At 67.2% G+C, this 57,671-nt stretch carries 49 protein-coding genes (2 of these 49 cut by a window edge); 34 read left to right on the top strand and 15 right to left on the bottom strand.

Annotated elements, in window-relative coordinates; translation table 11 throughout:
- Positions 1-335 carry the 3' portion of an Hsp20/alpha crystallin family protein gene (locus tag ACGHX3_RS11570; protein ID WP_394695047.1) on the top strand. It extends 109 nt beyond the left edge of the window, so only the last 335 of its 444 coding nucleotides appear in the window; its start codon lies off the left edge, out of view; its stop codon occupies positions 333-335.
- 133 nt (positions 336-468) lie between these two features.
- Positions 469-1,356, top strand: coding sequence for a DnaJ C-terminal domain-containing protein (locus tag ACGHX3_RS11565; protein ID WP_162337244.1), 888 nt, complete (start codon positions 469-471; stop codon positions 1,354-1,356).
- Positions 1,357-1,659: 303 nt separating this feature from the next.
- Here the strand turns inward: ACGHX3_RS11565 and ACGHX3_RS11560 are convergent, their stop codons facing one another.
- Positions 1,660-3,849: a M3 family metallopeptidase gene (locus ACGHX3_RS11560; protein ID WP_394695046.1), complete on the bottom strand. Its 2,190-nt coding sequence runs from the start codon at positions 3,847-3,849 to the stop codon at positions 1,660-1,662.
- A 146-nt stretch (positions 3,850-3,995) separates the two neighbouring features.
- On the opposite strand from ACGHX3_RS11560, the gene ACGHX3_RS11555 reads away from it, so the two are divergent.
- A complete protein-coding gene (locus tag ACGHX3_RS11555; protein ID WP_394695045.1) occupies positions 3,996-6,029 on the top strand; it encodes an amidohydrolase family protein in 2,034 nt (677 codons plus the stop codon).
- Positions 6,030-6,122: 93 nt separating this feature from the next.
- On the opposite strand, the gene ACGHX3_RS11550 is transcribed toward ACGHX3_RS11555, so the two are convergent.
- Complete coding sequence (locus tag ACGHX3_RS11550; protein ID WP_394695044.1) at positions 6,123-6,719, bottom strand: hypothetical protein; 597 nt, start codon at positions 6,717-6,719, stop codon at positions 6,123-6,125.
- A 126-nt stretch (positions 6,720-6,845) separates the two neighbouring features.
- Between ACGHX3_RS11550 and ACGHX3_RS11545 the strand changes: the two genes are divergently transcribed.
- Both ACGHX3_RS11545 and ACGHX3_RS11540 read left to right on the top strand, forming a co-directional pair.
- Complete coding sequence (locus ACGHX3_RS11545) at positions 6,846-7,328, top strand: glutathione peroxidase (RefSeq protein WP_394695043.1); 483 nt, start codon at positions 6,846-6,848, stop codon at positions 7,326-7,328.
- 10 nt (positions 7,329-7,338) lie between these two features.
- Positions 7,339-7,734: a hypothetical protein gene (locus ACGHX3_RS11540; protein WP_394695042.1), complete on the top strand. Its 396-nt coding sequence runs from the start codon at positions 7,339-7,341 to the stop codon at positions 7,732-7,734.
- Here ACGHX3_RS11540 and ACGHX3_RS11535 read toward each other — a convergent pair.
- Together ACGHX3_RS11535 and ACGHX3_RS11530 are read right to left on the bottom strand one after the other, a co-directional pair.
- Entirely contained in the window at positions 7,719-8,459 is a 741-nt protein-coding gene (locus ACGHX3_RS11535; RefSeq protein ID WP_394695041.1) for an alpha/beta hydrolase, read from the bottom strand. The two genes, ACGHX3_RS11540 and ACGHX3_RS11535, sit on opposite strands and share 16 nt — an antisense overlap.
- 100 nt (positions 8,460-8,559) lie before the next feature.
- A complete protein-coding gene (locus tag ACGHX3_RS11530; RefSeq protein ID WP_213602542.1) occupies positions 8,560-9,102 on the bottom strand; it encodes a TlpA disulfide reductase family protein in 543 nt (180 codons plus the stop codon).
- Positions 9,103-9,216: 114 nt separating this feature from the next.
- Between ACGHX3_RS11530 and ACGHX3_RS11525 the strand changes: the two genes are divergently transcribed.
- Positions 9,217-10,278 (top strand): GDSL-type esterase/lipase family protein, encoded by a 1,062-nt coding sequence (locus ACGHX3_RS11525; RefSeq protein ID WP_394695040.1) that lies wholly within the window; start codon positions 9,217-9,219, stop codon positions 10,276-10,278.
- 19 nt (positions 10,279-10,297) lie between these two features.
- On the opposite strand, the gene ACGHX3_RS11520 is transcribed toward ACGHX3_RS11525, so the two are convergent.
- From ACGHX3_RS11520 to ACGHX3_RS11500, 5 genes are all read right to left on the bottom strand, one after another.
- Complete coding sequence (locus tag ACGHX3_RS11520; protein ID WP_394695039.1) at positions 10,298-11,077, bottom strand: ferredoxin--NADP reductase; 780 nt, start codon at positions 11,075-11,077, stop codon at positions 10,298-10,300.
- 68 nt (positions 11,078-11,145) lie between these two features.
- Positions 11,146-12,258 carry an NAD(P)/FAD-dependent oxidoreductase gene (locus ACGHX3_RS11515; RefSeq protein WP_394695038.1) on the bottom strand — a complete coding sequence of 371 codons (1,113 nt, stop codon included), beginning with the start codon at positions 12,256-12,258 and terminating at the stop codon, positions 11,146-11,148.
- A 136-nt stretch (positions 12,259-12,394) separates the two neighbouring features.
- On the bottom strand, positions 12,395-14,080 hold the full coding sequence (locus tag ACGHX3_RS11510; RefSeq protein WP_313927174.1) for a pseudouridine synthase: 1,686 nt from the start codon (positions 14,078-14,080) through the stop codon (positions 12,395-12,397).
- Positions 14,077-14,934 carry an SMC-Scp complex subunit ScpB gene (gene scpB, locus ACGHX3_RS11505; protein WP_394695037.1) on the bottom strand — a complete coding sequence of 286 codons (858 nt, stop codon included), beginning with the start codon at positions 14,932-14,934 and terminating at the stop codon, positions 14,077-14,079. Before scpB ends, ACGHX3_RS11510 begins: the two co-directional genes overlap by 4 nt.
- A 47-nt stretch (positions 14,935-14,981) precedes the next feature.
- Positions 14,982-15,887 carry a ScpA family protein gene (locus ACGHX3_RS11500; protein WP_162337256.1) on the bottom strand — a complete coding sequence of 302 codons (906 nt, stop codon included), beginning with the start codon at positions 15,885-15,887 and terminating at the stop codon, positions 14,982-14,984.
- 376 nt (positions 15,888-16,263) lie between these two features.
- On the opposite strand from ACGHX3_RS11500, the gene ACGHX3_RS11495 reads away from it, so the two are divergent.
- The 10 genes from ACGHX3_RS11495 (at position 16,264) to ACGHX3_RS11450 (ending at position 31,475) form a co-directional block, all read left to right on the top strand.
- Positions 16,264-16,563, top strand: a complete 300-nt coding sequence (locus ACGHX3_RS11495) for a YciI family protein (protein ID WP_394695036.1) — start codon at positions 16,264-16,266, stop codon at positions 16,561-16,563.
- The gene (locus tag ACGHX3_RS11490) at positions 16,560-16,829 is read left to right on the top strand and encodes a BolA family protein (RefSeq protein ID WP_394695035.1); all 270 of its coding nucleotides are present in this window, start codon (positions 16,560-16,562) and stop codon (positions 16,827-16,829) included. The genes ACGHX3_RS11495 and ACGHX3_RS11490 overlap by 4 nt, the downstream gene beginning before the upstream one ends.
- Positions 16,830-16,916: 87 nt before the next feature.
- Complete coding sequence (gene bglX / locus ACGHX3_RS11485) at positions 16,917-19,181, top strand: beta-glucosidase BglX (protein WP_394695034.1); 2,265 nt, start codon at positions 16,917-16,919, stop codon at positions 19,179-19,181.
- A gap of 185 nt (positions 19,182-19,366) precedes the next feature.
- Complete coding sequence (locus ACGHX3_RS11480) at positions 19,367-20,407, top strand: LacI family DNA-binding transcriptional regulator (RefSeq protein ID WP_394695033.1); 1,041 nt, start codon at positions 19,367-19,369, stop codon at positions 20,405-20,407.
- An 84-nt stretch (positions 20,408-20,491) separates the two neighbouring features.
- Positions 20,492-23,446: a TonB-dependent receptor domain-containing protein gene (locus ACGHX3_RS11475; protein ID WP_394695032.1), complete on the top strand. Its 2,955-nt coding sequence runs from the start codon at positions 20,492-20,494 to the stop codon at positions 23,444-23,446.
- A 93-nt stretch (positions 23,447-23,539) separates the two neighbouring features.
- Positions 23,540-25,180 carry a glucoamylase family protein gene (locus ACGHX3_RS11470; protein ID WP_394695031.1) on the top strand — a complete coding sequence of 547 codons (1,641 nt, stop codon included), beginning with the start codon at positions 23,540-23,542 and terminating at the stop codon, positions 25,178-25,180.
- Between the two features lie 81 nt (positions 25,181-25,261).
- On the top strand, positions 25,262-26,545 hold the full coding sequence (locus ACGHX3_RS11465) for a sugar ABC transporter substrate-binding protein (RefSeq protein WP_394695030.1): 1,284 nt from the start codon (positions 25,262-25,264) through the stop codon (positions 26,543-26,545).
- Positions 26,542-27,426, top strand: a complete 885-nt coding sequence (locus ACGHX3_RS11460) for a carbohydrate ABC transporter permease (RefSeq protein ID WP_394695029.1) — start codon at positions 26,542-26,544, stop codon at positions 27,424-27,426. Before ACGHX3_RS11465 ends, ACGHX3_RS11460 begins: the two co-directional genes overlap by 4 nt.
- Complete coding sequence (locus tag ACGHX3_RS11455) at positions 27,423-28,244, top strand: carbohydrate ABC transporter permease (RefSeq protein WP_213602526.1); 822 nt, start codon at positions 27,423-27,425, stop codon at positions 28,242-28,244. Before ACGHX3_RS11460 ends, ACGHX3_RS11455 begins: the two co-directional genes overlap by 4 nt.
- Before the next feature lie 33 nt (positions 28,245-28,277).
- Positions 28,278-31,475, top strand: a complete 3,198-nt coding sequence (locus tag ACGHX3_RS11450) for a discoidin domain-containing protein (RefSeq protein WP_394695028.1) — start codon at positions 28,278-28,280, stop codon at positions 31,473-31,475.
- 309 nt (positions 31,476-31,784) lie between these two features.
- On the opposite strand, the gene ACGHX3_RS11445 is transcribed toward ACGHX3_RS11450, so the two are convergent.
- From ACGHX3_RS11445 to glk, 3 genes are all read right to left on the bottom strand, one after another.
- Positions 31,785-32,441: a bifunctional 4-hydroxy-2-oxoglutarate aldolase/2-dehydro-3-deoxy-phosphogluconate aldolase gene (locus tag ACGHX3_RS11445; RefSeq protein WP_394695027.1), complete on the bottom strand. Its 657-nt coding sequence runs from the start codon at positions 32,439-32,441 to the stop codon at positions 31,785-31,787.
- 117 nt (positions 32,442-32,558) lie between these two features.
- On the bottom strand, positions 32,559-34,469 hold the full coding sequence (gene edd, locus ACGHX3_RS11440; RefSeq protein WP_394695026.1) for a phosphogluconate dehydratase: 1,911 nt from the start codon (positions 34,467-34,469) through the stop codon (positions 32,559-32,561).
- A 233-nt stretch (positions 34,470-34,702) separates the two neighbouring features.
- Complete coding sequence (gene glk / locus ACGHX3_RS11435; RefSeq protein ID WP_162337269.1) at positions 34,703-35,710, bottom strand: glucokinase; 1,008 nt, start codon at positions 35,708-35,710, stop codon at positions 34,703-34,705.
- Positions 35,711-36,158: 448 nt separating this feature from the next.
- On the opposite strand from glk, the gene ACGHX3_RS11430 reads away from it, so the two are divergent.
- Complete coding sequence (locus ACGHX3_RS11430) at positions 36,159-37,241, top strand: ABC transporter ATP-binding protein (RefSeq protein WP_394695025.1); 1,083 nt, start codon at positions 36,159-36,161, stop codon at positions 37,239-37,241.
- A gap of 68 nt (positions 37,242-37,309) precedes the next feature.
- Here ACGHX3_RS11430 and ACGHX3_RS11425 read toward each other — a convergent pair whose 3' ends face one another.
- On the bottom strand, positions 37,310-38,512 hold the full coding sequence (locus ACGHX3_RS11425) for an aromatic amino acid transaminase (RefSeq protein WP_394695024.1): 1,203 nt from the start codon (positions 38,510-38,512) through the stop codon (positions 37,310-37,312).
- 274 nt (positions 38,513-38,786) lie between these two features.
- On the opposite strand from ACGHX3_RS11425, the gene smc reads away from it, so the two are divergent.
- The 17 genes from smc to ACGHX3_RS11340 all read left to right on the top strand — a co-directional run bounded on the left by smc (position 38,787) and on the right by ACGHX3_RS11340 (position 57,026).
- On the top strand, positions 38,787-42,290 hold the full coding sequence (smc, locus tag ACGHX3_RS11420) for a chromosome segregation protein SMC (RefSeq protein WP_394695023.1): 3,504 nt from the start codon (positions 38,787-38,789) through the stop codon (positions 42,288-42,290).
- 42 nt (positions 42,291-42,332) lie between these two features.
- A complete protein-coding gene (zipA, locus tag ACGHX3_RS11415) occupies positions 42,333-43,067 on the top strand; it encodes a cell division protein ZipA (RefSeq protein ID WP_394695022.1) in 735 nt (244 codons plus the stop codon).
- A gap of 130 nt (positions 43,068-43,197) precedes the next feature.
- Positions 43,198-44,049, top strand: coding sequence for a hypothetical protein (locus ACGHX3_RS11410; RefSeq protein WP_394695021.1), 852 nt, complete (start codon positions 43,198-43,200; stop codon positions 44,047-44,049).
- Positions 44,050-44,304: 255 nt separating this feature from the next.
- On the top strand, positions 44,305-44,652 hold the full coding sequence (locus tag ACGHX3_RS11405) for a DUF2200 domain-containing protein (protein ID WP_394695020.1): 348 nt from the start codon (positions 44,305-44,307) through the stop codon (positions 44,650-44,652).
- A gap of 29 nt (positions 44,653-44,681) precedes the next feature.
- A complete protein-coding gene (locus ACGHX3_RS11400; RefSeq protein ID WP_394695019.1) occupies positions 44,682-44,906 on the top strand; it encodes a type II toxin-antitoxin system PemK/MazF family toxin in 225 nt (74 codons plus the stop codon).
- 101 nt (positions 44,907-45,007) lie between these two features.
- Complete coding sequence (locus ACGHX3_RS11395) at positions 45,008-45,352, top strand: low molecular weight protein tyrosine phosphatase family protein (protein ID WP_394695018.1); 345 nt, start codon at positions 45,008-45,010, stop codon at positions 45,350-45,352.
- Positions 45,349-45,708, top strand: coding sequence for a GFA family protein (locus ACGHX3_RS11390; RefSeq protein WP_394695017.1), 360 nt, complete (start codon positions 45,349-45,351; stop codon positions 45,706-45,708). Before ACGHX3_RS11395 ends, ACGHX3_RS11390 begins: the two co-directional genes overlap by 4 nt.
- Before the next feature lie 160 nt (positions 45,709-45,868).
- Positions 45,869-46,120: an AbrB/MazE/SpoVT family DNA-binding domain-containing protein gene (locus ACGHX3_RS11385; protein WP_213602494.1), complete on the top strand. Its 252-nt coding sequence runs from the start codon at positions 45,869-45,871 to the stop codon at positions 46,118-46,120.
- A 14-nt stretch (positions 46,121-46,134) separates the two neighbouring features.
- Complete coding sequence (locus tag ACGHX3_RS11380; protein ID WP_213602492.1) at positions 46,135-46,482, top strand: type II toxin-antitoxin system PemK/MazF family toxin; 348 nt, start codon at positions 46,135-46,137, stop codon at positions 46,480-46,482.
- A 35-nt stretch (positions 46,483-46,517) separates the two neighbouring features.
- Positions 46,518-48,863, top strand: a complete 2,346-nt coding sequence (gene ligA / locus ACGHX3_RS11375; RefSeq protein WP_394695016.1) for an NAD-dependent DNA ligase LigA — start codon at positions 46,518-46,520, stop codon at positions 48,861-48,863.
- 77 nt (positions 48,864-48,940) lie between these two features.
- Complete coding sequence (epmA, locus tag ACGHX3_RS11370) at positions 48,941-49,879, top strand: EF-P lysine aminoacylase EpmA (protein ID WP_394697277.1); 939 nt, start codon at positions 48,941-48,943, stop codon at positions 49,877-49,879.
- A 109-nt stretch (positions 49,880-49,988) separates the two neighbouring features.
- The gene (locus ACGHX3_RS11365) at positions 49,989-50,744 is read left to right on the top strand and encodes a DUF3011 domain-containing protein (RefSeq protein WP_394695015.1); all 756 of its coding nucleotides are present in this window, start codon (positions 49,989-49,991) and stop codon (positions 50,742-50,744) included.
- 49 nt (positions 50,745-50,793) lie between these two features.
- Entirely contained in the window at positions 50,794-51,852 is a 1,059-nt protein-coding gene (gene mtnA, locus ACGHX3_RS11360; RefSeq protein WP_394695014.1) for an S-methyl-5-thioribose-1-phosphate isomerase, read from the top strand.
- Between the two features lie 181 nt (positions 51,853-52,033).
- Complete coding sequence (locus ACGHX3_RS11355; RefSeq protein ID WP_394695013.1) at positions 52,034-53,173, top strand: diguanylate cyclase; 1,140 nt, start codon at positions 52,034-52,036, stop codon at positions 53,171-53,173.
- 104 nt (positions 53,174-53,277) lie between these two features.
- Positions 53,278-55,080 (top strand): ATP-binding protein, encoded by a 1,803-nt coding sequence (locus tag ACGHX3_RS11350; protein WP_313927147.1) that lies wholly within the window; start codon positions 53,278-53,280, stop codon positions 55,078-55,080.
- Positions 55,077-55,517, top strand: a complete 441-nt coding sequence (locus tag ACGHX3_RS11345) for a response regulator (RefSeq protein WP_162337285.1) — start codon at positions 55,077-55,079, stop codon at positions 55,515-55,517. The genes ACGHX3_RS11350 and ACGHX3_RS11345 overlap by 4 nt, the downstream gene beginning before the upstream one ends.
- 3 nt (positions 55,518-55,520) lie before the next feature.
- The gene (locus ACGHX3_RS11340) at positions 55,521-57,026 is read left to right on the top strand and encodes an ATP-binding protein (protein ID WP_162337286.1); all 1,506 of its coding nucleotides are present in this window, start codon (positions 55,521-55,523) and stop codon (positions 57,024-57,026) included.
- 36 nt (positions 57,027-57,062) lie between these two features.
- Here the strand turns inward: ACGHX3_RS11340 and ACGHX3_RS11335 are convergent, their stop codons facing one another.
- Both ACGHX3_RS11335 and ACGHX3_RS11330 read right to left on the bottom strand, forming a co-directional pair.
- Positions 57,063-57,380, bottom strand: coding sequence for a hypothetical protein (locus ACGHX3_RS11335; protein ID WP_162337287.1), 318 nt, complete (start codon positions 57,378-57,380; stop codon positions 57,063-57,065).
- A gap of 130 nt (positions 57,381-57,510) precedes the next feature.
- Positions 57,511-57,671, bottom strand: the 3' portion of a protein-coding gene (locus tag ACGHX3_RS11330; protein WP_394695012.1) for a hypothetical protein. 277 nt of this gene lie beyond the right edge of the window; the window shows 161 of its 438 coding nt (coding positions 278-438); the start codon falls outside the window, past its right edge; it ends in the stop codon at positions 57,511-57,513.

Here is a 57,671-nt window from a genome sequence, read left to right as displayed (position 1 = left end):
TCGTGACCAGCCAGTGGGCCCCCCGCGTCGACATCCGCGAGGACAGCGACCGGTTCGTGATCCTGGCCGACATCCCCGGCGTGGATCCGAAGGACATCGAGATCCACATGGACAAGGGCATCCTGACCCTGCGCGGCGAACGCGCCGCCGAGAAGAAGGACGACGCCACCCGCTTCTCGCGCGTGGAGCGCGTCTACGGCACGTTCTACCGCCGCTTCTCGCTGCCGGACAGCGCCAATCCCGACGGCATCACCGCCAGCGGCAGGCACGGCGTGCTGCAGATCGACATTCCGAAAAAGCCGGAAACCACGCCACGCCGCATCCAGGTGCAGTAATCCCGCCTTCGGCGCCTGCCGGAGCACGGCAGGCCCACGGGGGTAGCGATAGAATCGGCCCGTGGCGCCCGCGTCGCGGGCCGTTCTTTTTCCGATGCCGGGCATGCGCGCGGCATCCGTCTGCGGAGATTCCATGCAGTTCAAGGACTACTACGCGGTGCTGGGCGTGGAGCCCGGCGCCGGCGATGCGGAGATCAAGACCGCCTACCGCCGGTTGGCGCGCAAATACCATCCCGACGTCAGCAAGGAGGCCGGCGCCGAAGAGCAGTTCAAGGCCGTCAACGAGGCCTACGAGGCCTTGCGCGACCCGCAGAAGCGCGCGGCCTACGACCAGTTGCGCGCACGCGGCTACCGGCCGGGCGAGGAATTCCGGCCGCCCCCGGATTTCGGGCGTGGCGGCCCCGGCGCGCAGGATTTCGACTACGAGGAAATCTTCGGTGGCGCGGGCGGCGGCAGCGGCGGTTTCAGCGACTTCTTCGAGGGCCTGTTCGGCCGGCGCGCGCGCGCGGAGCAGGGCGCGCCGCGTGGGCCGCAACCGTCGCGCGACTCGCGCGCCAAGCTGGCCGTGCCGCTGCAGGCCGTATACGACGGCGGCAGCGTGCGGGTGAACGTCAACGGCAAGCAGCTGGACGTGAAGGTTCCGAAAGGCGTCAAGCCCGGGCAGGTCATCCGGCTTGCCGGGCAGGGCACCCAGGGCGGCAACCTGTTGCTGGAGGTGGAATACGCACCGCACCCGCAGTTCGAGGTGGATGGCCGCAACATCATCCATGTGCTGGCATTGACACCCTGGCAGGCCGCGCTCGGCGCCACGCTCAGCGTGCCCACGCTCGGCGGTGCGGTGGAGCTGAAGATCCCCGCCGATTCCGATTCCGGCCGCAAGCTGCGGCTGCGGGGCCGCGGCCTGCCGGGCACGCCGGCGGGTGACCAGATCGTGGAACTGGAGGTCACCGCGCCGCGCGCGGAGACAGACGAGCAGCGCGAGGCCTACGCCGCGTTGGCCAACGCTTTCGGCCAGGCCTGAGGCGATACATGATCCCGTTGTAGGAGCGGGCCATGCCCGCGATGCCTATTTCGCACATGTCTTCAGGAGCATCGCGGGCATGGCCCGCTCCTACGGCTTCCGAAGGGTGGCGAAAAATTCGCCATCGATCTTGACAGCCTCATGAGGCAAGGCCGCCGCGGGGTTATCCACAGTTTCATGCACGTGTCATCCACACCCGTTGTGGAAAACCCAGCTCCCGGCCGCCCATTTCCCGATGCCTGAAAGCACCACGCCACCCGAAGGTGGCGTGGTGGACTCGTTGCGACGGATTCGTCGCGTCGATCAGCGGGTCGACGTGGCGGCAGGCGCCGCCGTCTCCGGCGCGGTCAGGCCACGCTTCTCCAGCAGCGGCTCGATCTTCGGGTCGTGGCCGGCGAAGTCGCGGAACAGCTTCATCGCATCCTGACTGCCGCCCTGCGACAGCAGCGTCTTGCGGAAGTGGTCGCCGTTCTCGCGCTTCAGGCCACCGTTCTGCTTGAACCACTCCACGCTGTTGGCGTCCAGCACTTCCGACCAGATGTAGGCGTAGTAGCCGGCCGAATAGCCGCCCATGATGTGGCTGAAGTACGGCGTCTTGTAGCGCGGCGGCACCGGTGCGTAGTTGATGCCGTCGGCAGCCAGCGCGGCGGCTTCGAACTTCATCACGCCGTTGGCGGCGGGCACCTGGTCGGCGGTGATCTGGTGCCAGCGCTGGTCCAGCATGGCGGCGCCGAGGTACTCGGTCGTCTTGAAGCCCTCGTTAAACTTGGACGCGGCGATCACCTTGTCCAGCAGCGCCTGCGGCAGCGGTGCGCCGGTCTGGTAGTGCTTGGCGTAGTTGGCCAGGATCGACGGCCAGTCGGCCCACATCTCGTTGACCTGCGACGGATATTCCACGAAGTCGCGCGGCACGCTGGTGCCGCTGAAGTAGGGGTACTTCACGTCGGAGAACATGCCGTGCAGCGCATGGCCGAACTCGTGGAAGGTGGTGGTCACTTCATCCCACGTCATCAGCGTCGGCTCGCCGGCCGGCGGCTTGGGCACGTTTAGGTGGTTGGCGACCACCGGCTGGTCGCCGGTCAGGCCCGACTGCGACACGTAGGAGTTCATCCACGCGCCACCGCGCTTGGAGTCGCGCGCGTACGGGTCGAAGATGAAGATCGCCAGTTGCGATCCGTCGGCGTTGAACACGTCGTAGGTCCAGGTGTCGGCGTGGTACTTCGGCAGGTCGGTGCGTTCCTTGAACGTCAGGCCGTACAGCTGGGTGGCGGCGAAGAACACGCCGTTCTCCAGCACGTTCTTCATCTCGAAGTAGGGCTTGAGCTGCGATTCGTCGAAGTTGTACTTCGCCGCGCGCACCTTCTCGGTGTAGAACGCCCAGTCCCACGGCTCCAGCTGGAACGTCGGCTGGCCCTTGGCCTTCTGCTCCTGGTCGATCATCGCCTGCAGGTCGGCGGCTTCGCGCTTGGCGTTGGCCACGGCGGCCGGCGCCAGCTTGCCGAGCATCGCGTTGACGGCTTCCGGCGTGCGCGCGGTCTGGTCTTCCAGGCCGTAGGCGGCATGGTTGGGATAGCCCAGCAGCTTCGCACGGTCGGCGCGCAGCTTCATGATGCGCGAGACCAGGGCGGTGGTGTCGAACTCGCCGCCGCGGCTGCCGCGTGCGACCGAGGCTTCATGCAGGCGCTGGCGCAGCGCGCGGTTGGTCAGCTGCGACTCCGGCGGCTGGCCGGTGGTGTTGAGCAGGGTCAGCACGTACTTGCCGTGCAGCCCGCGCTTCTTGGCGGCTTCGGCGGCGGTGGCGATCTGGCCCGGGGTGAAGCCGTCGAGCTGCTTGACGTCATCGACGACGACCGCCGACGCGTTGACTTCCTTCAGCACGAAGTCGCTGAACTGGGTGCCCAGCGAGGCGAGTTCGGCGTTCATCGTCTTCAGCGTGGCCTTGTCGGCATCGTTGAGGTTGGCGCCGGAGCGGACGAAGCTGGTGTGGTAGCGCTCGATCAGGCGCACGCCCTGCGCGTCCAGGCCCAGGTCGTTGCGCTTGTCGAACAGCGTCTTGATGCGGGCGAACAGCTTCGGGTTCAGGCTGATGGCATCGCCGTGCGCAGCGAACTTGGCGGAGTAGTCCGCACGCAGCTTGTTGCGCGCGTCGTTGGTGTCGGTGCCGACCAGGTTGAAGAACACCGTGGTCGCGCGGTCAAGCACCTGGCCGGATTTCTCCAGCGCGATGATGGTGTTGTCGAAGGTCGGCGCGGCGGCGTTGTTGGCGATGGCGTCGATCTCCTTCAGCTGCTCGGCCATGCCGGCGTCGAAGGCGGGGGCGAAATCGCTGTCCTTGATCTTGTCGAACTGCGGGTAGTGCAGCGGCAGCGGGCTTTCGGCGAAGAAGGGATTGGCGGCCTGGGCCGTCTGGGTGGCCGGCGTGGCGGCCTGGCTGTAGGCGGGCATGGCGAGTCCGAGGGTCGCGGCAAGCGCGATGGCAAGGCGGGTGGTCATGGGGCGCTACGTCCTTACAAAGGTGGATTCCCAAGGGTAACCCAAGGGAGAAACACCGGACCCATGACGAAAGGCATGGGCGATGGCGCCCGGCAGCGCCCCGGGCTGCGGCAGAATGGCGTCCACGCCATCTGCCGGAGAGTCCTGTGAAGCCTGTCCTTGCGCTCTGCTGCGCGTTGTTGCTGGCCCCGTCGGCGCTGGCCGCCGAGACCCTGAAGTACGTCGCGCTGGTGGATGGCGGCAAGCAGGCCGGCGAGCAGACGGTCACCGTGGGCGATGACGGCACCACGCACGTGGATTTCATCTTCAAGGACAACGGGCGCGGGCCGGAGCTGAAGGAGGAATTCCGGCTGCGGGCGGACGGTACCTTCGAGCGCTACCAGGTGAAGGGCGCCTCGACGTTCGGGGCGCCGGTGGACGAGACGTTCACCCGGGACGGCGACACCGGCACGTGGAAGAGCACCTCCGACAGCGGCACGCACACCTTCACCGGCACCGCCCTCTACACGCCGCTGGGAGGGACGCCGGCCGCGACGTCGGTGGCGCTGGCCGCACTGGCCAAACAGCCCGACGGCAAACTGCCGCTGGTCCCGAGCGGCACGCTGACGCAGCGCGCCGTCGCGTCGATGGACATCGCCAGCGGCGGGAAAACGCAGACCGTCGACCTGCTGGCGCTGACCGGCATCGGCTTCACGCCCAGCTTCGTGTGGGTGACGCGCGGCGCCGAGCCGCGCCTGTTCGCCTACATCTACCCCGGCTTCCTGCAGCTGATCGAAGACGGCTGGCAGGGCAGCGCCAACGCGCTGGAAACGCGGCAGAAGACGGCCGAGCGCGAGGCGCTGGTCGCATTGCAGCAGCGCCTGGCGCATCCGTTGCCGGGGACCACGCTGATCCGCAATGCGCGTGTGTTCGACAGCGAGAAGGCCGTGCTGGGCACGGCGCAGGATGTCGTGGTGCGCGATGGCAGGATCCTGTCCGTTTCGCCGGTCGGCCTGTCGAGGGTCGCCGCAGACAACGTGGTCGACGCCGGCAACCGTGTGCTGCTGCCGGGGCTGTACGACATGCATGTGCACGCCGGCAGCTGGGAAGGCGGGCTGCACCTGGCCGCGGGCGTGACCAGCGCGCGCGACATGGGCAACGACAACGTCACGCTGCAGCAGCTGATGGCGGAAGAGAAGGACGGCACGCTGATGCACCCGCGGGTGATTCCTGCGGGCTATATCGAAGGGCAGAGTCCGCATTCCTCGCAGGGCGGTTTCGTGGTGAAGGACCTGGCCGGCGCGAAGCAGGCGATCGACTGGTACGTCGAGCACGGCTATCCGCAGATCAAGATCTACAACTCGTTCCCCAAGGACATCCTGCGCGACACCACCGCGTACGCCCACGAGCGCGGCATCCGCGTCAGCGGCCACGTGCCGGCGTTCCTGCGCGCACAGGACGTGGTGGAGCAGGGCTACGACGAGATCCAGCACATCAACCAGGTGATGCTGAACTTTTTCGTCACCCCGGAGACCGACACGCGTACGCTTGCGCGCTTCTACCTGGTGGCGGACAAGACCGACGCACTGGACTTCGACAGCAAGCCGGTGCAGGACTTCATCGCGCTGCTGGCGGAGAAGCGGATCGTCATCGATCCCACGCTGGCCACGTTCGAGTTCATCCACCAGCGCGAAGGCCAACTGTCGCCGATCGTCGCCGACGTCGCCGACCACCTGCCGCCGGACGTGCAGCGCGGCCGCCGTGCGGCGGAAATGGATATCCCCGACGACGCCACCGGCGCGCGCTACAAGCGCAGCTTCGACAAGCTGGTCGAGTTCACCGGTCGCCTGTACCGTGCCGGCGTGCCGCTGGTGGCGGGCACCGACGAGTTGCCGGGCTTCACGCTGCAACGGGAACTGGAACTGTACGTGCAGGCAGGGTTGACGCCGTCGCAGGCCCTGCAGGTCGCGACCTGGAACGGCGCCATGTACACCCGCACGCTGGACGACGCCGGTTCCATCGTGCCCGGCAAGCGCGCGGACCTGGTGCTGGTGGATGGCGACCCGACCACGGACATCGCCGACATCCGCAAGCTGGCGCTGGTGATCAAGGGCGGTCGGGCGTATTACCCGGCGGAGATCCACGAAGCGCTGGGGATCGTGCCGTTCGTCCCGGCCATCAAGGTTCGGCCCGCACGGTGAGCTGAAATGCCGTGGTGGGAGCGACGTCAGTCGCGATCGGACTGCCGCTGCGCTTCATCGCGACTGACGTCGCTCCCACCACGGCAGTGGCAACTACACCAGCACCTCGTAGCGCCGCCAGATCCACGACAGTTCATACAGCAGCGCCGCCACGGCGAACATGCCGTGGTAGCGGGGATTTCGCGTGGCGACGGCAACCAGGCTGGCGAGGACGAACACCGTGTTGCGGACCCAGTACTCCGGTCCGAGTTGCTGCACGTAGGCCGTGCCCTTGATCAGCGTGTCGCCGACGTCGACCACGAACATCACCGCCAGCAGGCCGAAGAACCAGCGCCGCCGTCCGTAGTAGTACTCGCGGTAGCCGACGCCCTCGGCCAGCGATTCGGGGAACACCAGCGCGCACAGCAGGTACAGCAGCAATGCGTAGAGGCTGACGTACAGGTAGAGGTTGAAGCTCCAGTACGCCTGGTGCGACAGGCTGAACTGCCACCACCAGAAATGCAGCAGGTAGACGAACATGAAGCCGGCCCAGAGCAGGTGCACCGCGTATACCGCGTGCGCGTGAGGACGCTCGATGATGCGCGCCGCATGGCGCAGCAGGTGGGTCAGGCCCAGGCCCACGACCATCCCCAGCAGGATGCGGACGTGGATGTAGAGGTTGGCGTGGCTGGCGGAATCGGCGGCTTGCATGGCGGCGTCCGTGGACCGGTACCCGCGCCACGTTAGCCGATCGTCAGCTGCCTGCCCATCTCGCCGGGACGAGCCTTGCCCTGTCGGCGCCGTCGGTGTCTGATAGCGCCTTTCCGGGAGAACCTGATGACCACTGCCTACGACTTCTCCGCCCAGGACCTCGACGGTCGAGATCGTTCGCTGTCCGAGTACCAGGGCAAGGCCCTGCTGATCGTCAACGTGGCGTCCAAGTGCGGCTTCACGCCGCAGTACACCGGACTGGAGGCGCTGTGGCGCGAGTTCGGCCCGCAGGGCCTGGTCGTGCTGGGGTTCCCCTGCGACCAGTTCGGCCACCAGGAGCCCGGCGACGAAGCCGAGATCCGCAACTTCTGCTCGCTCAACTACGACGTGACGTTCCCGATGTTCGCCAAGATCGACGTCAACGGCAACGACGCGCACCCGCTGTGGAAGTGGTTGAAGCAGGAGAAGAGCGGGTTGCTCGGCATCGGCGCCATCAAGTGGAACTTCAGCAAGTTCCTCGTCGGCCGCGACGGCAAGGTGATCAAGCGCTATGCGCCCACGGATACGCCCGAATCGCTGGCGGGCGACATCCGCGCTGCGCTGGCGTGATCGCGACGGCATGGATGACCGGGATACCCGTCCGTTCCACATCGTGTTCGGCACCACGGACTACGGCCTGCGCGCCTGGGTGACCGGGACCAACGGCACGCTGGAGACCACGCTGGCGTACTGGCGGGCGATTGCCGAAGAGGTTCGCAGGCTCTCGCCATCCGGCCTGTTGGTGGTCGACGACATGGACGGCTTGCCGCCGCCCCCCGAGCAGCTGCTGCAGTTCGTGCAGGCCATGCGGGGGCAGGGCATGGAAGCGGTGCGCATCGCGTACGTCGAAAAGCACGCAGAGCAGATTCCCGACGTGGAATTCGCCGGCTTGCTGGCCAACGAGAACGGTTTCGATGCCCGCGTTTTTCCGGATGAAGACGCCGCCGTCCGCTGGCTGCGCTACGGCGAGCGCTGAGCGTCCAGGCGCGCAGGACCCGCGGCCGTGAGCAGGCGTTGGGCGAGCGGCGACCAGACCTTCCACGCATGGCCGCCTTCCACCACGACGACGTGGTCTTCCGGCAGCAATCCTGCCAGCGGCGGCATCGCGCCCGCCAGACGGTCGCCGGCACCGTAGCCCAGCCAGACCGAGCGCGTGCGCGCCGGCGCGTGGCGCCAGCCTTGCAGGTGGCGCCACAGTTCGCGCTGGTAGTTGCCTGCATCCACCTGGGCGGGCACCGGCCCCGCATCCCATTGCGCGAGTCCGCGCGTGCGGATGTCGTCCACCAGCGCGCGATCGCCCAGATATGGGGCAAGCAGCACGAGCCCATCGGCATCGCCGGGATACGCGCGGTCGTACATCAGCGTGCCCATGCCGCCCATGGAGGCTCCCATCAGCCAGACCTCGCGATAACCGCGGGCACGCGCCGGCACGATCACTTCGTCATGCAGCCGCTGCGGAGCGCGTCCCTGCATGTAGTAACCAAAGCCGAGCCCGGCAAGTACGACATCGGCGTCGGGCCACGCGGCCTGGATGGCCGGCACGATGCCGCTCTCGCGCAGTGCCTGCACGTCGTCGCCCCGGCCAGGCAGCACCACCACGAGCCGTGTTGGCGCCTCGGCCGAGGGCACAAGCGCCTGCGGGATGGGTGCCTGCGGGTTGACCGCCGGCAGGCAGCCCGCCAGGGCAAGGGAGAGCGCCACCAGAACTCCGGACCACCGCCAGCCTGCTTGCATCGCATCCTCTCCGTGCGTCGAGGCGGCGAGCCTAGCATCGCCACCGCGAGGGAAGCGTGGACGCGCGTCAGGGGCTGCGCGGCGGCGCGCGGCCCTGCAGGGCTTCTTCGGGCAACAGGGCGATCAGTTCCCTGGCGAAGGATTCCAGCACCGCTTCGGAATAGCCGCGGTGCGTGCGGACGATCAGGCCGTCCTGTCCGATGATGAACATGTTGGGCAGTGCGGTGACGCCGTAGCGGTCGGTGACCACGCCACGGATGTCGTGGACGAAGGTGAGGTCCAGGTCCTTGTTGGCACGCAGCACGCTGAGGTAGTCCTCACGCGACTCCTTCATGTTGATCGCGATGACTTCCAGATGCTCGCGGCCGACCAGCTTCTGGACGTGCCCGAGCATCGGCAGTTCGCGCCGGCAGGGTCCGCACCACGACGCCCAGAACGTCACGACGACGACCTTGCCCTTCAGGGCATCGAGGTCGACGGCGTTGCCCTTGCGATCCTTCATGGCGATGGGCGGAGGCACGTCGCCGATGCCGGGTTGTTTGACGGCGTCGCCCGCGTACGCGCAAGGCGTCAGGGCCAGCAGTGCGGCCAGCAGCAGATGCCGGATCACGGAGTGTCCTCCCCAGGACGTCGTGCGGGCAGCGTAGCACCGTTGCATCGCCCGTGTCCGCGCACGGCCCGACCCGGCGTTCTAGGGGGCAGGTGGGCACGAGGTACGGGCTGCATGGCATTGCGACATGGAGGATGGATGGCGGCGTTGCTGGCTGCCTGTATCGGCTGCTGTGGCGCCGACCGCGCGGCGCCCTTGAGGCTGGCGGTCGTCGGCGATTCCGACAGTCATGCCTACCATGACGGCACGCGATTCACCGGCAAGGATGGGCGACGTGGCGGCGACTTCCACGAGACAACCTGGCAATGGACCGAGTGGCTGCAACGCCTGCGCGGCGGCGAAGTGGATCAGGGACCTTGGGGACGCTATGGCAGCCGACGGATCGTTGCGCTCATCGAGGAGGCGGTGGGCAGGCCTGGACGTATTCCGGAGAAGGAAGATTTCGCCTACAACTTCGCGGTGTCCGGTGCGGTCTGCAACGACCTGATGAACGTGCAGAAGCAGATGCCTCGGCTGGTGCGGTTGATGGACGAAGCGCCAACGGCGTGGCGCGGGGGCGTGGTGGTGGTCCGTATCGGCGTCAACAGTTTCGGCCAGAGCGACAGTCTGGAGCGGCTCGCCGCCAACAGCGATGCCGGGGTTCTCGCGGAGATCGATCGCTGCATCGCCGATGTGCGCGATGCGGTGGCCTACCTGCACCGGCACCATCCGGATACCCGCGTGGTGCTGGTCGGGATATTCAACAACGCGAACGTGGGCGACAACATCCAGCGATGGCAGTCGCCGCGCGAACAGGCGCGCATTGCCCGCGCACTGGATCGCTACGATGCTGCATTGAAGGCGATGGCGGCCGACCCGCGTATCGCCTTCTTCGACGACCGCGCGTGGTTCGCGGCCCTGTGGGGAGGCCGTACCGCGGAGGGCCGACCCGCATACCGCCCCATCAGCGTCGATGGGCGCCTGGTGGTCACCAATACGCAGGGCGATGCACCATGCCATGCCGTCCTGGCCGACGGGCACGCGGGCACGGTCTGGAACGCGCTATGGGCAAAGGCGCTCGTGCACGTGCTGAATCAGCGCTTCGACGCGGGCATCCCGCCCATCACCCGTGCGGAACTGGCATCGTCGGCTAGCTTTCCCAAGCCTCCGGTCGGGAATTCCTGCGCACTGCCATGACGCCGCGCGCGATTCGCCATCACTTCTCGACGAAGGCCCGCTCGAACACGTACTGGCCTGCCGTGCCGATGCGCGGCGCGGCGGTGAAGCCGCGGCCGTCCAGTAGTTCGCGGAAATCGGCCAGCATCTGCGGGCTGCCGCAGATCATCGCGCGGTCGTGCTCCGGATCCAGCGGTGCGACGCCCAGGCTGTCCATCATCGCGCCGCTGGCCATCAGGTCGGTCAGGCGACCCTGGTGGACGAAGTCTTCGCGGCTCACCGCCGGGTAGTACAGCAGCTTCTCGCGGATGGTCTCGCCGAGGAACTCGTGCTGGGGCAGTTCCTTCTCGAAGTAGTCGCGGTAGGCGAGGTCTTCGGCATGGCGCACGCCGTGGGTCAGGATGACCTTGTCGAAGCGCTCGTACGTTTCCGGGTCCTTGATCACCGACAGCCACGGCGCCAGGCCGGTGCCGGTGCCCAGCAGGTAGAGGTTTCGGCCCGGGTGCAGGTCGCTGATCAGCAGCGTGCCGGTGGGCTTGCGCCCGATCAGCACGGTATCGCCGGGCTGGATGTGCTGCAGGCGCGACGTCAGCGGCCCGTTCTGCACCTTGATGCTGAAGAACTCGAGCTGTTCTTCCCAGTTGGCGCTGGCAATGGAATAGGCGCGCAGCAACGGCTTGCCGTCGACTTCCAGCCCGATCATCACGAACTGGCCGTTCTCGAAGCGGAAACCGTCGTCGCGGGTGGTGGTGAAGCTGAAGTAGGCGTCCGTCCAGTGACGGACGTCGAGCACCGTCTCGGTGCCGAACGCAGAGGACATGGGGGAATGGGGGCGATTGAAGCGACGCGTCATTGTAGCCGACAGGCCGGGCGCGGCCTTGATCGTACTCAATCGGGAGCGTCCGGGTCGGGCACCTGTTCGCCCCGCTGATGGAAGCAGAGTTGTTCGACCATGCGCCGCATGGGGGGCGCCGTCAGCAGGAGATCGATGGGTAGGTCCCACTGAGCGTGGTCGAAGGTCCAGCGCAGCAGGCGCTTGAAGGCGAAACCCGGCACCGGTGGCGTGAGTGGCGGGTTCGATGTCGCGCGGCCGGACAGGCGGGCGGCCAGCATGCGGCCGATGGCCGCCCCATGGCGCAGGCCCGAATGTATGCCGCCCGCCGTCAGTGGAGACACCATGCCGGCGGCGTCACCGATCAGGGCCACGCCATCGGCCTGCATGGGCGCCACCGGACCGCCGCACGGAATGAGGCCGGCGCGGACGCTGTCCGGTCGCCGCGCGGCATCAAGCCCGATCATGGTGGCGACATGCGCGAGGAAGCCGGCCATGTCCGGCGCCTGCGTGCTGCCGGACCGATAGCGCCTCGCCAGACCCGCCTGCACACCGGTCGGCGTCTGCGCCACCCAGCCCAGATAGCCCGGTGCGAAGCGCTTGCTGATGAAGCAGTGCAGGGCATCGGGTTCGCGCATCGTCACGCCGTCGAACTCGTACTCCACGCCATGCAGGAACTGCGTCACCTGTCCGAGGCCGAGACGCTGCGCGACCCGGGATCGCGCTCCGTCGGCACCGACCAGAACGCGCGCATGGCCTACGCCGTCCACGTGCCAACCCGTCGCCGTGCGCGTGGCGTTCCTGAAGGCCTGTCCCCGGCGCAGTTCGACGCCGCAGGTCTCCACGTGCTCGCCCATCCAACGTATCAGCGCAGGCGTATCGGTGGTGTAGAAACGGTAACCGTCTGCGCCCAGTCGCACGCTGCGCAGATTCGGCGCGTACAGGCGGACATGGGGGACGGCGCGCAGCAGGGAGGGCGGCAAGCCCGCCAGCAGTGGCGCGTCGCAGGCTTCCTGGACCAGGATGCCGGTGGTGTGCACGCGCTCGCCCAGATCGTGCTTGCGGTCGATCACGCAGACACGAAGATCCCGGGTGGCGAGTTCATGCGCGCAGGCGAGGCCGGCGAATCCGGCGCCGACCACGATCACGTCATAGCGGTTGTCCTGCATCGTCCGGCATGCGCTCCATCAGGGGATGGCGGGCAGCGTGCCGACGGCGCGGGGAGTCGCGATGAAGTCACCATGAAGTCAACGGTGATCCATCTCCGGAAAGAGAGAAGGCGCCCGTGGGCGCCTTCCGTGTCGCTCAGCCGTGGCCACCACCGCGGGGGCCGCGTTGTCCGCCACCACCGGGCCTGCCACCGCCGCCCGGACGACCGCCGGGACCGCGGCCACCGGCAGGACGGCCACCGGGGCCAGGACGCGGCCCGGCCTGCTGCGGACGATTGCCGCCACCGCCGGGCCTTCCCTGCGGACGCGGGCCGCGCGGCTGCTGGCCATAGGGATTGAAACCGGGATTGGCGTGGTCTGACGGGAAGCTCGGCGCGCTGGCGGGATGGCCGTACGGACGCGCCGCGCGCTGCGGCTTGCCGGCGCCCTGGCCGCCACGCGGCCCACGTTCGGCGCCGAAGCCGCCAGGACCGCGCTCGTTGCCGAAACGATCGCCACCGAAACCCCCCTGGCCGCCACCGGGGCCGCGCTTGCCCGCGCCGCCGCCACCGGGCTTGCCACCGGCACCCGGACGTCCGCCCGGCTTGCCGCCGTAGGGCTTCTTCGGGCCGCCGGGACCGGCGTTGCGATGGCCGGCCGGACCGGTGTCCACGCCCTCCGGCACGTACCAGCTGCGGAATGCGGCCGGATTGCCCTCGGGCAACGGCTTCGGACCCTTGGGCGTGCGCTGCTTGAACGGGCGCTGCGACTGCTTCGCCGCCTGCTCGCCGCTGACGGTCAGGCCGCCGTGCGGCTTCCTGCCGCGACCGCCACGGCCGCGGTCTTCGCGCACGTGGTCGAAGCGGCGCAGCTCGCGGCCTTCGTCGGCGCTGTTGTGGCCGTTGACGTAGGCGCTGCCGCTGCGGCCGCCCCCCACGTGCACGGTCGACTTGGCGGCCTTGCGCTGGCCGATCACCGGCTGCAGCGTCAGGGCGGCCGGCGTACCGTCTTCCAGGCCCAGGTCCTTGCGCAGCGCATCGACCTGCGCGTCCGGCAGTTCCTGCGTCTGGCCGCGCAGCAACGGCTGCGGCAGGCTGACCTTGCCGTAGCGCACGCGCTTCAGGCGGCTGACCTGGCAGCCCTGCGATTCCCACAGGCGGCGCACTTCGCGGTTGCGGCCTTCCTTGACCACCACGCGGAACCAGTCGTGCGAATCGGTGCCGCCGATGCGCTCGATCTCGTCGAACTTGGCCGGGCCATCGTCCAGCGCCACGCCGCGGCGCAGGCGGTCGACGACGTTGTCCGGCACGCTTTCCTGGCCTTCCGGTGCGCGCACGCGCACGACGTACTCGCGCTCGACTTCGTAGGACGGATGCATCATCGCGTTGGCGAGTTCGCCGTCGGTGGTCAGCACCAGCAGGCCGGTGGTGTTGATGTCCAGGCGGCCGATGGCGATCCAGCGTGCGCCCTTCAGGGCCGGCAGCGCTTCGAAGATCGTCGGGCGGCCTTCGGGGTCTTCGCGGGTGGTGACTTCGCCTTCCGGCTTGTTGTAGATCAGCACGCGCGACGGTTCGGTCAGCGCGCTGGCGACGAAGGTCTTGCCGTCCAGCTCGACGCGGTCGCCGCCCTTGACCGACATGCCGGTCTGCGCGACTTCACCGTTGACCTTCACCAGGCCGTCGGCGATGCGCTGTTCCAGCGCGCGGCGCGAGCCCAGGCCGGCCTGCGCCAGCACCTTGTGCAGGCGCTCTTCCAGGCGGTTCGTCTCGGGGGCCTCGGTGCTTTCGCCGCGCTTCAGCGACAGCTTGCCCAGGGAGGTTTTCTTCGGGGGGGTGTTGCTCATTGTTTCTGCTCCGACGGTGCCCGGTCTTCCTCGTCGGAAGCAGCGGCGTCGTCATCTTCGGGTTGAGGTTCATCGTGATCGCCGGCCTCGTCGCCGGTGTCATCGGATGCGGTGTCTTCGTCGGCATCGTCCGATGCCGCGGTGTGGTGCTGTTCGTCGTCCGTGTCGCCGTCGTGGTCCGCGACGGGCGTGCTTTCATCCGCCGTGCTTTCGTCAGGCGTGCTTTCGCCAAGTACGGTCTCTTCCTGCCCCGCGTCGACGGCATCGCCGCTGGCGATGCTGACCGGCAGCGGTGCGCCGTCCAGCGGCAGCTGCGGTTCCAGTTCGCCGATGTCCTTGAGTTCGGACAGCGGCGGCAGTTCGTCCAGACGCTTCAGACCGAAATAGTCGAGGAAGCCCTTCGTCGTGCCGAACAGCGCGGGCTTGCCGGGCACGTCGCGGTGGCCGACCACGCGGATCCACTCGCGCTCTTCCAGCGCCTGGATGATGTTGCTGCTGACCGCCACGCCGCGGACCTGTTCGATTTCGCCGCGGGTGATCGGCTGGCGGTAGGCGATCAGGGCCAGCGTTTCCAGCGTGGCACGGGTGTACTTGGTCTTGCGCTCGGTCCACAGGCGGGCGACCCAGGCGTGCACGTCGGCCTTGACCTGGTAGCGGTAGCCGGAGGCGACCTCGACCAGTTCCACGCCGCGGTCGGCGCAGGCCTCGGTGAGCTGCTGCAGGGCGGCCTCGACGCTGCCCTCCGGCGCGGGCTCGTCCTCGGGGAACAGGCCATGCAGCTGCGCCAGCGTCAGTGGCTGGGTGGCGGCCAGCAGGGCGGCCTCCACGATGCGGTTGATGAGCGATTGATCCATGCGGTCCTGTCGTTCGGAAAGGCGGCGGGCGGTGTGGCCCGGCCGCGTCACGGGCTGTCGTTGGCGGCGTCGCTGTCGTCGAACTCGCTGGAGAACTGCAGCGGTTCGTTGGTGTTGTTCAGCGCCAGCGACTTGATGTAGATCGGGGCGAGCGGGGCTTCCTGCACGATGTCGAGCAGTTGCTCCTTGGCCAGTTCCAGCATGGCCAGGAAGGTCACCAGCACGCCGAGCTTGCCTTCCTCGGGCGTGAACATGCTCTCGAAACGGTGGAACCTGCCGTCCTCCAGCCGCGTCAGCACGTCGCCCATGCGCTGGCGCACGCTCAGGGCCTCGCGCTTGATCGCGTGGCCGGTGAACAGCTCGGCGCGCTTGAGCACGTCGTGCAACGCCAGCAGCATCTCCTTCAGCTCGACCGGCGGAGGCAGCTTGACCGAGGCGCGATCCGGCACATCGGCGCTCACCGGCGTGGTGTCGCGGTCCTGGCGGGGCAGGGCGTCCAGGTCTTCGGCCGCCTGCTTGAAGCGTTCGTATTCCTGCAGGCGGCGCACCAGCTCGGCGCGCGGATCGCCTTCCTCGCCTTCCTCGCTGACCGGCCGCGGCAGCAGCATGCGCGACTTGATCTCGGCCAGGATGGCGGCCATCAGCAGGTACTCGGCGGCCAGTTCGAACCGCAGCTCCTGCATCACATTGATGTAGTCCACGTACTGCCGGGTGATCTCGGCGACGGGGATGTCCAGGATGTCCAGGTTCTGCCGGCGGATCAGGTACAGCAGCAGGTCCAACGGGCCTTCGAACGCGTCGAGGATGACTTCCAGCGCGTCCGGCGGGATGTACAGGTCCTGCGGGATCTGCAGCACCGGCTGGCCATGCACCACCGCCAGCGGCATTTCCTGCTGCTGCGGATGCGTGGACGGGGTTTGTGGGTTCGCGTCGGACGCGAGTTCTGGGCTCATCAAGAAACAGCCATCGTGCGGATCACCATGCGGGCCTGCGCACGGCAGGACGGCGCGGCACCGGCATTGCACCAACCAAGATCATCATGCGTCGCAGGGCGAACGCTTCCCTTACAGCAACCAGCAAAGCACACCGCAGGGATGCGGCGGCGGACAGCGAGAGGTCGTCGGGCGCGGGCGGGTGGGGGCAGCGAATCGAACGTCCCGGTGATCCCTCGATGGGGCAGGGAGGTCGGCGTGGCCGGGTCTTCCCCTGGACGGGCCGCTGCTTCCGGCCGTGCAATGGAGGACAGGGTAAGCCCTGACCCATACGGTGTCCAGCGCCGGATGGCGGGACCGCCCGTACAATTCAGACTTCGCCTGCGGAGTGAACACCATGTGGTATGCCATTGAAGGCCATGACGGCCCCGACGTCCTCGCCCAGCGACTGGCCGCACGCCCCGAGCATCTGGCGCGGTTGACCGCCCTCCGCGACGACGGCCGACTGCTGTTGGCCGGGCCGTGTCCGGCGATCGATGCCGAAGACCCGGGTCCGGCCGGCTTCAGCGGCAGCATCGTGATCGCCGAATTCGACTCCCTGGAGGACGCGCGCGCCTGGGCCGACGCCGACCCGTACGTGGCGGCCGGGGTCTATGCCCGGGTCGACGTGCGCCCGTTCCGCAGGGTCCTGCCGTGAGCCGCGTCGAACGCATCCGGGCGGCGCTGGAATCCGCCCTGCAGCCGGTTTCCCTGGACGTGCTGGACGACAGCCATAAACACGCCGGGCACGAAGGCGCCCGCGACGGGCGCGGCCATTTCACCGTCCGGATCACCAGTGAGGCGTTCGCAGGCAAGGCGCCGCTGGCCCGCCAACGTGCGGTCTATGCCGCGCTGGGCGACATGATGCAGACCGACATCCACGCGCTCGCCATCGAGGCCCGCACGCCCGACGAAGCGCGCTGAGCATGCGTCTGCCATCTGGCAGCGCCGCATGCAGGCCGGGCTGAAAACGTTTACATTCGCCCCCTTTCGTTACGCCGGGAGGGCGCCATGAACCGGGAAGTCCCCACTGTTTCGCCACGACCGCTGCTGGTCGGCATGATCGCTGTCCTGCTGGCGGCACCGGCCGCCGCCAAGCCGCCGGTCTACGCGACGCCGGCCGAAAAAGCCTTCGTCGACGCCCTGATGGCGAAGATGACGGTCGAAGAGAAGCTCGGCCAGCTGAACCAGCCGGCGGGCGTGGGCAACAACACCGGCCCGGCGGCCATGACCGGCAACGAGGACCAGATCCGCAAGGGCGAGATCGGCACCTATCTGGGTACCCAGGGCGCGGTGCTGACCTGCCGCCTGCAGCGGATCGCGGTGGAGCAGTCCCGGCTGGGCATCCCGCTGATGTTCGGCTACGACGTGATCCACGGCCACCGCACCGTCTTCCCGGTGCCGCTGGGCGAGTCCGCCAGCTTCGATCCGGTCGAAGTGCAGCATGCCGCCCGTGTCGCGGCGATCGAGGCCTCGGCGCACGGCATCCACTGGACCTACGCGCCGATGGTCGACATCGCGCGTGACCCGCGCTGGGGTCGCGTGGTGGAAGGCGCGGGCGAAGATCCCTATCTGGGATCGGTACTCGCGGCGGCGCGCGTGCGCGGCTTCCAAGGCGATGACCTGCGCAAGCCGGATGCGGTGCTGGCCACGGCCAAGCATTTCGTCGCGTACGGGGCGGCTGAAGGCGGCCGCGACTACGACGTGGCCGACATTTCCGAACGCACGCTGCACGAGGTCTACCTGCCGCCGTTCAAGGCCGCGGTCGATGCCGGCGCGCAATCCATCATGGCCGCGTTCAACGAGATCGCCGGCGTGCCCATGCACGCGCACCGGCCGCTGATCGAGGATCTGCTGCGCAAGGAATGGGGCTGGGATGGCCTGCTGGTCAGCGACTACACCGGTGTGATGGAACTGATGCCGCACGGCGTCGCCGCCGACCGCAAGCAGGCGGGGGCACTCGGCCTGCGTGCCGGCGTCGACGTCGACATGGTCAGCCAGATCTACGTGAAGGACCTGCCGGCCGAAGTGAAGGCGGGCCGGGTGCCCATGGCGCAGGTGGATGCCTCCGTGCGTCGCGTACTGAATGCCAAGTACCGGCTGGGCCTGTTCGAGAATCCCTACCGTTCCTGCACCGACGATGGCGCCCACGAGCGCGCCATGACGCTGACGCCGCAACACCGCGCCGACGCGCGCCGGATGGCGCAGAAGTCACTGGTGCTGCTGGAGAACGACAACCACGTGCTGCCGCTGTCGAAGTCGGTCCGTACCTTGGCGGTGATCGGCCCGCTCGCCGACCATCGTCGCGCGATGCTCGGCAACTGGGCGGTGGCCGGACGCGAAGAGGACGCGGTGACGCCGATCGAGGGCCTGAAGGCCGCGCTGGGTGACGGTACCCGGCTGGTGATCGCGAAGGGTGCCGACATCGACAGCCAGGACACCTCCGGTTTCGCGCAGGCCGTCGCGGCGGCGAAGCAGGCCGATGCGGTGGTGATGTTCCTCGGCGAACACCCGGACATGAGCGCGGAAGCGAACAACCGTACCTCGCTGGACCTGCCCGGCGTGCAGGAACAACTCGCACTGGCGGTCGCCGCGACCGGCAAGCCGGTGGTTGCCGTGCTGTTGAACGGACGCCCGCTGTCGATCGGTGGCCTGAAGGGCAAGGTGCCGGCGATCCTCGAAGCCTGGTTCCCCGGCGTCGAGGGCGGCCACGCGATCACCGACGTGCTGTTCGGCGACGTCAATCCGTCGGCCAAGCTGCCGGTGACGTTCCCGCACAACGTCGGCCAGGTGCCGATCTACTACGCGCACAAGAACACCGGCCGTCCGCCGAGCGAGCAGGAGAAGTACACCAGCAAGTACCTCGACGTGCCGTGGACGCCGCTGTACGCCTTCGGCCACGGACTCAGCTACACCACGTTCCGCTACGACGCGCCGGTCGTGGCGAAGAAGACGCTGGCGCCGTCCGCCCTGCAGCAGCAGGTGAGCGTGCGCGTCACGAACACCGGCAAGCGGGAGGGCGTCGAGGTGGTGCAGCTGTATGTGCGGGACGACGTCGCCACCGTCACCCGTCCGGTGAAACAGTTGCGTGGTTTCCAGCGTGTGGCGCTGGCGCCAGGCGAATCGAAGACGGTCACGTTCGACCTCGGCTTCGAGGATCTGGCGATGTACGACGACCGCATGCAGCGGGTGGTGGAGCCGGGCACGTTCACCGTGTATGTCGGCGGCAGTTCCGACCGGACGCGCGAGGTTGCCTTCGAGGTCACCGCCCAATAGAGACATGCGTTGCGGTCGGCCTGCATTTTGCTGCAACGCAAAATACTTGCGGATACCTTCGAGTGTCCGCAAGTGCATGAATTCGTGACGTTTTAAGTGTCGAATAACGCGGGCTTTACACGTTTCCGTGAAAACGGTTACAGTCCGCGCCACTCAAGGCTGTCATCACCGCGGAGGGGCGGGGAATGGCGCGAACCTCGGTCACCATCAAGGATGTCGCACGCGAGGCGCGGGTTTCCGTCGCCACCGTGTCGCGTGCCTTGAACGGCCACGAGAACGTCGCCGAATCCGTCCGCCAGCAGGTCCTGGCCACGGCCGACCGCCTCCGCTACCAGCCCCACGCCGCCGCGCGCAGCCTGAGCAGCCGCCGCACCCAGACCATCGGCGTGGTGTTGCCCGACCTGTACGGCGAATTCTTTTCCGAACTGATCCGCGGCATCGACCAGGTGGCCCGTGCACGGCGCCAGCACCTGCTGGTGTCCAGCTACCACGGCCATCCGGAAGAACAGGGTGAAGCCCTGCGCGCGATGCGCGGCCGGGTGGATGGCCTGCTGGTGCTGTCGCCGTACAGCGACCGTCCCGGCTTCCTGGTCGACAACCTGCCATCGTCGCTGCCGGTCGTACTGATCAATACCGATGTGCAGGACGCGTCGTATCCCGCGTTGACCATCGACAACTATGGCGCGGCCGTCGCGATGGTCGAACACCTGGCGGCGTCCGGCCACCAGCGCATCGCCTTCATCGGCGGCCCGGAAGGCAACTTCGACGCGCGCGAACGCCTGCGCGGTTATCGCGATGCGATGGCGCGCTTCGTGCCGGGCGCGTCGCCGCAGGAATTTGCCGGCGATTTCAGCGAATCCTCTGGCTACGAAGCCGGCAAGCGCATCGCGCAATCGGCGGAGAAGCCGCAGGCGGTTTTCGCCGCCAACGACATGACGGCATTGGGATGCCTGTACGCCTTCAACGAAGCCGGTGTGCGCGTTCCGCACGATGTCGCGCTGGCCGGCTTCGACGACATCCCGCTCGCGCGTTTTGTTCACCCGACCTTGACCACGATGCGGGTCAGTATTGCCGAACTCGGTGGACAGGCGATGGGCCGGTTGCTGGACGCGATCGACTCCGATGGAGCGCGCGTTGCGCCGTCGGCGATGCTGGTTCCCGAATTGATCGTCAGGGCGTCGAGTGTGGGAGAGGGCCGGCACACGGAAAAACAGGCAAAGGCGTGACCGCTTTTTTTTGGGCGGCGATGTAATCGATTACAAGCGGCACCAAGCCGACAAGCAACACATCCATCTTTGGAGGGAGAGCCAATGAAACAGCGCAACCGCACCATGTTCCGTCCCAATCGCAAGTTACTGTCATGCGCCCTGGCCAGCTGCCTGGCCATGGCCGCACCGCACGTGATGGCGCAGTCCACGTCCGCCACGCTGCGAGGCGCGGTGACCGCCGATTCCACTGTCACCGTGACCAACGTGGACACCGGCCTCACCCGCACCACGAAGGCTGCGAACGGCAACTACAACATCGGTGGCCTGCCGCCGGGTACGTACCGGATCGAAGTGAATGCCGGCGGACAGACCAGCAGCCGCGCGGTGACGCTGGCCGTGGGCCAGACCGCTACGTTGAACCTGCAGGAAGCGCCCCCGGTGTCCGCACCGACCGGCGATGCGACCACGCTCGACACCGTGCGCGTCACCGCGCCGGTGCTGGTGGAGACCACGACGTCGGAAGTCGCAACTTACGTATCTAACAAGCAGATCGAGGCGCTGCCGCAAGGAACGCGTAACTTCCTTGCCTTCGCGGACACCGTCCCTGGCATGCAGTTCTCGCAGGACAACAACGGTTTTACAAGTCTCCGTGGCGGCGCACAAAGCGCGAACAACATCAACGTCTTCATTGACGGCGTTGGCCAGAAAAACTACGTGTTGAAGGGCGGTGTCAGTGGTCAGGACACGTCGGCCGGCAATCCCTTTCCGCAGCTTGCCATCGGCGAGTACAAGGTCATCACCTCGAACTACAAGGCGGAGTTCGACCAGATCAGCAGTGCGGCCGTGGTGGCCGTCACGAAGAGCGGTACCAACGAGTTCAAGGGCAACTTCTTCTGGGATCGTTATACCAACGATTGGCGCGCACGCACGTTGGGCGAGAAGAACGGTGTTCCTGTGGTGGATTACAAGGAAGAGCATTACGGCATGGCGTTGGGCGGCCCGATCCTGAAGGATCGCCTGCACTTCTTCTTCACCTACGAGTCGAAGGAGCAGATGCGTCCCTACACCATGACGCCGGGCCGCAACTACTCGCCTGCCATGATTCCTGCGCAGTTCCAGGATCTTCTGCTGCCGGGTAGCCAAGCGTTCCAGGAAGACCTGTATTTCGGCAAGCTCAGCTGGCAGGCAGGCGACAATCACCTGGTCGAGCTGACGGCGAAGCGACGGGACGAAGTTGCCGAGATTGCCGCGGGTGGCTCAAACAGCTTCGAGCACGGTACGGATCGCGACAATACCGACGACCGCATCGATCTGCGCTACCAGCTCACGTGGGGCGATTGGCTCAACGATGCGCACCTGACCTATGAGAAGACGACATGGGGTCCGCGTCCGCGCAGCATCGGCCCCGGCTATGTGCTGGTTGACGGTGGCAACTGGCGTGACACGGTTCTGCAGGCAGGTTCCGGTGCGGACTACCAGGACAAGGGGCAGAAGGGTATCGCGTTGCAGAATGACCTGACGTTCAGTGGTTGGCAGAACCACACGCTTAAGATGGGCGTCAAGTACAAGCAGGTCGACCTGGATGTCACCGAGCGCGCGTTCTTCAACCCGCAATTCCACTACGACCTGGCGGCAGGCGAGCTGGACATTCCTTACCACGTCACCTTCGGCGGAGCGTTCGCGGGCATAGGTGATGGCAGCCTGCAGACGGAGGCCAAGCAGTTCGGCATCTACCTCCAGGACGATTGGCAGGTCACCGATAGATTGCTGTTGAACCTCGGCCTGCGCTGGGACTATGAAGAGAACCCGTCGTACACGGACTACGTCACGCCTGCCGCGACCCTCGCGGCGTTGAATGCCGTCGATCCTCGCGGAAACGGCACGCAGACCTATGCCCAGACCCTCGCGCTTGGCGGCATCAATCTGTCCGATTACGTCAGCAATGGATCCAGTCGCGACAACTTCAAGAACGCTTGGCAGCCTCGGCTCGGTTTTTCCTACGACCTGAGTGGAGACCAGCGACATGTGATTTTTGGTGGTGCAGGTCGCTCCTACGATCGCAACCTGTTCGATTGGCTGTCGCTTGAGCGCAACAAGCATTCTTTCCCGGAAAACGAGCTGACCTTCAATACGCCGGCTCATCCTTGCGCCGTGGGCGTCGGGAACTGCTTGGCATGGGATCCTGCCTATCTGCAACCAGGCGCCTTGGCTGCCTTGGCCACCGCAGCACCTGGTCGCGAGATCACCATGCTGCGTAACGACCTGAAAGCCCCGTACTCGGATCAGTTCAGCATTGGCATCCGAAACGTATTCGATCTCTGGGGCAACCAGTGGAACTCTTCCGTTGCGGTGACACGCGTGGTCAGCAAGGACGGGTTCGTGTTCTCGCTGGGTAACCGGAACCCGGATGGCAGCTTCCACAACCCGAATACGCTGAGCATTCCGTGGGGAGCGGGCGTTCCGGGCAACGGCAGCCTGATTTTGGGTTCCAACGGCCTGGAGACCAAGGCCAGTTCGTTGCTGGTCAGTTTGGAGAAGCCCTACACGCAGAGTTCGCGCTGGGGAACGACGTTGGCGTACACGTATACCGATGCCGAGGAGAACCGAGAGTTCGGCGAACACTATGCGCTTCACTATCCGACCTTGGCCGGCTATGGCTGGAGCAACGCGGGCGGCGTATCCAAGCATCGCCTGGTGCTGACGGGCATCGGTGATGTCGGTTGGGGCGTCACTGCATCCGGCAAGCTGACACTAGCGACGCCGGCGCCGTGGTACGGCACCAACTGCTCGTCAGGCTGGGATATCTGCGATGAGCAGGACCAGGTCGAGCCGGATACGACTATCGGCTACAAGTCATTCGACATGGCGCTCGAGAAGCGTTGGGATACCGGCACGGATCTGGGCTTCAAGGTGCGTCTGGACGTCCTGAATGCCTTCAATTGGGTCAACTACAACTACCCGCGCTGGTTCCGTGCGCCCGGTGACGGCGCTCCCAGGACGAACGAGCAGTTGTTCCCGACCCGCACGGTCAAGCTGTCTTTCGGCCTCGACTGGTAATACTCACCCGCCCTCAGGCGGCGCCTTCCGGCGCCGTCTGACCGGCGGGTTTATTTGAAGCACCTCTGTAATCGGTTACAACGGGAAAACGTTTTGAACAAGATCACCCCGGCCTCGCGCGCGTCCTGGTTCATCGGCGTTGCGCTGACTCTGTTGATCGCCGGTTGCCAGAAGGCGCCGGAAGAGAAAGCGGCACCTGTCGCCTCTAAACCCGCGGCACCGGCCGTCGCCGCCAAGCCGGAGCCGCCGGCGAAGCCGGAGCTGCCGCCGCTGTTCCGCGACATCGAGCGCCGCACGTTCCAGTTCTTCTGGGATACCACCAACGAAACGAACGGCATGACGCCGGACCGCTACCCCTCGCGTCCGTTCGCCAGCATCGCCTCCATCGGCTACGCGCTCACCGCGTATCCCATCGGCATCGAGAACGGTTGGGTCAGCCGAACGCAGGCCGTCGATCGCACGCTGACCACGCTGAAGTTCCTGCGCGACATCCCGCAGGGCCCGCAGAAGGAAGGCAAGGGCGGCCACAAGGGCTTCTACTACCACTTCCTCGACATGAACACCGGGCAGCGCTTCAACACCTGGGTGGAACTGTCCAGCGTGGACACGTCGCTGTTGCTGATGGGCGTGCTGTTCGCCCAGTCGTACTACGACCGCGACGATCCGCGAGAGAGGGAGATCCGCTGGATCGCCGACACCATCTACAAGCGCGTCGACTGGACCTTCCTGCAGCAGAACAAGCCGCTGATCTCGATGGGCTGGTTCCCCGAGAGCGGCACCATCCCGCACGACTGGAAGGGCTACAACGAAGCCATGATGGTGTACATCCTGGCGATGGCTTCGCCGACGCATCCCGTGGGCCAGGACGCGTGGGAAGTCTGGACCCGCAGCTACAGCGAGCTGTGGGGCGTGTTCCAGGGACAGGAATATCTGACCTTCGCGCCGCACTTCGGTCACCAGTACAGCCACGTCTGGATCGACTTCCGCGGCATCCAGGACGCGTACATGCGCGAACGCGGCATGGACTATTTCGAGAACAGCCGTCGTGCCACGTACGCGCAGCGCGCCTACGCGACAGAGAACCCGATGAAGTGGAAGGACTACGGCGAGAACGTGTGGGGCCTGACCGCCTCCGACGGCCCGCAGCAGACCCTGCAGGAGTACCGCGGCGAACAGCGCCCGTTCCGCCACTACTCCGCGCGCGGTGCCGGCTTCCGCGAGAACTTCGACGACGGCACCATCGCGCCGACGGCCGCCATCGCGTCGCTGCCGTTCGCGCCGGAGATCGTCATTCCCGCGACGGAAGAGATGCACCGCCGCTATGGCGACTACCTGTACTCGAGCTACGGCTTCCTCGATTCGTTCAATCCCAGCTTTGACTACGACATTCCGCTGAAGACCGGCCGCATCGTGCCGGGCAAGGGCTGGGTGGCCAGCGACTACATCGGCATCGACCAGGGCCCGATCCTGGCGATGATCGCGAACTACCGGAACGACTTCGTCTGGAGCGTGATGAAGAAGAATCCGTACATCCGCGATGGCCTGAAGAAGGCCGGCTTCCAGGGCGGTTGGCTGGATGCGAAGGCGGGGCAGTCGTCTTCCGCAGGCAATGCGACAGCGCCCACCGCGCCTCCGGATCTCGATGCCGCTGCCGCGCGCGCGCTGGGTACCGCGGAGTCGCGCGCCAACCAGGCTTCGCAGCCCGAGGCGACGCGACCGCAGCAGCCCGAGTAAGCTGTCCGCATGGATCGGCGTGCGCCAGCAAGGGTCTCTCCGGCACGCATCAGGGTCTTCTCCGGTGGAAGGAGGGCCCTGGTGCGCTGCTGTTTCCTTGCGACCCTGATCCTCGCGCTTGCGCTCGTGGCGGGCTGCGCGCGCACGCAGGACGAACGCACCGTGGTGCGGTTCTGGGTAATGGGCTACGAAGGCGAGATCGTCGCGAAGCTGTTGCCCGAGTTCGAGCGCCAGCATCCCGGCATCCGCGTGGACCTGCAGATCGTGCCGTGGCTGTCCGCGCACGAGAAGCTGCTGACCGCCTTCGCGGGCGAGTCGCTGCCCGACGTCAGCCCGATCGGGAACACGTGGATTCCCGAGTTCGCAGCCCTCGGCGCGCTCGAACCGCTGGACGACGAGATCGCGGCCACGCCGGGCTTCGACCCGGCGGATTTTTTCCCCGGCGTGTGGGATACCGGCATGATCGAGGGCCGCACCTACGCAGTGCCGTGGTACGTCGAAACGCGCCTGCCGTTCTACCGCCGCGACATGCTCGCCAAGGCCGGCGTGAAGACCTTGCCGGTCAGCTGGGACGAATGGCGCGTCGCGATGCGCGAGGTGAAGCGCGTCGCGGGGCAGGGCAACTATTCGATCCTGCTGCCGCTCAACGAATTCGAACCGCTGCTGAGCCTGGCCATCCAGCAGCCCGAGCCGCTGCTGCGCGAAGACGGGCGCTACGGCAATTTCCGCAGCGACGGATTCAAGAGATCGCTGGGGTTCTACAAGGAAATGTTCGACCAGCAGTGGGCGCCGGTTGTCACCAACAACCAGATCTCCAATGTGTGGGACGAGTTCGGCAAGGGCTTCTATTCGTTTTACATCTCCGGTCCCTGGAACATCGCCAAGTTCAAGGAGCGCCTGCCGGCCGCGCAACAGAAGGACTGGATGACCATGCCGCTGCCCGGCCCGAACGGCGCCGGTGCTTCGCTGGCCAACGGCACCAGCTTCGTGGTGTTCAAGGACTCGCCGAACAAGGACGCCGCCTGGACACTGATCGCCTGGCTCTCGTCGCCTGCCGTGCAGACCGAATTCCATGCGCTGACCGGTGACCTGCCGCCGCGACGCTCGCCGTGGCAGACGCCCGCGCTGGCGAACGATCCGTATGCCAAGGCATTCCGCGAGCAGTTGGAACGCGCGGTCTCCACGCCGAAGGTGCCGGAGTGGGAGCGCATCGCGACCGAAATGCGGCTGGTCGGCGAGCAGGTCGCCAATGGCCGGCTGACGGTCGACCAGGCGGCCGAGGAACTGGATCGCCGCGCCGACCGCATCCTGGAAAAGCGTCGTTGGATGCTGGACCAGGCGGCCAAGCCGGGAGCCGCGCCATGAGGTCGAAGCATTCGCTCGCCGGCTGGCTGTTCGCCGCGCCCGCGCTGACGGTCATCGTGGTGTTCTTCGGACTGCCCGTGCTGGCCGCGCTGGCGCTGAGCCTCACCGATTTCGACATCTACGCGCTGGCCGACATCGGCAACCTGCGTTTCGTCGGCTTCGACAACTACATCGGACTGCTGCAGAACCCGATGTTCTGGAAGTCGCTGGGCAACACGGTGTACTTCGTCGTGGTCGGCGTGCCGCTGTCGGTGGCGCTGTCGCTGGGCGCAGCGCTGCTGCTGCATTCGAAGCTCGGCCGCTTCAAGGGCTTCTTCCGCACCGCGTTCTTCGCACCGGTGGTGACCACGGTCGTTGCGGTCGCGGTGATCTGGCGCTACCTGTTCCACACCAAGTACGGCCTGGTGAACTGGGGCCTGTCGTGGGTGGGCATCGATCCGGTCGACTGGCTGGGCGATCCCACCTGGGCCATGCCGACCATCATCCTGTTCGCGGTGTGGAAGAACTTCGGCTACAACATGATCATCTTCCTGGCCGGCCTGCAGAGCATTCCGGAAGACCTGTACGAGGCCGCGCGCATCGACGGTGCTTCGCGCTGGGCGCAGTTCCGGCATGTGACGCTGCCACAGTTGGGTCCGGTGCTGCTGCTGGTCGGCATCCTGACCATGGCCGGCTACTTCCAGTTGTTCGCCGAGCCGTACGTGATGACGCAGGGCGGTCCGCTCGAGAGCACCAAGAGCGTGCTGTACCTGATGTACGAGGAAGGCTTCAAATGGTGGAACCTCGGTAACGCGTCCGCGGTGGCCTTCCTGCTGTTCCTGCTGATGACGGTCGTGACCAGCGGCCTGCTGTGGTTCGCGCGCAAGCGGGGCGTGGAATGAACCAGCGTCTCGCCGCCATCGTCGTCAATGCGCTGCTGGTCGCGCTCGCCGTGGTCAGCCTGGGGCCGCTGCTGTGGATGCTGTCGGTGTCCTTCATGCAGACCGGCGAGGCCGGCCACTTCCCGCCGCCGCTGCTGCCGTCCGCGCCCACGCTGGACAACTACCGCGAGCTGTTCGTGCGCGCCGGCATGGGCCGCTACCTGGCCAACAGCTTCATCGTCTCGACCAGCGTCATGCTGCTGTCGCTGCTGTTCAACACCATGGCCGGCTACGCCTTCGCCAAGCTGCGCTTCAAGGGTCGCGACCGCACCTTCCGCGCCCTGCTGGCGGCGCTGGTGATCCCGGCACAGGTGGCGATGATGCCGCTGTTCCTGCTGCTCAAGCAGATGGGCCTGGTGAACACCTATGCGGGTGCCATCGTGCCGGGCATGGCGGCGATCTTCGGCATCTTCCTGGTGCGCCAGTACGCGCGTTCGATCCCGGACGAACTGCTGGAGGCCGCGCGCATCGACGGCGCCAGCGAGGCGCGCATCTTCTTCCAGATCGTGCTGCCGGGCCTGAAGCCGATCCTGGTGACGCTGGCGATCTTCAGCTTCCTCGGCGCATGGAACGATTTCATGTGGCCGCTGATCGTGTTGAGCGACGACGCCCTGCAGACCCTGCCGGTCGCGCTGGCGGGCCTGTCGCGCGAACACGTGATGGACTACGAACTGATGATGGCCGGGTCGGTCGTCACCATCCTGCCGGTGCTGCTGCTCTTCCTCGTGCTGCAGCGCTACTACATCCAGGGCCTGTTGCTGGGCAGCGTCAAAGGCTGACCCGGAGCGGATCATCGTGGAGCTCGAATCACCATGAACATCGAACCGTCATTCCCGCGCAGGCGGGAACCCAGCGACGTTGCATCCCGCAAGGCTGCACTGGCCTGCAGCGCACTGCTTGCGTGCGCCACGTCCGCGTTCGCCGCACAGGACGGCGTCCGCGTCCTCGACGGCTTCGATGACCCGTCCACCTGGCGCGTGGTCACCTCCAACCAGGTCAGCGGCGCGCTGCGCGTGGTCGATGGCGTGGACGGCAAGGCGATGTGCCTGGACTACGACTTCAATGGTGTGTCCGGCCATGCCGCTATCCAGCGCGACCTGCCGATGGAGTATCCGGCGAACTACCAGTTCGGTTTCCAACTGCGCGGCGACTCGCCCCGCAACGACCTGCAATTCAAGGTCATCGATGCCAGCGGCGACAACGTCTGGTGGGTCAACCGGCCGAAGTATGAGTATCCGACGGTGTGGACGCCGGTGCGCTACAAGCAGCGCCACATCGACAAGGCGTGGGGGCCGGACCCGGATCGCGTCTTGCGCAGAAGCACGAAGCTTGAGTTCACCGTCTACAATAACGCGGGCGGCAAGGGTTCTGTCTGCTTCGACCAGCTGACGTTCCAGCCGTTGCCGGTCGACGACGGCACGCCGCTGACGGGCAGGGCCAGTGCCTCCGTCGCGTTCCCGGCTGGCGCCGCGGCGTTGGCTATCGACGGCAAGGCGGATACGGCATGGTCCGCCGACCTGCACGGTGAGAAGGATCCGCAGTTGACGCTGGACCTGGGCAAGCTGCGCGAGTTCGGCGGCCTGGTGCTGCGCTGGAAGCCGGAGCAGCATGCATCGGACTATCTCGTGCAGCTGTCCGACGACAGCGTTCGCTGGCGCGATGCACGCACGGTGGTCGATGGCAATGGCGGCAACGACTATCTCGCGCTGCCGGAATCGGAAGCGCGCTATGTGCGGCTGACCATCGGCGATGGTCCAGGACGTTCGTTCGCGCTGGCCGAACTGGAAGTGAAGCCGCTGGCCTTCGCCGCGCATCCCAACGATCTGATCAAGGCGATGGCGGCGGAGTCGCCGAAGGGCTGGTTCCCGCGCGGTTTCAGCGGCGAGCAGCCGTACTGGACCATCGTCGGCCTCGACGGCGGGCGCGAGCAGGGTCTGATCGGCGAAGACGGCGCCATCGAGATCGCCAAGGGCGGCATCAGTGTCGAACCGTTCGTGCAGGTCGATGGGCGCTGGATCGGCTGGTCGGACGTGCAGGCAACGCAATCGCTGCAGGACCGTTATCTGCCGATGCCGACCGTCGCATGGAAACACCCCGACTTTGCGCTGGCGACCACCGCGTTCGCCGCCGGCAAGCCTGGCGACTCACGCGTCGTCGCGCGACATCGCTTGACCAACACCGGCACGACGTCGCGCGAGTACGTGCTGGCGCTGGCCGTGCAGCCCTGGCAGGTCAATCCGCCCAGCCAGTTCCTCAATACGACCGGCGGCTTCAGTCCGATCAACGATCTGGCGGTGCGCGATGGGGTGGTCAGCGTGAACGGCCGCGCCAGCCTGCGCTTCGCCACGCCCGATGCGGCGCTGGCGTCGCGCTTCGACGAGGGCCTGATACGCGAGCGCTTGGCGACGATGGGCGACACCGTCGACGGGACAGCCGTGCAGGTGGCTGGCGAGTCGACCGGGCTGGCGTCCGCCGCCGTGCTGTACCGAATCACGCTGGCGGCCGGCGAAAGCCGCGACATCGACTGGGTGGCGCCGCTGGAAGGCGCGCTGCCGGCGAAGATCGACGCCGCGCGCGACCAGCAGGCCACCGCGGCGATGTGGCGCGGCAAGCTCGGCGAGATGAAGCTGCAGGTTCCGGCCGAGGGTCAGGCGGTTGCGGATACCTTGCGCACGGCGCTCGCGCACATGCTGATCTCGCGTATCGGCCCGCGCCTGCAGCCGGGCACGCGGTCGTACTCGCGCAGCTGGATCCGCGACGGCGCGATGATCTCCGAAGGCCTGCTGCGCCTCGGGCGCCCCGAGGTCGTCAAGGAGTACGTCGAGTGGTACGCCCCATACCAGTTCAAGAACGGCAAGGTGCCGTGCTGTGTCGACGACCGCGGCAGCGATCCCGTGCCCGAAAACGACAGCCATGGCGAGCTGATCTTCAATGTCGCCGAGTACTACCGTTATACCGGCGACAAGGCCTTCCTGAGGAGGATGTGGCCGCACGTGCAGGGCGCCTTCGCCTACATGGAAGAGCTGCGCCTGAGCGAGCGCACCGAAGCCAACCGCGCGGTCAACGCCGCGTTCTACGGCATGATGCCGGCGTCGATCAGCCACGAAGGCTATTCGGCCAAGCCCATGCATTCGTACTGGGACAACTTCTGGGCGCTGCGCGGCTACAAGGACGCGGTGGAGGTGGCCGACGCACTCGGCCAGACGGCGGAATCGAAGCGCATGGCCGCCTCGCGCGACCAGTTCCGCGACGATCTCTACGCCTCGCTGCAGGCGGCGACGAAGCTGCACGGCATCACCTATCTGCCCGGTGCGGCGGAGATCGGCGACTTCGATCCCACCTCCACGACCATCGCGCTGGCGCCGGGCGGCGAGCAGGGCAAGCTGCCGGCGGACCTGTTGCACGGCACCTTCGAGCGCTACTGGACCGAGTTCGTGCAGCGCCGCGACGGCCAGCGCGAGTGGAAGGACTACACACCGTACGAATGGCGCAACGTGGCGGCGTTCGTGCGCCTCGGTTGGCGCGAGCGTGCGTGGGACGTGCTCGATTTCTTCTTCAAGGACCGCGCGCCGCAGCCCTGGAACCAGTGGGCGGAAGTGGTCTCGCGCACGCCGCGCACGCCGTTCTTCGTCGGTGACCTGCCGCATGCCTGGGTAGCGTCGGACTTCGTCCGCTCGGCGCTGGACATGTTCGCGTACTCGCGCGAACTCGATGACAGTCTGGTGCTGGCCGCCGGCGTGCCGGCGACGTGGCTGGACGGCGAGGGCATCGCCATCGATGGGCTGCGTACGCCGAACGGCGTGTTGGGGTATTCGCTGCGCAAGACCGGCAGCGAGGTCGTGCTGGAAGCGAAGGCGGGTTTGAAGTTGCCGCCCGGTGGCCTGGTGTTGCCGTGGCCGTACAAGGATGCTCCCGGCGAGACGCGCATCAACGGCAAGCCGGCGCAGTGGAAGGACGGCGAGCTGCGCATCACCACGTTGCCGGCGAAGGTCAGTATCCGCACGCGCTGACCGCTGCGTAGAGCGGAGCTTGCTCCGCTGCTTCCATGACAGGGATCGCGTATGCGCTACTTCATGAGCCGAGCAAGCTCGGCTCTACGTCGCGTCGCGGGGCGGAAACGACGAAGTCTGGCGCTGGACCTGACGTGGCGTGATCCAGTGTGGGAGCGACGTGAGTCGCGACCGTAGAACCTCAGCGTCCTGCAGTCCGGCAACAGCAGAACGAGCACGATGCCATGATCGGCAGCGACTCTGCCGCGCCTCAACACAAGGGAGCATCACTTGCGCGGTCGCGACTGACGTCGCGCCTACATGAGAACGTCAGCCGCGCACGCGCTGCACGATGCCCGCCGCCTTGGCCGAGCTCTCGGTGACCTTGTCCCACTCGCCGTTGTCGAGCCAGCCCTTCGGCACCATCCACGAACCGCCGATGCAGATCACGTTCGGCTGCGACAGGTAGTCGGCCGCCGTGTCCTCGGTGATGCCGCCGGTCGGGCAGATCTTCAGTTCCGACATCGGGCCGGCGAGGCCCTTCAGCATCGCCAGGCCGCCGACGGCGGTGGCGGGGAACAGCTTGCACACGCGAAAGCCGCGCGCCATCAGCGCCAGCAGTTCGGTCGGCGTGGCCGCACCAGGCACCACCGGGATGTCGGCGGCGGCCAATGCATCCGCCAGCGCAGGTGGCGTGCCCGGCGTGACCAGGAAGTCGGCGCCCGCATCGATGGACTGCTTCATCTGCTCGGTGGTCAGCACCGTGCCAGCACCGATCACGATGTCCGGCAGTTCCCTCTTCAGCATCGCCAGCGCTTCCATCGCGACCGGCGTGCGCAGCGTCAGTTCGATCGCCGGCAGGCCACCTTTCAGCAGCGCCTCGGACACCTTGCGGGCCTCATCGAGCGTGTGCACGGTGACGACCGGCAGGATGCCGGCGGCGCGGAGGAGGGATTCGGCTTTCTGCTGGCGGGCTTCGATGGTCATGGGAGCAATCGGAATTCGTGTTGTGGGAGCGACGTGAGTCGCGATCGATGTCAGGTGGAAGCTTCGCGACTTACGTCGCTCCCACAGGAGGGAGGTCCGAGCAGGTCTGCATCCAGATTACGCATCCTTCGCCTCATGCGGCGCCTCGGCCGCATGCGCGGCGTCGCCCAGTTCGTACTCGGCATCGTATTCCCAGGTGCCGTCGTGGTACGGCAGGCCGCAGGAGATCGACATCGCACCGCGGTCGGCGGGCGTCACCACGTCGCGGCTCACCGCGAACAGGTTGCGGCCCAGGTCCAGCGCGGAGGGTGAGGTGTTCGGCGCGATTTCTCGCGCCGCCCACTCGGCCGCATCGACCAGCGCTTCGAGCGTGCCGGCTTCCGCGTCGAGGCGGATGATGTCGCCCTCGCGCAGCTTCGCCAGCGGACCGCCACGCGCGGCTTCCGGGGTCAGGTGGATGGCGGCGGGAATCTTGCCGGATGCACCGGACAGGCGGCCGTCGGTCACCAGCGCCACGCGGCGGCCCTGGTTCTGCAGCAGGCCGAGCAGGGGGGCGAGCGAATGCAGCTCCGGCATGCCGTTCGCACGCGGTCCCTGGTAGCGCACGACGGCGACGAAGTCGTGCGGCAGCGCACCGGCGGCATGCAGCTTGTTGAGCGCGCGCGGATCGTCGACGACGACGGCGGGCGCTTCGATGAAGCGGTATTCCGGCTTCACCGCCGAGGTCTTGATCAGCGAACGGCCGAGGTTGCCGCGCAGCAGGCGCAGGCCGCCCTGTGCTTCGAACGCGCGCGACACCGGACGTGCGACGTCTTCGTCGGCGCTTTGCGCGATGCCGGGCGCATAGGCGAGCTTGCCGTCCTGCAGGCGCGGCTCGTCGCAGAACGCGCGCAGGCCGCCGGGCACGATGGTGGTGATGTCATGCATCAGCCCCGCATCGAGCAACTCACGGAACACGAACTGCGTGCCGCCGGCCGCGGCGAAGCGGTTCACGTCGGCCTCGCCGTTCGGATACACGCGTGCGAGCAACGGCACGGTCTGCGACAGCAGGTCCATGTCGTCCCAGGTCAGCACGATGCCGGCCGAGCGTGCCACCGCGATCCAGTGGATGGTGTGGTTGGTCGAACCGCCGGTGGCCATCAGCGCGGCCATCGCGTTGACAATGGCGCGCTCGTCGATCAGGCGACCGATCGGCCGGTAGTCGTCGCCGAGCGCGGTGATGGCGAGGGCACGTTCGGCGGCGGCGCGTGTCAGCACATCGCGCAGCGGCTGGTCGGGGTTGACGAACGACGTGCCCGGCAGCTGCAGGCCCATCGCTTCCAGCAGCACCTGGTTGGAATTGGCGGTGCCGTAGAACGTGCAGGTGCCGGCCGCGTGGTAACTCGCGGCCTCGGCTTCCAGCAGTTCCTCGCGGGTGGCTTCGCCGGCGGCGTAGCGTTCGCGTACCGCGGCCTTTTCCTTGTTCGGAATGCCGGGCGTCATCGGACCGGCCGGCACGAACACCGCCGGCAGGTGGCCGAACGCCAGTGCACCCATCAGCAGGCCGGGCACGATCTTGTCGCAGACGCCGAGGTACAGCGCGGCGTCGAACATGTCGTGGCTCAGCGAGATCGCCGTGGCCTGCGCGATGACGTCGCGCGAGAACAGCGACAACTCCATGCCCGGGCGGCCCTGCGTCACGCCGTCGCACATCGCCGGCACGCCGCCGGCGACCTGCGCGGTGGCGCCGAGATCGCGCGCGACCTGGCGGATGATCTCCGGGTAATGCTCGAACGGCTGGTGCGCCGACAGCATGTCGTTGTACGCGTTGATGATGCCGAGATTGGGCGTGACGTCGGCGCGCAGCCGGCCCTTGTCGGTCGGACCGCACGCGGCGAAGGCGTGAGCGAGATTGCCGCAGCTCAGGCGCGAGCGCTGCGGACCGTCGCGGTGGACGGCGTCGACGCCGTCGAGGTAGGCGCGGCGCAACGGGGCGCTGCGCTGGCGGATGCGTTCGGTGACTTCCTGGATGCGGGGGTGCAGGCTCATGGGCGTAGGGCTAGGCTGCAGACGCTGTCATTCTGCATGGCGTGGCGATGGGAGCCGTGATGCGCGGTCTTCCTGCAACTCCAGCGCGTGGAGGGGAAGGGCGGTGAACGACGGCGACGGCATGATGCTTTCTACTGCTTTTGCGGCAGGCGCGAAAGCGACCAAAGCCAGACCAGTCAACGGCTTGCGACGCTTCGTGTGTTGCGTTGCAGCGCGTATCTGCGCAAAAAACACTAGGCGTGCGCGGCGCTTTTGGGTCCGAACCGTTCGACCGCGTACGCCGCCGCACCGAGCAGGCCGGGACGCGGATGCATGTTCGCCAACGTCGGCACGCGACCCATCGCGGGCGAGAAGCGGCCCTTGTGTTCGAAGCGCTGTCGGAAGCCCGAATGCTGCAGCGAGGTCAGCAGTTTCGGCACCAGTCCGCCGGTGAGGAACACGCCATCCCAGGCGCCGGTGGTGAGCACCAGGTCGCCGGCGATCGCGCCGAACACCGCGCAGAACACGTCCAGCGTGCGCACGCAGCGCGGATCGCCGGCGGCGGCGCGCGCGGTGACGTCCTTCGGTTCGATCGGACCACCCGGATCCTCGCCGGCGATCTCACTGAGCGCGCGGTACAGGTTCACCAGGCCGGGGCCGCAGATCAGGCGCTCGTTGGAGACGCGTCCGAACTGCGACGACAGGATGTCGAGGATGCGGATTTCTTCCGGCGTACCGGGCGGAAAGCTCACGTGGCCGCCTTCGGTTTCCAGCGGATACGCACGGCCGTCGCGGATGATCAGCGCGGCCACGCCCAGGCCCGTGCCCGGGCCGATGACGGCGTAAGTACGCGATTCGCTGAGCGGCGCGGGGCGCCACTGCGCACCGCCGATCGCCACGACATCCTTCGGCGTCAGCAGCGACACCGCCATCGCCTGCGCGGCGAAGTCGTTCACCAGCTTCAGGCCCTGGAATCCCAGCGCCTGCCGCGTGCGGTTCACCGAAATGACCCACGGGTGGTTGGTGATGCGCGCTTCGTCGCCATCGACGCGGCCGGCGACGGCGAACACGCCGTTCTGCGCCGTCGCGCCGGTTTCATCCAGGTAGTGCTGTGCGGCGTCCGCGAGCGACGGGAAATCGGCGACCACGAACTCGCGCACGCTGTCGTCCAGCAGCGGCACGGCGGCGGACGTATCGGCCAGCGCGAAGCGCGCATTGGTGCCGCCGATGTCGGCGAGAAGGACGCGATCGGCGTTGCTCATGCGGCGGACATCCTGTCCGGTGCGGGCCTGTTCGATGCGGGGTGGCTTCCAAAACGTGTCCGCTGCATTCGCCTGGTCGATCCTGTGCTGCAGTGAGAGGGCCACATCGCGTGGGCGGCGCATGATAGCGCGCACCTGCACCGACGGCGTGCAAGCCCGCACGCGCATGCGCCATCCGTATACGTATGCGTCATTCCGGAATAGGTGGCCGCGAGCGCGGTGGAGTGGATGGTCGTAGGGCAGGGCATGGATGGCATGGCGGGTGCGGGCGTTCCGTGCGGTATCGGTGCACGGAACGCTTGCGTCGTGAAAACGGTTACATGGCAGAATAGCGCAGCGGCCCGGGCCACGGAACGGGACGCGGCATGCTCGTCCGCACGGGCCTGCCTGCCCCCGGGAGGGCCGGGCCGCAGCGAACACACACGGGCCTCGCCCGACCGGAGCAATGATGGCCAGCGTCAAACTCGACCGCGTGCGCAAGGTGTACGACAACGGCCAGGTGGCCGTGCACGGGGCCAGTTTCGAGATCGCCGATGGCGAACTCATGGTGCTGGTCGGTCCGTCGGGCTGCGGCAAGTCGACGCTGCTGCGGATGATCGCGGGGCTGGAAGAGATCACCGACGGCAACCTGCTGATCGGCGAGCGTCGGGTCAACGACGTGGCACCGAAGGATCGCGACATCGCGATGGTGTTCCAGAGCTATGCGCTGTATCCGCACATGACGGTGGCCGAGAACCTTGCCTTCGGCCTGAAGCTGCGCGGCGTGGCGCGCGCGGAGATCGACCAGCGCGTCAACGCGGCCGCGGAAACGCTGGGCATGACCCACATGCTGGGCAAGCTGCCGCGCGAGATGTCCGGTGGACAGCGCCAGCGCGTGGCGCTGGGCCGGGCGCTGGTGCGCGAGCCGTCGGTGTTCCTGCTCGACGAGCCGCTGTCGAACCTCGACGCCAAGCTGCGCCATTCCGTGCGCACCGAGATCGGTCGCCTGCATCGCCAGCTGGGCGCGACGATGATCTACGTGACCCATGACCAGGTCGAAGCGATGACGCTGGGCCAGCGCATCGTGGTGCTGAAGGACGGCGAGATCCAGCAGATCGACACGCCGATGGCGTTGTACGAGAAGCCGGCCAACCTGTTCGTCGCCGGCTTTCTCGGCAGTCCCGCGATGAACGTCCTCTATGGCACGCTGCGCCAGGAGGAAGGTATGCACCTGGCGCTGGATGGCGGTGGCCAGATTCCGCTGGGCCATGCCGCCATCCCCGATGGCTGGATGGGACGGCGCATCGCGCTGGGTATCCGGCCGGAGCACCTGCAGCCGGCGGGCATCGGCAAGGCCGCGTTCGAAGCGCACGTCGACCTGGTCGAGCCGGTGGGCAACGAAGTCTTCGTCAACCTGCGCTTCGTCGGCCAGCCGCTGGTGGCGCGCATGCCGCCGCAGGTACTGCCGGAACCGGGGCAGGGGTTGCGCGTCACCGTCGAGAACGCCGTGCTGCACTGCTTCGACCCGGACAGCGGCCTGCGCCTGGGCTGAGGCTGCCCGGCACCGCAAAGAAAAAGGGAGGCCATGGCCTCCCTTTTCGTACCTCCTGGCGACGCGGATCAGCCGCGGCTGACCGTGCGCACCGCCTCCGCGACGTACGCCAGGTTCTGCTGGTTCAGCGCGGCCACGCAGATGCGCCCGGTGCCGACGGCGTAGATGCCGAACTCGTCACGCAGCCGGTCCACCTGTGCCTTGCTCAGGCCGGAGTACGAGAACATGCCGGCCTGCTGCTGGATGAAGGCGAACTCCGGTGCGCCGAGGGCGGCCAGCTTGTCCACCAGCCCGGCACGCAGGGCGTGGATGCGTTCGCGCATGCCGCCCAGTTCGCTTTCCCACAGCGTGCGCAGCTCGCTGCTGGCCAGCACGCCGGCGACCAGCGCCGCGCCGTGTGTCGACGGACTGGAATAGATGGTGCGGATGATGCGCTTGACCTGCGACTGCACGGCCTTGGTCGCCGCGGCGTCCGGACCGACCACCGAGAGTGCGCCGACGCGCTCGCCATAAAGCGAGAACGACTTGGAGTACGAGTTGGCGACGATGAAGCTGTCGATGCCGGCCCCGGCGACGATGCGCACGGCCGCACCGTCTTCCGCGATGCCCTTGTCGAAGCCCTGGTAGGCCATGTCGATGAAGGGGAACAGCCCGCGGTCCTTCATCAGCGCCGCGACCTGCGTCCACTGCTCGACCGTCAGGTCGGCGCCGGTGGGGTTGTGGCAGCAGGCGTGCAGCAGCACGACGGTGCCCGGCTTCAGCTGGCCCAGGTCGGCCAGCATGCCGGCGAAGTCCAGGCCATGCGTGGCGGCATCGAAATAGGTGTAGTCGACGATGTCGAAACCGGCCGCGCCGAACACCGCACGGTGGTTTTCCCAACTCGGATTGCTGATCGCGATGGTGGCGTGCGGCAGCAGCTTCTTCAGCAGGTCCGCGCCCACGCGCAGCGCGCCGCTGCCGCCGACGGTCTGGGTGGTGGCCACGCGGCCGGCGGCGACCAGCTCCGAATCTTGGCCGAACACCAGCTCGCGGGTGGCCGCGTCATAGGCGGCCAGGCCGTCGATCGGCAGGTAACCGCGCGGTTTGCCGGCGGCGGCCAGCGCCTGTTCCACCTGGCGGACGCAGTCGAGCAGGGGAATGCGGCCCTGCTCGTCATAATAGATGCCGACGCCCAGGTTGACCTTCTGGGTGCGGGGGTCAGCGTTGTAAGCCTCGGTCAGCCCCAGGATGGGGTCGCCGGGCACCAGTTCGACGGATGCAAAAAGAGACACGGAGTGGGGACCGTTGTTAGGTGAGGGAGGGGGTGAAGCCGCCCGCGATGCTAACAGGCGCGCGCCCGCGCCGTACGCCGCCAGCCCGTCTGCGTACGGCGCCGCCGGGCCCGGGCATACGGTGCCACGGGCGGCTATACTCATCCGTTGGCGTGCCAGATGGCAGGCCTGATTGCCCTTAAATCAACACGTTGGCAGTCGAAGCTGATCCCATTTCACACTAGCGGCAGCGCGTCGGACCGGTCCGGTCGCGGTGCCCGGAAGACACCGTCGCATGCGCCTTTCCACCATCAAGCTGTCCGGCTTCAAGTCGTTCGTCGATCCCACCGTGCTGCACCTGCCGACCAACATGACCGGCGTGGTCGGCCCGAACGGCTGCGGCAAGTCGAACATCATCGACGCCGTGCGCTGGGTGATGGGCGAGAGTTCGGCCAGCCGCCTGCGCGGCGATTCGCTGACCGACGTGATCTTCTCCGGCTCCGCCGCGCGCAAGCCGGTGTCGCAGGCCTCGGTCGAGCTGATCTTCGACAACAGCGACCACACCATCAGCGGCGAGTTCGCCGCCTTCAACGAAATCTCGGTCCGGCGCCTGGTCAGCCGCGACGGCCAGAGCAACTACTACCTCAACGGCACCAAGTGCCGCCGCCGCGACATCACCGACCTGTTCCTCGGCACCGGCCTGGGTCCGCGCAGCTACTCGATCATCGAGCAGGGCATGATCAGCCAGATCATCGAGGCGCGCCCGGAAGACCTGCGCGTGTACCTGGAGGAGGCCGCCGGCATCTCCAAGTACAAGGAGCGCCGCAAGGAAACCGAAACCCGCATCCGCCACACCCGCGAGAACCTCGATCGCCTCAACGACCTGCGCGAGGAGATCGGCAAGCAGCTCGAGCACCTCAAGCGCCAGGCCAAGCAGGCCGAGCAGTACAAGGCCCTGCAGGAAGAGCGCCGGGTCAAGGACGCCGAGTGGAAGGCGCTGGAATACCGCGGCCTGGACGGCAAACTGCAGGGCCTGCGCGAGGCGCTGGCGCAGGAAGAGACCCGGCTGCAACAGCTGATCGCCGAACAGCGCGAAGCCGAGCGCCTGCTGGAGACCGACCGCGTGCGCCGCGAGGAAGCCGCCGACGGCCTCAACAAGGCGCAGGGCGAGGTTTACCAGGTCGGCAGTACGCTGGCCCGCATCGAACAGCAGATCCAGCATCAGCGCGAACTCGCCGATCGCCTGAAAAAGGCGCGCGACGAGGCGCACAACGCACTGCAGGAACTGGGCCAGCACATCAGCGGCGACGAGACCCGTCTTAACGTCCTGCGCGAATCGGTGGCCGACGCCGAACCGCAGCTCGAACAGCTGCGCGAGGAGGATGTGTTCCGCCAGGATGCGCTGCGCGAGGCGGAGGCCGCACTGGCCGACTGGCAGCAGCGCTGGGAAACCCACAGCCGCGACTCCGCCGAGGCCTCGCGCGCTGGCGACGTCGAGCGCACGCGCGTCGACTATCTCGACCGCCAGTCGCTGGAAGCCGAGCGCCGCCGCGAAGCGCTGGCCAATGAGCGCACCGGGCTGGACCTGGACGCGCTGGCGTCCGCGTTCGAGCAGCTGCAGCTGCAGCACGACACCCAGAAGGAATCGCTGGAGACGCTGACCGAGCAGGTCGAGGCGCGCAAGCAGGGCGCCGCCGACGTGCAGGAACAGCAGCGCGGCACGCAGACCGAACTGTCCGACGTGCGCAAGCGTGCGCAGGAAGCCCGTGGTCGCCTGTCGTCGCTGGAAACCCTGCAGCACGCCGCGCTGGGCCAGGAGCAGGGCGCCGCGATGAGCTGGCTGAAGGCGCGCGGCCTGGACAACGCCTCGCGCGTGGGCGAGAAGCTGACCGTCGAGCCGGGCTGGGAAAACGCCGTCGAAGGCGCGCTCGGCCAGCTGATCGAAGGCGTGCTGGTCGATGCACCCGAAGCGCTGGTCGATGCGCTGGGCGAACTGGGCGACGGACGCATCGCCCTGGTGTCGGACGACCGCAGCGACGTCGCGTTCGCGCCGACCTCGCTGGCCGCGAAGGTGCAGGGTCCCGCCGCGATCCGTCGCCTGCTGGCCCGGCTGCACACGGCCGAGGATCTCGGCGAAGCGCGCCGACTGCAGTCGCAACTCGGCGACGGCGATTCCGTCATCACCCGCAACGGCGAGCGCCTCGGCGCCGGCTGGGTGCGCGTGCTGCGCTCCGGCGCGGCCAAGCAGGGCGCACTGCTGCGCGAACGCGAGATCCAGTCGCTGCGTGGCGAAATCGAAACGTTGCAGGCGCGCGAAGCCGAACTGGAAGAACGCCTGGCCAGCCTGCGCGACCAGTTGCTCGCTGCCGAGCAGCAGCGCGAAGACGCCCAGCGCACGCTGTACATGGCGCACCGCGGCGTCTCCGAACTCGCCGGCCAGCTGCAGAGCCAGCAGGGCAAGGTGGAGGCCACCCGTACCCGCCTGGAACGCATCGATGGCGAGCTTGCGCAACTGGTCGAAACGCTCGACGCCAGCCGTGAGCAGGCCCGCGAAGCCCGCACGAAGCTGGAAGACGCGGTCACCCGCATGGGCGACCTCGAATCCGCCCGCCAGGCGCTGGAAGCCGAGCGCCGCCAGCGGGTCGACGCCCGCGACCAGGCCCGCGAAGCCGCCCGCACCTCGCGCGATACCGCGCATGCGCTGGCACTGACGCTGGAATCGCAGCGCACGCAGATCGTCTCGCTGAGCCAGGCGCTGGACCGCATGGGCGGCCAGCGCGGCCACCTGGATTCACGCCTGGAAGAACTCACCCTGCAGCTGAGCGAAGGCGATTCGCCAGTGCAGGAGCTGGAAGCCCAGCGCCAGGCCGCGCTGGAACACCGCGTCACTGCCGACCGCCAGCTGGCCGAGGCGCGCTCGCTGCTGGAAGGCATCGACAACGATCTGCGCAAGTACGAACAGACCCGCCAGCAGCGCGACGAACAGGCGGTGGCCCAGCGCGAGCGCATCTCGCAACGCAAGCTCGACCAGCAGGCGCTCGCGCTGAAGGCCGAGCAGTTGTCCGAGGCCGTCGTCGCCGGCGGCTTCGTGCTGGACGATGTCATCAACACGCTGCCCGAGGTCGCCGACATCCGCGAGTGGGAGCAGGCCGTCACCCAGATCGACGGCCGCATGCGCCGGCTGGAGCCGGTCAACCTGGCTGCCATCCACGAGTACGGTGAAGCCAGCCAGCGCTCGGAATACCTGGATGCGCAGCACGTCGACCTCACCACCGCGCTGGAAACGCTGGAAGAAGCCATCCGCAAGATCGACCGCGAGACCCGCGGCCGCTTCAAGGACACCTTCGACCGCGTCAACGCCGGCGTGCAGCAGCTGTATCCGCGCCTGTTCGGCGGCGGCCACGCCTATCTGGAACTGACCGGCGAAGACCTGCTCGATACCGGCGTGGCCATCATGGCGCGCCCGCCGGGCAAGCGCGTGTCCAACATCTCGCTGCTGTCCGGCGGCGAGAAGGCGATGACCGCGGTGGCGCTGGTGTTCGCCATCTTCCAGCTCAACCCCGCGCCGTTCTGCCTGCTGGACGAAGTCGACGCGCCGCTCGACGAGGCCAACGTCGGCCGCTTCACCAACATGGTGAAGGAGATGAGCGAGAAGGTGCAGTTCCTGTTCGTGTCGCACAACAAGGCCACGATGGAAGCCGCACACCAGCTCAGTGGCGTTACCATGCGGGAACCCGGTGTCAGCCGCCTGGTGTCGGTGGACCTCGAAGAGGCCGCCCGCCTGGCCGGCGCCGCCTGAGCCTGACACCCCCTTACATTCCACCTTGCCGGAGAATTCCCTGTGTCCGACATGGCCATCCTGCGAATCGGAATCCTCGTCGCCGGCGTCCTGCTGTTGGCGGCGATCTTCCTGTTCGGCCGTCCCAAGAAGCCCAGCCAGGGCCGCCGCATCGAGACCACCGAGCGCGACAACGCGCGCGTCGAACCCAGCCTGTCGGGCGACGACGCCAGCGAGCAGGTGCAGGACTACAGCGACCACCGCGTCAGCCAGCCCGAGCTGGGACTGGCGGGCGGCACGCCGGTCGCCGGCGTGGAGAGCGACCTGGGCAAGCGGCCCAACCAGGATTTCGACAAGATCGTGTCGCTGTACGTCGCGGCCAAGGCCGGGCAGGTGCTGCGCGGCGAGGACATCGTGGTAGCGGCCGAGAAGACCGGCCTGACCTTCGGCCACATGAATGTCTTCCACCGCCTGGTGGAAGGGCATCCGGAACGCGGCCCGGTCTTCAGCATGGCCAACATCATGCAGCCGGGCAGTTTCGACATGGCCAACATCCGCACGCTGGAAACCCCGGCCATCGCGTTCTTCCTGACGCTGCCGGCGCCGATGACCGCCCTCGAGGCGTGGGAGAAGCTGGTGCCCAACGTCGAGCGCATGGCCGAACTGCTGGGCGGCGTGGTCCTCGACGACAGCCGCAACACCCTCGGCCGCCAGCGCATCCAGCACATCCGCGAGGAGCTGCGCGCCTATGACCGCCAGCACGAAGCACCGCCGCTGACGAAGGCGCCGCGGTGGTGAGGTTCGACGACTGCCTCGTCCTCATGTAAGAGGCATCGCAACAGGAAAGGGCTTCCGCTAAACCTCCTGCAGGCGTTTGCGCTGAATACGAGGATGTCTCTCCCGAGTGATCAGAAGCACAAGGAAGGCTATGAAGTTTCTGACTAGGCAGCAGATTCAGCTGTACTTTGATCGTGTCGCCACGACGCTCGACGAACTGTCGCCGCATATGCGGTTGGCTCGTCATCCAACGAGAGACGCCGACTCCTACGACTACGCGACTCTGCTAACGATGGGACCTGAGGCAATCATTGCGCCTATGGAAAGGCTCCAGCCGAAGGCGCACGCCGCGCTGATAGCACTCAATCCAGAATTGCTGGTTTGTGAGCTAACGAGTACCGGTCAGAGCCGCATACAGACTTGGACAAATGATGCATTTCTCGGTTCTGGAGAGCGCTATTTCCGTATCTCGGCCAATTTTCGTGACGACTCGATTGCCTCGGCTGGCGAAAAGATTGTGTATTGGTTTCGCTACATGTCACTGCCTCCGGAAATCTCGAAAGCGTATTACTGGCATTCGAAGGGCATGGAGGTAATCCACGAACTTCCGAGTAATCCCCATCAGAGCCGTGGGTTGCCCGCGAAGCTGGATGTATGGCTGCGCGCCGACCAGGTTGGTCGTTGGAGTAAAAAGCAACTTGACGAAATCAAGGTATCCCTCGAAGCGGTCGCCGATAAGGACGTGGCGCCACGCAAAGATGGACTTGTCTGGAAGTCGTTCGCTTGCGTGCTAGATAGTCGGGAGCAGGACGCTGATGACAATACCGGCGACCTTCTTTTCGTGCAGGAACGCAGCTCGTCGCAACGAGTTTTCCACGTGCATGATGGGAATTTCGGCGCAATCCGCCAAGTCGTTGACCCGGTCAAACTATTCGACGAGTACGTCGCTTGGGTATTCTCCGGTGGTTCTGGGCGCTTCGATTTCCGTGCCTACAGCGCATAGGTTGGGGTGAGCGCAGCGAAGCCCAAGGTCGCACGCATTGGTCAGGCGCGTCATCGGATCGAGTTCGCGTGTTGGGGTTCGCTTTGCTCACCCCAACCTATAGTATCCATGCCGGCCAACATAGTCCGTAGGATGGGTGGAGCGAAGCGATACCCATCACATGCCATGCAAGCCAGAGCGATGGGTATCGCCTGCGGCTCAACCCATCCTACGATTGCTGTCCACCGTTCTGTGCGTGTGTATGTAGGAATGACGATGACCGGCCACCGCATCTTCACCACCTCCTTCGCCAGCGTGTATCCGCTGTACGTGCAGAAGGCCGAAAGTAAGGGCCGGACGAAGGCCGAGGTCGATGAAGTCATCCGCTGGCTGACCGGTTACGACCAGGCGGGACTCGAGCGGCAGATCGGGGCGAAGAAGGACTTGGAGACCTTCTTCGCCGAAGCCCCGCAACTCAATCCGCACGCAGCGTTGATCAAGGGCGTGGTCTGCGGCGTCCGTGTCGAAGACGTTGAAGATCCACTGATGCAGAAGATCCGCTACCTCGACAAGCTGGTGGACGAACTGGCAAAGGGGAAGGCGATGGAGAAGATCCTGCGCTGACGTCGTGCCGATCGCGTATCGGCACGGTCGTGGTCTGTGCCCTCAGCTCCAATCTCCATCGTGTCTCCGAACCCGGCGTCGTCCTGCTGGACGCGGGAGCTTACGGGTTGGCCAGGCAGAGCGTGGTGATCGCGTCGCAGGTGTCATCCCTCTACAAGCACCGGCTTGGTGATCTCATAGGTCGGTTGGACGGCGCGCGTGTGGACCAGATCGTGGCCGCATTGCGGTTCCTGCAAACCTCCTTCCAGCGCTGACCTGGCGAGACGGCGGGCTTGAGCCCGCCCTACGTACCCGTCGGCTGCGCCACGTAGGGTGGGCCTTGGCCCACCGCCTCGCGATCCCGCACACTGCCGCCATGCCCCGCAACCTCCTCTTCATCTGCACCCAGAACCGTCTGCGCAGTCCGACCGCGGAGCAGGTGTTCGCCGAATGGCCGGGCGTGGAGACGGCCTCGGCCGGTTTGGGCAACGCTGCGGAAGTGCCGGTATCGCCCGAACTGCTGACGTGGGCGGACACGGTGTTCGTGATGGAGAGGGTGCATCGCAGCCGGCTGTCCGCGAAGTTCAAGCGCCACCTCAACGGCAAGCGGGTGATCTGCCTGGATATCCCCGATGACTATGACTTCATGGATCCCATGCTCATCAGGCTGCTGAAGCAGAAGGTCGCGCGTTTTCTTCCCGCCAACGTGGTGACCTCATGAGCCGCCCCCTTCAGACCTGGACCGGCAGCTGCCACTGCGGCGCCATCCGCTTCGAGATCGACACCGACTTCCCCGAGCTGACGCAGTGCGACTGCTCGATCTGCCGCAAGAAGAACGCGCTGATGGTGAAGGTGCACGAAAGCGCATTCCGCCTGCTCGCCGGCGCGGATGCGCTGGCCGACTACCAGTTCCATACGCACACCGCGCACCACCACTTCTGCAAGCTCTGCGGCATCTACCCGTTCCACCGCAAGCGCGTCACCCCGAACTACTACGGCATCAACGTCTACTGCCTGGACGGCTTCGACCCTGCCGGCATCCCGGTGCGGATGACGGTCGGCGCAGGTATGCCATAACCGCACCGCGATCAGCGGCGAGTGATTCGACTGGCATCGCGTTGGGAGATGGTCGCTCAGCAATCATGTGCGTTGGAGCGATCAGGAAGGTGCTGCTTGCTTGCAGGATCAGGGGGGAGTAACGTAGTTTTACCGCAGTAAAACTTGATCGGGCGCCGTCATGTCCTGTACCGCTGTCCTCCGCCAGTCCGGCGGCTCCATTATCCTCTCCATTCCGAAGGCCATCGCCAGCACCTTGGCCGTCGAGGCAGGTTCGATCGTGGAGTTGATGGTGGAAGGCCGCACCCTGACGGTGTCGCCGGCACGCAGGTCGCTCGCGGATCGTTTGGCTGCCAGTCCCGCCACGCCCTCCGCATGGAACAGGGATGAAGCGTGGCTTGAGGATGAGCCGGCCGGGCGCGAATCGCTCTAGGAGGAGCGGGCATCATGGGCAAGGGAATCCCACAACGCGGTGACATCCTGGAACTGAGCCTGGACCCGACACAGGGGCGCGAGATCCGCGGCGCCCGTCCCGTGCTGGTGCTGTCTGCCAGCGCTTTCAATCAGGCCTCAGGCCTGCTTCTGGTGGCTCCCATTACGCAAGGCGGTCACGCGGCCCGTGCGAACGGATTCAGCGTGACGCTGATGGGCACGGGGCTGCGTACGCAAGGGATCGTCCTGTGCGACCAGACGCGAACCGTGGACGCGCGAGCGCGTACCTTCAAACGGATCGAGAAGGCGCCGGAGGGTCTTGTGCAGGAAGCATTGGACGCGGTGCGCGCGATCCTCGAGTGACGCTCGCACCCCATCGCGGCCGGTAGAATCGCGCCATGGAACCCGCTGCCCGCATCGCCGACCTCCGCCGCCAGCTGGAGGACGCCAACTACCGCTACCACGTGCTCGACGAGCCCAGCATCCCGGACGCCGAGTACGACCGCCTGCTGCGCGAGCTGGATGAACTGGAGGCCGCCCATCCGGATCTGGTCACCGCCGATTCGCCCACCCAGCGCGTCGGCAACGCACCGGCTGGCAAGTTCGCCGAGGTCCGGCATGCCATTCCCATGCTGTCGCTGGGCAATGCCTTCAGCGACGAGGAAGTGCACGACTTCGTAAGACGCATCGCCGAGAAACTGAAGCGACCCACGCTGCAGTTCTCCGCCGAACCCAAGCTGGACGGCCTGGCGATCAGCCTGCGCTACGAGGACGGCGTCTTCGTGCAGGGCGCCACCCGCGGCGACGGCGCCACCGGCGAGGACGTCACCCCCAACCTGCGCACCGTCAAGGCCATCCCCTTGAAGCTGCGCGGCAAGGACTGGCCGGCGCTGCTGGAAGTGCGCGGCGAGGTCTACATGCCGCGTGCGGAGTTCGAGACGTACAACGAACACGCCCGCCTGCATGGCGGCAAGGTGCTGGCCAATCCGCGCAACGGTGCCGCCGGCTCGCTGCGGCAGTTGGACCCACGCATCACCGCGCAGCGGCCGCTGGCGTTCTTCGCCTACGGCACCGGCCTGGTGGAAGGCGGCGAGCTGCCGGATTCCCACTCCGCCACGCTGAAGCAGCTGCGCGCCTGGGGTTTTCCGGTCAGCAGCCTCAGCGAGGTGGTTGAAGGCGCCGAGGGCCTGCTCGACTACTACCGCCGCATCGGAGAAGCACGCGATGGCTTGCCGTTCGACATCGACGGCGTGGTCTACAAGCTGGACGACGGGGAAGGGCAGCGCGAGATGGGTTTCGTCTCGCGTGCGCCACGCTGGGCGATCGCGCACAAGTTCCCGGCGCAGGAACAGGCGACCACCGTCGAGGCCATCGAGATCCAGATCGGCCGCACCGGCGCCGCCACCCCGGTCGCGCGGCTGACGCCGGTGCATGTGGCCGGCGTCGTCGTCACCAACGCCACGCTGCACAACGCCGACCAGATCGCGCGGCTGGACGTGCGCGTGGGCGACCACGTGATCGTGCGGCGCGCCGGCGACGTCATCCCCGAAGTGGCCGGCGTGATCCTCGACCGACGCCCCGACGGCACGCAGCCATGGCAGATGCCGACGCGCTGCCCGGTGTGCGGTGCCGAGATCGTGCGCGAGGAAGGCGAGGCGGTCTGGCGCTGCTCGGGCGAACTGAGCTGCCCGGCCCAGCGCAAGGAATCGCTGCGCCACTTCGCCTCGCGCCGCGCGATGGACATCGAAGGCCTGGGCGACCGCTATATCGAAGACCTCTCCGACCTGGGGTATCTCGCCTCCGTCGCCGACCTCTACAAGCTGACGCTGGAGGATCTGCTGGAGATGAAGCGGCAGGTTGACGTCCGTGAGGGCACCACGCCCGAGACCGTCAAGGCCGGCAAGGTGGCGACCAAGTGGGCCGAGAACCTGATCGAGGCCATCGACCGCAGCCGCCGCACCACGCTGGAGCGTTTCCTGTTTGCGCTCGGTATCCAGCATGTCGGCGAGAGCACGGCCAAGGCGCTGGCTGTGTGGTTCGGTGACCTGCAGCGCATCCGCCACCTGCCGTGGCCGCTGTTCAAGCGCGTGCCCGACATCGGCGGCGAAGTGGCGCGCTCGCTCGGCCATTTCTTCGACCAGCCCGGCAACCAGCAGGCCATCGACGACCTGCTGGCGCGTGGTGTCGTCATCGGCGACACGCATGCGCCCTCGGGCAAGCTGCGTGCCGGCCTGGACCTGGCGACGCTGCTGGTCGACCTGGAGATTCCCAAGGTGACCCGCGTGCGCGCGGAACAGCTGGCCTCGGCGTTTCCGTCGGTTGACGCGCTGCTCGATGCGCCCGCGCACAACTTCGTCACCGCCGGCCTGCCGAGCGATTCGGCGAACGCCTTCGCCGCGTGGCTGGAAGATGAAGCCAACGCGAAGCTGCTGACGCGCAGCGGTGCGGCGCTCGACGAACTGCTGGCGAACACGCCGGACGACGTCGGGGTCTCCGCCGGCCCACTCGATGGCAAGACCGTCGTGCTTACCGGCGGCCTGGCCGCGATGAGCCGCGACGAGGCCGGCGAGAAACTCGAAGCCCTCGGCGCCAAGGTGGCCGGCAGTGTGTCGAAGAAGACGCACCTGGTGGTGGCGGGTGAAGCGGCGGGCTCCAAGTTGGCGAAAGCACAGGAACTCGGCATCGAGGTCTGGGACGAGGCGCAGTTGCTGGCGTTTCTGGCGCAGCACGGGAGTGGCGCGTGAGTCGCTGGCGGCCAGGGCCGACCTGGACGGATGGGGTCGCCGATCTCGCCTGGGCGCCCTCAGGTTCCCGTGATGCGCTGCGCCTGCGGGCCTGGGTGAATCGGCTGGTGCGCGAATTCTTCTTCGCCCGCGACGTGCTGGAAGTCGAGACCCCCATCCTGTCGCGCGCAGGCAACACCGACGCGAACATCGCCTCCTTCTCGCTGGATTTCTCCGGTCGTACTGACGGTGCGCCGCGCACGCGCTGGCTGCGGACGTCGCCCGAGTTCCCGCTGAAGCGCCTGCTCGCGGCGGGCGTCGGCGACTGCTTCGAACTGGGGCGGGTGTTCCGCGATGGCGAGGCGGGCGGGCGCCACAATCCGGAGTTCACCATGCTGGAGTGGTACCGCGTGGGCTGGACGCTGGAGCCGCTGATCGACGAGACCGTGGCGCTGGTGCAGGCGGCGCTGTCGATGATCGGACGGGAGGCGACGGTGTCGCGCATCCGCTTCCGCGACCTGTATTCGCAGGCGCTCGGTTTCGATCCGATGACGGCCGGGTTGGATGCCGTGCGCAACGCGGCGGCCGGCATCGCCATCGATGGCGAAGGCCTGACCCGCGACGACTGGCTGGACCTGCTGATGACGCACCGGTTGCAGCCGGCGTTTGCGCGCGACCACATCACCGTCGTGCACGACTATCCGGCAAGCCAGTCCGCGCTCGCGCGCGTGGTCGAACGCGATGGCGTGCCGGTGGCGGAGCGCTTCGAGCTGTACCTCGGGCCGCTGGAACTGGCCAATGGCTACCATGAGCTGGCCGATGCAGTGGAGCAGCGCACGCGGTTCGAGCGCGACGTCGCGGTGCGGAAGGCGCGTGGTGACACGGTGCCGCCCTTGGACGAAGCACTGCTGGCGGCACTGGGACACGGCATGCCGGCCTGCGCCGGCGTGGCGCTGGGCGTGGACCGGCTGCTGATGGCGATGCTGGATACGCCGCGCATCGCCGATGTGCTGGCGTTCGATTTCGCGCGGGCCTGAAAGCCAGCCAAACATCGCGTGCGGGCGCTTGCGACTGCAAACGGTTTCGTGAGGTCGTGTTCATTCTCGCTGCGTAGATTGCGAATCAACACCCACGAGGATGCCTGCCATGGAACGCCACCTGATCGCTTCGCTGATGCTCGGAACCGTCGCCCTGCTCGGAACGGCCGCCGCGAAGGCCGGGCCGCAATACGACGACCGCTATTACGGCAACGGACAGACCGTCCGTTGCGAATCGCCGAGCAACCGCTACCGCGAATGCCCGATGGACACGCGCGGGGGCGTGCAGCTGACGCACCAGCTGTCGAGCACGCGCTGCGAGGAAGGCCGCAACTGGGGCCAGGGCCGCAACGGCGTGTGGGTGGATCGTGGCTGCCGTGCCGAATTCACCAGCGGTCGCGGCGGTGGCTGGGGCAACGGCGGTGCCTGGTCCGGTAACGGCCAGCGCATCCGCTGCGAGTCGGACAACGGCCGCACGCGCACCTGTGCCATTCCCGCGCGCGCCGACGTGCGCCTGGTTCGCCAGCTTTCAAGCTCGCGCTGCGTGGAAGGCCAGACATGGGGACAGGATCGCCGCGGACTGTGGGTGACCCAGGGCTGCCGGGGTGAGTTCGAGGTCTATGGTCGCGGCCATGGCAACGGGTGGGGTAATGGCGGCGGCTGGGGCGACAACGGCAACGGCGGGCGCACGTTCCGCTGCGAATCCGACAATGGCCGCACGCGTACCTGCGCGGTCGACGGGCGCCGGGTGGAACTGGTCCGCCAGCTGTCGAGCAGCGCCTGTATCGAGGGCCGCACCTGGGGTCGGGACAATCGCGGCGTGTGGGTGACGTCGGGCTGCCGGGCCGAGTTCCGCACCTGGTGAGTTCCATGAGGGTAACGGCCCGCCGACGGCGGGCCGTTACAATGCGGGCATGAACGACACCATCGATTACGCCCGCTACGACCGCATCCGTCCGATCCGCTGGACCGGCACCGCCCTGGAGCTGCTGGATCAGCGCAAGCTGCCGTTCGTGGTGGAGTATCTGGCCTGCACGACCAGCGACGAGGTCGCCGCCGCCATTCACGACCTTGCCGTGCGCGGCGCGCCGGCCATCGGCATCGCCGCCGCGTGGGGCGTGGTGCTGGCCTCGCGCGAGGTGCTGGCCGCCACGCCGGACGAGGCGCTCGAGAAGCTTGAACCCGCCCTGCAGCGCCTCAACGATGCACGGCCGACGGCGGTCAACCTCGCGTGGGCGCTGGCGCGCATGCGCGCCGCGTTGCGTACCGCCGGCAGCGACTGGCGCGGCGTGCTGGAACTGGAAGCCCTGGCGATCGCCGAGGAAGACCTGGCGGCGAACCGCCACATGGGCGAGCTCGGCGCGGCGTTGATCGGCGAAGGCAGCGGCGTGCTGACCCATTGCAATACCGGCTCGCTGGCCACCGCCGGCTTCGGTACCGCGCTGGGCGTGATCCGCGCGGGCGTGGCGCAGGGCCGCATCGGCAAGGTGTACGCGGGCGAGACGCGACCGTGGCAGCAGGGCGCGCGCCTGACCGCGTGGGAGCTGCAGCAGGACGGCATTCCGGCCACCCTCATCGCCGACTCCGCCGCCTCGCACCTGATGAAGACCGGCGCCGTGCAGTGGGTGGTCGTCGGTGCGGACCGCATCTGCGCCAACGGCGATACCGCCAACAAGATCGGCACGTACCAGCTGGCCATCGCCGCGCGCCACCACGGCGCGAAGTTCATGGTGGTGGCGCCGTCGTCCACCGTGGACATGGCCACGCCGGACGGCGAGGCGATCCACATCGAGGAACGCGACCCGGCCGAGCTCCTCGGCATCGGCGGCACCCGCATCGTGGCCGAGGGCGTGGCGGCCTGGAACCCCGTGTTCGACGTCACCCCGGCGTCGCTGATCGACGCCATCGTCACCGAGAAGGGCGTGATCGAGCAGCCCGACGAAGCACGCATGCGGGCGGCCTTCGGCGGATGACGCACGTGTCCTTCGCCCGTATCCCGTCGAACACCGACGCAGCGGGTCGAGGATGCGCGTTGACGGGCATGCGGGTGGCATGTCGGCGCTGAGGCGCCGCCGTCGCAGGCGCCATGCCGCTGCGGAAGGCGACATGGCACGCGGGTTGCATTCCGGGGAAGGTCCCGTCCAGGAATCGCGCATGCGCGCCCAGACCGTCCACGCTCCGATCTTCGTCCCCGGCCTGCGCCACAGCGTGCGCCTGTTGCTGTCGCGCCGTTCGACCCGTGCGCTGGACGCCGCGGAACGCGAGGACCTCGCGCGGGCGCAGCTGCGTGCCACGCGCCCGATCGTCAGCGGGGTGCTGCTGTGCGGTGCGGTGCTGCTGGCGATCATCGCGCTCTTCGAACTGGCGGACGTGACGCCGTCGATCGGCTATCCGGTCTGGGCGCAACTGCTGGCCTCGGTCGGCGTCGCGGCCTGCGCCGCCGGCATCGCGCGCCTGGTGCACTGGCAGCACCGGCTGATGCTGATCCTGGCGGGCACGCTGCTGTCCGGCGTCTTCATGAGCATGCCGCTGCCGGGCGCGACCGGCCAGCTGGCGCTGCGTACCGGCCTGTTCCAGTTGTTGCCGCTCGCGCTGATGGCGCTGATGGTGCGGCCGGCTTCGCTGCTGGCGCTGGCGCTGCTGATCGTGGTGATGGCGCAGCTGCGCATCGCGCTGTACGGCGCGCCGGGCACGGGCACCGCGCTGTACTGGCTGTATACGCTGACGACCATCGGTTTCGGGCTGGTGCTGGCGGGTTACCGGACGGATTTCGCCGTGTCCGCATGGCAGATGCGTCGTCGGCTGGTGCAGCAGGCGCATACCGACGAACTGACCGGATTGCTGAACCGCAATGGCTGGAACGAGCGCGCCGTCGCCGCGCACGCGCAGGCGATCGCGGCGGGACGGCCGGTGGCGGTGGTGGTGCTGGACATCGACTACTTCAAGCGCATCAACGACGACCATGGCCATGACGGCGGCGACGCCGTGCTGCAGCGGCTGGGCGGCATCATGCGCGCGCGCGTCGGGGCGAACGGATGCGCGGCGCGCATCGGCGGCGAGGAGTTCGCGGTGCTGCTGGACGGTGACGACGCCGGGACGGCACAGGCTTTCGCCGAGCGCGTGCGGGGGGAGTTCGGCAAGGCGCATGGCGATGTCGTCGCCACGCTCTCGGCCGGTATCGCCGTGCACGCGTCGGGCGAGTCGCTGCGCGAGCAGATGCGGCGTGCCGACCGGGCGCTGTACGAGGCGAAGCACGAAGGCCGCAATCGCGTTCATGTTGCGGGCCTTTCCTGAACGTGTTTTTGTGATTCCAAATACGACGACCCTGCGATAGCATCGTTGCGAACTTCGCGCGGGCATGTCGGTGCCCTTACGCGTCCGCTCGACGCCAGGGGACCATGAACCAAGACCGCACCCGCACACTGTGGGAAAAATCGCGCCTGCCCCTGCTGGGGTTGGTGATCGTGCTGATCGTGGTGGTTCCCGTGATCCTGTTGCAGGGGCTGTCGCGTGCGAACCAGGAAGCTGCCGACGCCGTCATCCATACCCACGAGGTCGAGGCCACGGTGCTCGGCCTGGCGCTGGACGTCCGCGAGATGGAGGCGTCGGCCATGCTGATCGCCCTCGGCGCGGATCACCCGCTGGCGCGCGAGCGACTGGTGGCCGGACGGAAGTCGCTGCCGGCGCGCTTCGAGGAACTGGCGCGATTGACGGTGGACAACCCCGAGCAGCTGGTGCGCGTGGGTCGCCTTCGGGAACTGGTGAACGCCAGGATCGAGGTGGTCGACCAGTTGCTGGAGGCGCCGGAGGCCTACAAGGGAGCGGTGGTCGCGCCGCTGGCCACACGTTTTCCGATCCGGGGCCTGCTGAGCGAGATCCTGGATGACGAGCGCGTGTTGCTGAAGGAGCGTCACCAGGACGCTACCGAGCAACGCCGGCGGATGGAGATGATCCGGATGGTCGCGCTGGGGGCGCAGCTGCTGCTGCTGTCGCTGGTGCTGATGGCGCTCGGCCGCCAGGTGGGGCGCCGGCTGGCGGCCGAGAAGCGGACCGCACAGGCCAGCCAGCGCGCGCTGGTGGTGCTGGATACCGTGCGCGAGCCGATCGTGCTGCTGGATGGCGAGCAGCACATCCAGATGCACAACAGCGCCTTCGCCGAGCTGTACGGCATTCGCAAGGACGAGAAGGCCACCAGCCTGGACGACCTGGGTCTCGCCTGGCAGGACAAGGTGATGCGCCAACGCCTGGACGACGTGCTGGCGCGCGGGCGCGAGCTGTGGGACTACGAGTTGCAGCAGGAGACCGCCGACGGCCTGCAGCGCACGGTGCTGATCAACGCGCGCCGCATGCCGCTGCCGGACAGCGAGGATCATGCGGTGCTGATGACGGTCAGCGACATCTCGCTGCAGAAGACCGCGCAGCAGGAGATCGCCGCACTGAACCGCCAGCTGGAAGGCAAGGTGGAGCAGGTGTCGGAAGTGAACCGCGAACTGGAAGCCTTCAGCTATTCGGTCTCGCACGACCTGCGTGCGCCGCTGCGCCATGTGGCGGGCTTCTCCGACAAGCTCGGTCGCCATCTGGGCGAGGGCATGGACGACAAGAGCCGCCACTACATCGGCGTGATCGGCGACTCCGCGCGCCGCATGTCGCAGCTGATCGACGACCTGCTGGTGTACTCGCGCCTTGGCCGCAGCGCCCTGCGCCTGCAGGCGGTGGACATGCAGTCGCTGGTCGCCGAGGCACGCGCCATGCTGGACGCGAACGAGGCCAGCGACGGCCGCGCCGACCGCGTGGAATGGCGCATCTCGCCGATGCCCATCGTGCTGGCCGACGAGAACATGATGCGCCAGGTGTGGAGCAACCTGCTCGGCAACGCGCTGAAGTACAGCAGCCAGCGCGAGCGCTCGGTCGTCGAGGTCGAGCACCGCCTGCAGGACGACGGCAGCCACCTGTTCAGCGTGCGCGACAACGGCGCCGGCTTCGACATGGCCTACGCCGGCAAGCTGTTCGGTGTGTTCCAGCGACTGCACAAGGCCAGCGAGTTCAGCGGCACCGGCATCGGCCTGGCCAGCGTGCGGCGCGTGCTGGGCCGCCACGGCGGCCGCATCTGGGCCGAAGCGGCGCCCGACCAGGGCGCGACCTTCTTCTTCACCCTTCCCGCGGCGCTCGATGCACCGCCCTCCCGAGAGAAAGACGCATGAGCGACATCCGCACCATCCTGTTGGCCGAAGACAGCTTGGCCGACGCCGAAATGGCGATCGATGCGCTGCGCGAGGCCAACCTGGCCAACCCCATCGTGCACGTGGAGGACGGCGTGGAGGCACTGGATTATCTGTTCCGCCGCGGCGCACACGCCGGCCGCGAGGACGGCATGCCCTCGGTATTGCTGCTGGACATCAAGATGCCGCGCATGGACGGCCTCGAGGTGCTGAAGAACATCCGCAACGACGAGAAGCTCAAGCACCTGCCGGTGGTGATCCTCTCGTCCTCGCGCGAGGAAAGCGACCTGGCGCGCAGCTGGGACCTGGGCGTGAACGCCTACGTGGTCAAGCCGGTGGACATCGACCAGTTCTTCCAGGCGGTCAAGACGCTCGGCACGTTCTGGGCCGTGATCAACGAAACACCTGTCAGGGACTGAGTCGTGCCGCATTCCGGAACCCCGCTGGGCCGCGTCCGCCTCCTGCTCGTCGAGGATTCCGAGCTCGATGCGGAACTGCTGATCGAACAGTTGCTGGAAGCGGGCCTGGACGCGGAGTTCCTGCGCGTGGACGGGGCGGACGAGATGCGCGCCGCGCTGGCCGGCGAGCCGTTCGACCTGGTGCTGTCGGACATGGAGCTGCCGGGTTTCTCCGGCTACCAGGCGCTGGAGATCCTGCGCCGCCACGACGCACGGCTGCCGTTCGTGTTCTTCTCCGGCACCATCGGTGAAGAGGCCGCGGTCAAGGCGCTGCAGGAAGGCGCCAGCGACTACGTGCTGAAGCATTCGCCGGCACGTCTGCCGGCAGCGGTGGCGCGCGCGATCCGCGAGGCGCGCACCGAGCGCGAGCGCGAGCACGCCGAACGCGAACTGATGCGGTCGCAGCGGCTCGACTGTCTGGCGATGCTGGCCGCGGGCCTGAGCCACGACCTGCGCAACATCCTGCAGCCGCTACTGATCGTGCCCGACCTGCTGTCCACCTACAGCGAGGATCCGAAGATCCTGCGCCTGGGCGCGGTGATTTCCGAAAGCGGCAAGCGTGGCCACGAGATGGCCGATTCGATGCTGTCGTTCGTGCGCGGCTCGCGCAAGGCCAGCGAAACCATCAGCGTGGCCGCGCTGTTCAGCGCCGTGCAGCTGCTGCTGCAGGGCAGCCTGTCGCGGCAGGTGCGCCTGACCGTCGAACTGCCGCCCGAGGACCTGCTGATCGAGGGCAACTACACCGAGTTCCAGCAGTGCCTGATCAACCTGTGCCTCAACGGCATCCAGGCGATGGCCGAGCGCGGCGGACAACTGACGCTGTCGGCAAGCACGACGGTGGCGGCCGATGGCCAGCCCTATGTGGTGGTGCGCGTGACCGACGAAGGCAGCGGCATGGACGAAGCCACGCGCCAGCAGCTGTTCACGCCGTTCTTCACCACCAAGAGCAGTGGCACCGGCCTGGGCCTGATGTCGTGCAAGCGCATCGTCGAGTCGGTGAAGGGACGCATCGAGGTCAGCAGCACGCTGGGGAAAGGCACGTCGTTCGAACTGCACCTGCCCGCGCCCAAGGCCGAGGAGTGGACGGGCATCGAAGACGCCGCGTTCGCCGACGGCGCGGGACGCCGGATCCTGCTGGTCGATGGCGATGCCACGCGCCTGTCGCTGCTCGGCAACGCCCTGGCGGCGCAGGGCTACGATCCCGTCATGGCGCCCGACGGCGCGAACGCGTTGCAGCAGATCGCCCGCGACGGCATGCCCGCGCTGGCGATCATCGATGACGACATCCTGCTGCTGTCGGCGGCGGACGTGCTGGCCGTGCTGCAGGAGGCGGGTTTCGACGGCCCGGTGGTCCGCCTGCAGGAGCCGGGCAGGCCGCCCGATGGTCGCGAGTGCGCGACGGTGGCCAAGCCGGTGCAGGTCCAGGCGCTGTTCGGCGCGATCGAACACGCGCTGGGATTGCGCGCCTGACGACCCCGGGGGGATCGCTGGCGCGCCGGGGCGCGATCAGACGTGGCCGGCGGGCTTCAGCCGCTGCCACACCGCACGCATGATGGGCTGGGCGCGGTACCAGCCGATCGGCGTGTCCGGGCAGTGCCGCTGCAGCCGGTCGCGCAGTGATGGCGCGATCTCGTCGAACTCCTGACGGTGGTGCAGCAGGTAGGCGTCGTAGCCGACCTTCAGGCATTGCTCCAGGTCGCCCACCGTGGCACCGACGACCTGGAACGTGTCCTCGTTGAGTCGCGTCTTCCAGTACGCCAGTTCGGCATCGATATCGACGATCTGCGCGGTCGTGCGAGCGTTTCGCTGCTGCAGGCTGACCATGGTGAATCCCCCGTGTCGGTGTGGTGGTGACACGGTGGATGGTTTGTTCGGCGCAGTGATGCTTAAGTGAAATAAAGGGCGTTTTAACCCGCAATTAACCTCGCGGACGCATTTTGGTTCACCTTTGCCATCACGGCGTGAAAAGCGTGCCTGCGCGACGTCGCATCGCCTCGGCGATCAGGGTGCGCTCGTCCACCGCCGCAGCGGCCGGGGGCGCGAACAGGGGAGGATCCTGTTCGAGCGGTGCGTTGAGCCGCTCCCACACCCGTGCGATCACCACCGATGCGAGCG

Origin of the sequence: Pseudoxanthomonas japonensis (genome assembly GCF_043632995.1) — a bacterium.
In the GTDB taxonomy this organism is placed as follows: domain Bacteria; phylum Pseudomonadota; class Gammaproteobacteria; order Xanthomonadales; family Xanthomonadaceae; genus Pseudoxanthomonas_A; species Pseudoxanthomonas_A japonensis.
This window is presented reverse-complemented; position numbering and strand designations above follow the sequence as displayed.

Coding starts and splice junctions, on each gene's coding strand:
- ACGHX3_RS11565 (WP_162337244.1), top strand. CDS start 469: ATGCAGTTCAAGGACTACTACGCGGTGCTGGGCGTGGAGCCCGGCGCC.
- ACGHX3_RS11560 (WP_394695046.1), bottom strand. CDS start 3,849: ATGACCACCCGCCTTGCCATCGCGCTTGCCGCGACCCTCGGACTCGCC.
- ACGHX3_RS11550 (WP_394695044.1), bottom strand. CDS start 6,719: ATGCAAGCCGCCGATTCCGCCAGCCACGCCAACCTCTACATCCACGTC.
- ACGHX3_RS11545 (WP_394695043.1), top strand. CDS start 6,846: ATGACCACTGCCTACGACTTCTCCGCCCAGGACCTCGACGGTCGAGAT.
- ACGHX3_RS11540 (WP_394695042.1), top strand. CDS start 7,339: ATGGATGACCGGGATACCCGTCCGTTCCACATCGTGTTCGGCACCACG.
- ACGHX3_RS11525 (WP_394695040.1), top strand. CDS start 9,217: ATGGCATTGCGACATGGAGGATGGATGGCGGCGTTGCTGGCTGCCTGT.
- ACGHX3_RS11520 (WP_394695039.1), bottom strand. CDS start 11,077: ATGTCCTCTGCGTTCGGCACCGAGACGGTGCTCGACGTCCGTCACTGG.
- ACGHX3_RS11515 (WP_394695038.1), bottom strand. CDS start 12,258: ATGCAGGACAACCGCTATGACGTGATCGTGGTCGGCGCCGGATTCGCC.
- ACGHX3_RS11510 (WP_313927174.1), bottom strand. CDS start 14,080: ATGAGCAACACCCCCCCGAAGAAAACCTCCCTGGGCAAGCTGTCGCTG.
- scpB (WP_394695037.1), bottom strand. CDS start 14,934: ATGGATCAATCGCTCATCAACCGCATCGTGGAGGCCGCCCTGCTGGCC.
- ACGHX3_RS11500 (WP_162337256.1), bottom strand. CDS start 15,887: ATGAGCCCAGAACTCGCGTCCGACGCGAACCCACAAACCCCGTCCACG.
- ACGHX3_RS11495 (WP_394695036.1), top strand. CDS start 16,264: ATGTGGTATGCCATTGAAGGCCATGACGGCCCCGACGTCCTCGCCCAG.
- bglX (WP_394695034.1), top strand. CDS start 16,917: ATGAACCGGGAAGTCCCCACTGTTTCGCCACGACCGCTGCTGGTCGGC.
- ACGHX3_RS11480 (WP_394695033.1), top strand. CDS start 19,367: ATGGCGCGAACCTCGGTCACCATCAAGGATGTCGCACGCGAGGCGCGG.
- ACGHX3_RS11475 (WP_394695032.1), top strand. CDS start 20,492: ATGAAACAGCGCAACCGCACCATGTTCCGTCCCAATCGCAAGTTACTG.
- ACGHX3_RS11460 (WP_394695029.1), top strand. CDS start 26,542: ATGAGGTCGAAGCATTCGCTCGCCGGCTGGCTGTTCGCCGCGCCCGCG.
- ACGHX3_RS11455 (WP_213602526.1), top strand. CDS start 27,423: ATGAACCAGCGTCTCGCCGCCATCGTCGTCAATGCGCTGCTGGTCGCG.
- ACGHX3_RS11450 (WP_394695028.1), top strand. CDS start 28,278: ATGAACATCGAACCGTCATTCCCGCGCAGGCGGGAACCCAGCGACGTT.
- ACGHX3_RS11445 (WP_394695027.1), bottom strand. CDS start 32,441: ATGACCATCGAAGCCCGCCAGCAGAAAGCCGAATCCCTCCTCCGCGCC.
- edd (WP_394695026.1), bottom strand. CDS start 34,469: ATGAGCCTGCACCCCCGCATCCAGGAAGTCACCGAACGCATCCGCCAG.
- glk (WP_162337269.1), bottom strand. CDS start 35,710: ATGAGCAACGCCGATCGCGTCCTTCTCGCCGACATCGGCGGCACCAAT.
- ACGHX3_RS11430 (WP_394695025.1), top strand. CDS start 36,159: ATGGCCAGCGTCAAACTCGACCGCGTGCGCAAGGTGTACGACAACGGC.
- smc (WP_394695023.1), top strand. CDS start 38,787: ATGCGCCTTTCCACCATCAAGCTGTCCGGCTTCAAGTCGTTCGTCGAT.
- ACGHX3_RS11410 (WP_394695021.1), top strand. CDS start 43,198: ATGAAGTTTCTGACTAGGCAGCAGATTCAGCTGTACTTTGATCGTGTC.
- ACGHX3_RS11405 (WP_394695020.1), top strand. CDS start 44,305: ATGACCGGCCACCGCATCTTCACCACCTCCTTCGCCAGCGTGTATCCG.
- ACGHX3_RS11395 (WP_394695018.1), top strand. CDS start 45,008: ATGCCCCGCAACCTCCTCTTCATCTGCACCCAGAACCGTCTGCGCAGT.
- ACGHX3_RS11390 (WP_394695017.1), top strand. CDS start 45,349: ATGAGCCGCCCCCTTCAGACCTGGACCGGCAGCTGCCACTGCGGCGCC.
- ACGHX3_RS11385 (WP_213602494.1), top strand. CDS start 45,869: ATGTCCTGTACCGCTGTCCTCCGCCAGTCCGGCGGCTCCATTATCCTC.
- ACGHX3_RS11380 (WP_213602492.1), top strand. CDS start 46,135: ATGGGCAAGGGAATCCCACAACGCGGTGACATCCTGGAACTGAGCCTG.
- ligA (WP_394695016.1), top strand. CDS start 46,518: ATGGAACCCGCTGCCCGCATCGCCGACCTCCGCCGCCAGCTGGAGGAC.
- ACGHX3_RS11365 (WP_394695015.1), top strand. CDS start 49,989: ATGGAACGCCACCTGATCGCTTCGCTGATGCTCGGAACCGTCGCCCTG.
- mtnA (WP_394695014.1), top strand. CDS start 50,794: ATGAACGACACCATCGATTACGCCCGCTACGACCGCATCCGTCCGATC.
- ACGHX3_RS11355 (WP_394695013.1), top strand. CDS start 52,034: ATGCGCGCCCAGACCGTCCACGCTCCGATCTTCGTCCCCGGCCTGCGC.
- ACGHX3_RS11350 (WP_313927147.1), top strand. CDS start 53,278: ATGAACCAAGACCGCACCCGCACACTGTGGGAAAAATCGCGCCTGCCC.
- ACGHX3_RS11345 (WP_162337285.1), top strand. CDS start 55,077: ATGAGCGACATCCGCACCATCCTGTTGGCCGAAGACAGCTTGGCCGAC.
- ACGHX3_RS11335 (WP_162337287.1), bottom strand. CDS start 57,380: ATGGTCAGCCTGCAGCAGCGAAACGCTCGCACGACCGCGCAGATCGTC.